This is a genomic window from Streptomyces sp. NPDC093598, assembly GCF_044764825.1.
Classification (GTDB): Bacteria; Actinomycetota; Actinomycetes; order Streptomycetales; family Streptomycetaceae; genus Streptomyces.
Map to the genome: position 1 here is coordinate 1 of NZ_JBIWIV010000012.1, position 56,859 is coordinate 56,859.

The 56,859-nt window shown below is 70.3% G+C and carries 45 protein-coding genes and 6 pseudogenes; 27 read left to right on the forward strand and 24 right to left on the reverse strand.

What is annotated here, in order from left to right:
- The coding region (locus ACIRDU_RS28165) for a condensation domain-containing protein (RefSeq protein WP_403584253.1) at positions 1 to 1,297 on the reverse strand (1,297 nt) is incomplete at its 3' end.
- Positions 1,298 to 1,593: 296 nt separating this feature from the next.
- Here ACIRDU_RS28165 and ACIRDU_RS28170 point away from each other — a divergent pair.
- Positions 1,594 to 4,386, forward strand: a complete 2,793-nt coding sequence (locus ACIRDU_RS28170; protein WP_403584256.1) for a LuxR C-terminal-related transcriptional regulator — start codon at positions 1,594 to 1,596, stop codon at positions 4,384 to 4,386.
- A 9-nt stretch (positions 4,387 to 4,395) separates the two neighbouring features.
- Here ACIRDU_RS28170 and ACIRDU_RS28175 read toward each other — a convergent pair whose 3' ends face one another.
- The 3 genes from ACIRDU_RS28175 to ACIRDU_RS28185 form a co-directional block, all read right to left on the reverse strand.
- Positions 4,396 to 7,011 (reverse strand): LuxR C-terminal-related transcriptional regulator, encoded by a 2,616-nt coding sequence (locus ACIRDU_RS28175; RefSeq protein WP_403584259.1) that lies wholly within the window; start codon positions 7,009 to 7,011, stop codon positions 4,396 to 4,398.
- A gap of 169 nt (positions 7,012 to 7,180) precedes the next feature.
- Complete coding sequence (locus ACIRDU_RS28180; RefSeq protein ID WP_403584262.1) at positions 7,181 to 9,805, reverse strand: LuxR C-terminal-related transcriptional regulator; 2,625 nt, start codon at positions 9,803 to 9,805, stop codon at positions 7,181 to 7,183.
- A gap of 606 nt (positions 9,806 to 10,411) precedes the next feature.
- On the reverse strand, positions 10,412 to 11,062 hold the full coding sequence (locus ACIRDU_RS28185) for a winged helix-turn-helix transcriptional regulator (RefSeq protein ID WP_403584264.1): 651 nt from the start codon (positions 11,060 to 11,062) through the stop codon (positions 10,412 to 10,414).
- A 71-nt stretch (positions 11,063 to 11,133) separates the two neighbouring features.
- Between ACIRDU_RS28185 and ACIRDU_RS28190 the strand changes: the two genes are divergently transcribed.
- The 8 genes and pseudogenes from ACIRDU_RS28190 to ACIRDU_RS28225 form a co-directional block, all read left to right on the forward strand.
- On the forward strand, positions 11,134 to 11,625 hold the full coding sequence (locus ACIRDU_RS28190) for a PaaI family thioesterase (protein WP_403584267.1): 492 nt from the start codon (positions 11,134 to 11,136) through the stop codon (positions 11,623 to 11,625).
- Between the two features lie 208 nt (positions 11,626 to 11,833).
- The gene (locus tag ACIRDU_RS28195) at positions 11,834 to 12,544 is read left to right on the forward strand and encodes a FadR/GntR family transcriptional regulator (protein ID WP_403584269.1); all 711 of its coding nucleotides are present in this window, start codon (positions 11,834 to 11,836) and stop codon (positions 12,542 to 12,544) included.
- Positions 12,545 to 12,834: 290 nt separating this feature from the next.
- Positions 12,835 to 14,202, forward strand: coding sequence for a hypothetical protein (locus ACIRDU_RS28200; protein ID WP_403584272.1), 1,368 nt, complete (start codon positions 12,835 to 12,837; stop codon positions 14,200 to 14,202).
- On the forward strand, positions 14,199 to 16,067 hold the full coding sequence (locus ACIRDU_RS28205) for a GMC family oxidoreductase N-terminal domain-containing protein (protein ID WP_403584274.1): 1,869 nt from the start codon (positions 14,199 to 14,201) through the stop codon (positions 16,065 to 16,067). Before ACIRDU_RS28200 ends, ACIRDU_RS28205 begins: the two co-directional genes overlap by 4 nt.
- Positions 16,068 to 16,582: 515 nt before the next feature.
- Positions 16,583 to 17,314, forward strand: a complete 732-nt coding sequence (locus ACIRDU_RS28210) for a hypothetical protein (RefSeq protein ID WP_403584276.1) — start codon at positions 16,583 to 16,585, stop codon at positions 17,312 to 17,314.
- Between the two features lie 71 nt (positions 17,315 to 17,385).
- Positions 17,386 to 17,868 (forward strand): hypothetical protein, encoded by a 483-nt coding sequence (locus ACIRDU_RS28215; RefSeq protein WP_403584279.1) that lies wholly within the window; start codon positions 17,386 to 17,388, stop codon positions 17,866 to 17,868.
- Between the two features lie 289 nt (positions 17,869 to 18,157).
- Positions 18,158 to 19,531, forward strand: a complete 1,374-nt coding sequence (locus ACIRDU_RS28220; protein ID WP_403584282.1) for an APC family permease — start codon at positions 18,158 to 18,160, stop codon at positions 19,529 to 19,531.
- A 22-nt stretch (positions 19,532 to 19,553) separates the two neighbouring features.
- Positions 19,554 to 19,734: pseudogene (locus ACIRDU_RS28225) on the forward strand (IS630 family transposase); the annotation flags it as partial.
- Here ACIRDU_RS28225 and ACIRDU_RS28230 read toward each other — a convergent pair.
- On the reverse strand, positions 19,731 to 20,582 hold the full coding sequence (locus ACIRDU_RS28230) for an ABC transporter permease (protein WP_403584284.1): 852 nt from the start codon (positions 20,580 to 20,582) through the stop codon (positions 19,731 to 19,733). The pseudogene ACIRDU_RS28225 and the gene ACIRDU_RS28230 overlap by 4 nt on opposite strands.
- Positions 20,579 to 21,550, reverse strand: a complete 972-nt coding sequence (locus ACIRDU_RS28235; RefSeq protein WP_403584287.1) for an ABC transporter ATP-binding protein — start codon at positions 21,548 to 21,550, stop codon at positions 20,579 to 20,581. Before ACIRDU_RS28235 ends, ACIRDU_RS28230 begins: the two co-directional genes overlap by 4 nt.
- A 404-nt stretch (positions 21,551 to 21,954) precedes the next feature.
- Between ACIRDU_RS28235 and ACIRDU_RS28240 the strand changes: the two are divergent.
- Positions 21,955 to 22,194 (forward strand): annotated as a pseudogene (locus ACIRDU_RS28240) (IS630 family transposase); the annotation flags it as partial.
- Between the two features lie 66 nt (positions 22,195 to 22,260).
- On the opposite strand, the gene ACIRDU_RS28245 reads toward ACIRDU_RS28240, so the two are convergent.
- From ACIRDU_RS28245 to ACIRDU_RS28255, 3 genes are all read right to left on the reverse strand, one after another.
- A complete protein-coding gene (locus tag ACIRDU_RS28245; protein ID WP_403584290.1) occupies positions 22,261 to 23,067 on the reverse strand; it encodes a hypothetical protein in 807 nt (268 codons plus the stop codon).
- A 14-nt stretch (positions 23,068 to 23,081) separates the two neighbouring features.
- Positions 23,082 to 24,068, reverse strand: a complete 987-nt coding sequence (locus ACIRDU_RS28250; protein ID WP_403584292.1) for a DUF6236 family protein — start codon at positions 24,066 to 24,068, stop codon at positions 23,082 to 23,084.
- A gap of 631 nt (positions 24,069 to 24,699) precedes the next feature.
- The gene (locus tag ACIRDU_RS28255; RefSeq protein WP_403584294.1) at positions 24,700 to 25,524 is read right to left on the reverse strand and encodes a dienelactone hydrolase family protein; all 825 of its coding nucleotides are present in this window, start codon (positions 25,522 to 25,524) and stop codon (positions 24,700 to 24,702) included.
- A gap of 99 nt (positions 25,525 to 25,623) precedes the next feature.
- On the opposite strand from ACIRDU_RS28255, the gene ACIRDU_RS28260 reads away from it, so the two are divergent.
- Complete coding sequence (locus ACIRDU_RS28260) at positions 25,624 to 26,613, forward strand: GlxA family transcriptional regulator (RefSeq protein ID WP_403584296.1); 990 nt, start codon at positions 25,624 to 25,626, stop codon at positions 26,611 to 26,613.
- Between the two features lie 280 nt (positions 26,614 to 26,893).
- Positions 26,894 to 27,274 carry a hypothetical protein gene (locus ACIRDU_RS28265; RefSeq protein WP_403584298.1) on the forward strand — a complete coding sequence of 127 codons (381 nt, stop codon included), beginning with the start codon at positions 26,894 to 26,896 and terminating at the stop codon, positions 27,272 to 27,274.
- Positions 27,275 to 27,526: 252 nt separating this feature from the next.
- On the opposite strand, the pseudogene ACIRDU_RS28270 reads toward ACIRDU_RS28265, so the two are convergent.
- A pseudogene (locus ACIRDU_RS28270) lies at positions 27,527 to 27,880 on the reverse strand (MerR family transcriptional regulator); the annotation flags it as partial.
- Positions 27,881 to 28,114: 234 nt separating this feature from the next.
- Between ACIRDU_RS28270 and ACIRDU_RS28275 the strand changes: the two are divergent.
- The gene (locus ACIRDU_RS28275; RefSeq protein WP_403584737.1) at positions 28,115 to 28,606 is read left to right on the forward strand and encodes a DUF2975 domain-containing protein; all 492 of its coding nucleotides are present in this window, start codon (positions 28,115 to 28,117) and stop codon (positions 28,604 to 28,606) included.
- Positions 28,607 to 28,812: 206 nt separating this feature from the next.
- Positions 28,813 to 28,995, forward strand: coding sequence for a hypothetical protein (locus ACIRDU_RS28280; protein WP_403584300.1), 183 nt, complete (start codon positions 28,813 to 28,815; stop codon positions 28,993 to 28,995).
- Between the two features lie 47 nt (positions 28,996 to 29,042).
- On the opposite strand, the gene ACIRDU_RS28285 is transcribed toward ACIRDU_RS28280, so the two are convergent.
- A complete protein-coding gene (locus ACIRDU_RS28285; protein WP_403584302.1) occupies positions 29,043 to 30,032 on the reverse strand; it encodes a magnesium and cobalt transport protein CorA in 990 nt (329 codons plus the stop codon).
- A gap of 163 nt (positions 30,033 to 30,195) precedes the next feature.
- Here ACIRDU_RS28285 and ACIRDU_RS28290 point away from each other — a divergent pair, with 163 nt between their 5' ends.
- The 3 genes from ACIRDU_RS28290 to ACIRDU_RS28300 all read left to right on the forward strand — a co-directional run bounded on the left by ACIRDU_RS28290 (position 30,196) and on the right by ACIRDU_RS28300 (position 32,230).
- The gene (locus tag ACIRDU_RS28290; RefSeq protein ID WP_403584304.1) at positions 30,196 to 30,399 is read left to right on the forward strand and encodes a hypothetical protein; all 204 of its coding nucleotides are present in this window, start codon (positions 30,196 to 30,198) and stop codon (positions 30,397 to 30,399) included.
- Between the two features lie 142 nt (positions 30,400 to 30,541).
- On the forward strand, positions 30,542 to 31,603 hold the full coding sequence (locus ACIRDU_RS28295; protein WP_403584307.1) for a YihY/virulence factor BrkB family protein: 1,062 nt from the start codon (positions 30,542 to 30,544) through the stop codon (positions 31,601 to 31,603).
- A gap of 78 nt (positions 31,604 to 31,681) precedes the next feature.
- Positions 31,682 to 32,230 carry a phosphatase PAP2 family protein gene (locus tag ACIRDU_RS28300; protein ID WP_403584310.1) on the forward strand — a complete coding sequence of 183 codons (549 nt, stop codon included), beginning with the start codon at positions 31,682 to 31,684 and terminating at the stop codon, positions 32,228 to 32,230.
- A 443-nt stretch (positions 32,231 to 32,673) separates the two neighbouring features.
- On the opposite strand, the gene ACIRDU_RS28305 is transcribed toward ACIRDU_RS28300, so the two are convergent.
- Together ACIRDU_RS28305 and ACIRDU_RS28310 are read right to left on the reverse strand one after the other, a co-directional pair.
- A complete protein-coding gene (locus ACIRDU_RS28305; protein ID WP_403584312.1) occupies positions 32,674 to 33,153 on the reverse strand; it encodes an ATP-binding protein in 480 nt (159 codons plus the stop codon).
- 310 nt (positions 33,154 to 33,463) lie between these two features.
- Entirely contained in the window at positions 33,464 to 34,165 is a 702-nt protein-coding gene (locus ACIRDU_RS28310) for a restriction endonuclease (protein WP_403584315.1), read from the reverse strand.
- 393 nt (positions 34,166 to 34,558) lie between these two features.
- Here ACIRDU_RS28310 and ACIRDU_RS28315 point away from each other — a divergent pair.
- The 6 genes and pseudogenes from ACIRDU_RS28315 to infA all read left to right on the forward strand — a co-directional run.
- Positions 34,559 to 34,777: pseudogene (locus ACIRDU_RS28315) on the forward strand (class II glutamine amidotransferase); the annotation flags it as partial.
- Between the two features lie 113 nt (positions 34,778 to 34,890).
- Entirely contained in the window at positions 34,891 to 37,593 is a 2,703-nt protein-coding gene (locus ACIRDU_RS28320) for a LuxR C-terminal-related transcriptional regulator (protein ID WP_403584317.1), read from the forward strand.
- Positions 37,594 to 38,141: 548 nt separating this feature from the next.
- A complete protein-coding gene (locus tag ACIRDU_RS28325; protein ID WP_175437358.1) occupies positions 38,142 to 38,339 on the forward strand; it encodes a hypothetical protein in 198 nt (65 codons plus the stop codon).
- 162 nt (positions 38,340 to 38,501) lie between these two features.
- Positions 38,502 to 38,597: pseudogene (locus ACIRDU_RS28330) on the forward strand (HdeD family acid-resistance protein); the annotation flags it as partial.
- 419 nt (positions 38,598 to 39,016) lie between these two features.
- Complete coding sequence (locus ACIRDU_RS28335; RefSeq protein WP_403584321.1) at positions 39,017 to 39,808, forward strand: GNAT family N-acetyltransferase; 792 nt, start codon at positions 39,017 to 39,019, stop codon at positions 39,806 to 39,808.
- Entirely contained in the window at positions 39,805 to 40,029 is a 225-nt protein-coding gene (gene infA, locus ACIRDU_RS28340) for a translation initiation factor IF-1 (protein ID WP_010981942.1), read from the forward strand. Before ACIRDU_RS28335 ends, infA begins: the two co-directional genes overlap by 4 nt.
- Before the next feature lie 218 nt (positions 40,030 to 40,247).
- On the opposite strand, the gene ACIRDU_RS28345 is transcribed toward infA, so the two are convergent.
- From ACIRDU_RS28345 to ACIRDU_RS28370, 6 genes are all read right to left on the reverse strand, one after another.
- Positions 40,248 to 40,406, reverse strand: a complete 159-nt coding sequence (locus tag ACIRDU_RS28345; RefSeq protein ID WP_403584323.1) for a hypothetical protein — start codon at positions 40,404 to 40,406, stop codon at positions 40,248 to 40,250.
- A 321-nt stretch (positions 40,407 to 40,727) separates the two neighbouring features.
- Complete coding sequence (locus tag ACIRDU_RS28350; RefSeq protein WP_403584325.1) at positions 40,728 to 41,465, reverse strand: dienelactone hydrolase family protein; 738 nt, start codon at positions 41,463 to 41,465, stop codon at positions 40,728 to 40,730.
- A gap of 167 nt (positions 41,466 to 41,632) precedes the next feature.
- The gene (locus ACIRDU_RS28355; protein WP_403584327.1) at positions 41,633 to 42,061 is read right to left on the reverse strand and encodes a hypothetical protein; all 429 of its coding nucleotides are present in this window, start codon (positions 42,059 to 42,061) and stop codon (positions 41,633 to 41,635) included.
- A gap of 486 nt (positions 42,062 to 42,547) precedes the next feature.
- Positions 42,548 to 42,772, reverse strand: a complete 225-nt coding sequence (locus tag ACIRDU_RS28360) for a hypothetical protein (RefSeq protein ID WP_403584330.1) — start codon at positions 42,770 to 42,772, stop codon at positions 42,548 to 42,550.
- A gap of 5 nt (positions 42,773 to 42,777) precedes the next feature.
- Entirely contained in the window at positions 42,778 to 43,638 is an 861-nt protein-coding gene (locus ACIRDU_RS28365) for a hypothetical protein (RefSeq protein WP_403584332.1), read from the reverse strand.
- Between the two features lie 326 nt (positions 43,639 to 43,964).
- Positions 43,965 to 44,783, reverse strand: a complete 819-nt coding sequence (locus tag ACIRDU_RS28370; RefSeq protein ID WP_403584335.1) for a hypothetical protein — start codon at positions 44,781 to 44,783, stop codon at positions 43,965 to 43,967.
- A 315-nt stretch (positions 44,784 to 45,098) separates the two neighbouring features.
- On the opposite strand from ACIRDU_RS28370, the gene ACIRDU_RS28375 reads away from it, so the two are divergent.
- Entirely contained in the window at positions 45,099 to 46,148 is a 1,050-nt protein-coding gene (locus tag ACIRDU_RS28375; protein ID WP_403584338.1) for a LacI family DNA-binding transcriptional regulator, read from the forward strand.
- A gap of 146 nt (positions 46,149 to 46,294) precedes the next feature.
- Here ACIRDU_RS28375 and ACIRDU_RS28380 read toward each other — a convergent pair whose 3' ends face one another.
- The 3 genes and pseudogenes from ACIRDU_RS28380 to ACIRDU_RS28390 all read right to left on the reverse strand — a co-directional run bounded on the left by ACIRDU_RS28380 (position 46,295) and on the right by ACIRDU_RS28390 (position 50,350).
- The gene (locus ACIRDU_RS28380) at positions 46,295 to 46,570 is read right to left on the reverse strand and encodes an acyl-CoA dehydrogenase family protein (protein ID WP_403584341.1); all 276 of its coding nucleotides are present in this window, start codon (positions 46,568 to 46,570) and stop codon (positions 46,295 to 46,297) included.
- A gap of 88 nt (positions 46,571 to 46,658) precedes the next feature.
- Positions 46,659 to 47,456: pseudogene (locus ACIRDU_RS28385) on the reverse strand (CaiB/BaiF CoA transferase family protein); the annotation flags it as partial.
- A 467-nt stretch (positions 47,457 to 47,923) separates the two neighbouring features.
- The gene (locus ACIRDU_RS28390; RefSeq protein ID WP_403584343.1) at positions 47,924 to 50,350 is read right to left on the reverse strand and encodes a SpoIIE family protein phosphatase; all 2,427 of its coding nucleotides are present in this window, start codon (positions 50,348 to 50,350) and stop codon (positions 47,924 to 47,926) included.
- Positions 50,351 to 50,520: 170 nt separating this feature from the next.
- Here ACIRDU_RS28390 and ACIRDU_RS28395 point away from each other — a divergent pair, with 170 nt between their 5' ends.
- Positions 50,521 to 51,981 carry an aldehyde dehydrogenase family protein gene (locus tag ACIRDU_RS28395; protein ID WP_403584345.1) on the forward strand — a complete coding sequence of 487 codons (1,461 nt, stop codon included), beginning with the start codon at positions 50,521 to 50,523 and terminating at the stop codon, positions 51,979 to 51,981.
- Between the two features lie 42 nt (positions 51,982 to 52,023).
- Here ACIRDU_RS28395 and ACIRDU_RS28400 read toward each other — a convergent pair whose 3' ends face one another.
- Positions 52,024 to 52,905 (reverse strand): diacylglycerol/lipid kinase family protein, encoded by an 882-nt coding sequence (locus ACIRDU_RS28400; RefSeq protein WP_403584347.1) that lies wholly within the window; start codon positions 52,903 to 52,905, stop codon positions 52,024 to 52,026.
- A gap of 82 nt (positions 52,906 to 52,987) precedes the next feature.
- Positions 52,988 to 54,586: an FAD-binding oxidoreductase gene (locus ACIRDU_RS28405; RefSeq protein ID WP_403584349.1), complete on the reverse strand. Its 1,599-nt coding sequence runs from the start codon at positions 54,584 to 54,586 to the stop codon at positions 52,988 to 52,990.
- A gap of 66 nt (positions 54,587 to 54,652) precedes the next feature.
- On the opposite strand from ACIRDU_RS28405, the gene ACIRDU_RS28410 reads away from it, so the two are divergent.
- Positions 54,653 to 55,270 carry a TetR/AcrR family transcriptional regulator gene (locus ACIRDU_RS28410; RefSeq protein ID WP_403584352.1) on the forward strand — a complete coding sequence of 206 codons (618 nt, stop codon included), beginning with the start codon at positions 54,653 to 54,655 and terminating at the stop codon, positions 55,268 to 55,270.
- Positions 55,267 to 56,850, forward strand: a complete 1,584-nt coding sequence (locus ACIRDU_RS28415; protein WP_403584354.1) for a glycerol-3-phosphate dehydrogenase/oxidase — start codon at positions 55,267 to 55,269, stop codon at positions 56,848 to 56,850. The genes ACIRDU_RS28410 and ACIRDU_RS28415 overlap by 4 nt, the downstream gene beginning before the upstream one ends.
- The last annotated feature ends 9 nt before the right edge of the window (positions 56,851 to 56,859 follow it).

The window sequence follows — 56,859 nt, forward strand, 5'->3', positions numbered from 1 at the left end:
CCACCCGCACACCCGGCGAAGCCACCACCGCCGCCAACAACGCACGACACCGCCCCACCAACCGCCCCACCGACACCTCATCGAACACATCCGTCGCGTAGACGAACGTCATCGCCATGCCGCCGTCGCGCCGGGGCTGGGCGAACAGGGAGAGGGAGAACAGGGCTCGGGGGCGGTCGGTGTCGAAGTCGGTGAAGTGCAGGGTTCCGGTGTCGTCACCGGCGTCGGGGACGTTCTGCATGGCGAACCAGGTGTCGATCAGTGAGTCGGTGTCCGGACGTTCGGGCCGGAGCTCGCGTACGACCCGCTCGTACGGCACGTGCTGGTGGTCCAGGGCGTCGAGGGTGTGGTCGCGGACGCGGGCGAGCAGTTCCGTGAACGTCGGATCACCCGACAGATCCGCCCGCACCACCAGCGTGTTCACGAACAATCCGACCAGGTTCTCCACCTCCGGCCGGCCCCGACCCGCCACCGGCGTACCCACCCCGAAGTCGGACTGACCACTCCACGCACCGATCAGCACCTCGAACGCCGCCAGCAACGTCATGTACAACGTCGCCCCGTGCTCACGCCCCAACCGCTCCAAGCCGGCCACCAACTCCGGCTCCAGATCGAAGGCATACGTCGCCCCCGCCCACGACGGCCGCACCGGACGCGCACGATCCACCGGCAACTCCAACACCGGCAGACCACCCAACCGCTCACGCCAGAAGGCGAGGTCCGCGCGCAGCGCGTCGCCGTCCAGTTCTTGTCGTTGCTCCGCCGCGAACCGCGTGTAGGTGCAGGTGAGTTCCGGCAGGGTTTCGCCGTCGTAGAGGACGCCCAGTTCCCGGACGAACAGTCCTGCCGACCAGGCGTCGGAGATGATGTGGTGCATCGCTGCCAGCAGGACGTGCTCGTGGTCGGCGAGCCGCCACACGACGATCCGGAGCAGCGGGCCCCGGCTCAGGTCGAAGGGTTTGTCGGCCTCGGCGCGGGCCTCCTGGTCCACCTGCTCGGTGCCGGGTGTGTCACGCCAGTCGACGGGGATGTCGACATGGTCGGCGACGAGGACGCGGGGTGCGCCGTCGAGGTCGGTGAAGCGGCTCCGCAGCGTTTCGTGCCGGGCCACCAGCCGTGCGAGCGCCTGCTCGAAGCGTGCTCGGTCGAGGGGGCCGCGCACCCACCACATCGGGGTGGACACGTAGGCGGTGCTCTGTCCGCCCGCCAGCCGGTCGAGGAACCACATGCGCTCCTGGGCGAAGGACGGGGGCCGACCGGCCTCGGCGCGGGTGTCCGTCCGGAGCTCGTTCGTCACTGATTGCTGCACCGCAGTTCCTCTCCCCATCCCGGAGCCGCTGTCCGGTGTCGACGCCTCGCCGGCCAAACCGGCTCACAAGGCAGCGGCATGGACCGCTACGGGTCGGGGAAGGATTGGTGGTTCCTCGCTCCGGACCCGGGGTCCGTGCGAGAAGGATCCCGCGGTAAACGGGCGTCGATAGAGTAGGCACTACTTCCGTAACGCTGCCGGCCTGTCCGGTGTCTGCCCCCCAGGCTCACTGCACCGACGACTACTGTCTTGATTCTCCGCTCCCGTAGTGGTTGATTGCCTCAGTGGCTCATCCACTGAACAGCGATGTGAAGTACCGGCGGCGGCAGTCGGCGGCAGGCCCGGACGAGTGGGGCGCTCAGGGGAGCGCCGTACTCGCCGGTGGTGCCGACCTGCGTCACCGGTGGCCGTTCGCGTGCCGGGACAGGGAGGTCGCCTCGTTCCGGTCCCACCTCGACGACGACCATGTCCTGGCACTGCTGCTCACCGGGCCCGCGGGCGTCGGCAAGTCCCGCCTCGCCGAGGAGTGCCTGCGCCAGGCCGAACATGCCGGTCACCGCGTCGACCGGGCGGTCGCCACCGAGGCGCACTCCGCGCTGCCGCTGGGGGCGCTGGGGCATCTGCTGCCGTCCGACGCCCCGGTCACCGATCCGGTGCGGCTCTTTCGGACGGCGGTCGAGGCGTTCGCTCCGCCGAGCGGCTCCGGCCGGTCGCGACGCGCGGTGATCTGGGTGGACGACCTTCCGCTGCTGGACAACGCGTCCGCCGTGCTCCTCGGGCATCTGTTGCGTACGGGTGCGGTGTTCCTGCTGGGCACGGTCCGTACTCCCGCCCCCGCGTCGGATGTCGTGGACTCCTTCGCGCCCGCCCCGGGCACGCGTCGTCTTAAGTTGTCGCCCTTCAGCGTCGCCGAGACCGCCGAGGTGGTCCGCTGCACTCTTGGGGGCCCGGTCGACCATGTGACGTTGCGGTGCCTGGCCGACCGGTCGAGGGGCATGCCGCTGCTGCTGCGGGAGCTGGTCACCGAGGCCGTCGCCGCGGGACGGCTGGTACGGGAGGACGGGTTGTGGCGGCTCACCGGTTCGTTGCCGGAGTCGGCGCGGCTGACCGCGGTCGTGCGGAGCCGTCTCGACCGGGTCGGTGAGCGCGGGCGCCACGTGCTGGAACTGCTGTCGCTGTGCGGCCCGCTCCCGCTGGACGCGGTGGCCGGTGAACCCGGCCGGCAGGAGGACGTCGAGGCGCTGGAGGAGCTGGGGCTGGTGCGCGTGCGGGTCGACGGGCGCCGCACGGTCTGCTCGGTGGACCACCCCTTGTTCGGGGAGGTGGTGCGGCGGGGCATCCCTTCCGCCAGGCGCCGTGAGCTGTTCCGGCAGCAGGCGGACCGGCTGGCCGCGCTGGGCCCGCGCCGGCGCGAGGACGCGCTGCGTCTGGCCTCGTGGCGGCTGGCCGCCGGTCTGCCCGTCGGCCTCGGCACCTTGCTCTCCGCTGCGCGCATCGCCCGCCACGTTCGCGATTACCCCACCGTGGTGAAACTGCTGGCCGGTGTTCCTCGGCAGGAGGCGGACCTCGATGTCTGGCTGCTGCGGGGCGAGGCCCACCACCACACCGGTGACTCCGTGGCGGCGGAGGAATGTCTGCGCAGCGCCGAGGAACTGGCAGAGCGGGACGAGGACTTGGTGACCGTGGTGATGGAACGCACCCAGAATCTGTACTGGGGGCTCGGTGACGCCCGGCGGACCTTCGAGGTCAACAGCCGAGCCGCCGCGCGGCTCGATGCGGTGGGACGGCGCGTGCTGCGCATCAATGAGGCCGCCTATCGGCTTTACGCGGGCCGGGTGCCGGACGCGCTGCGCCTGCTGTGGGACGCGGACGACATCGCCGTACCGCGGTTGCGGATGTGGGCGCAGCTGCAGCGCTCGCTGGCTCTGTGCTACGTGGGGCGCACGGAGGAGTCCGCGGAGCTCGCGCGCGCGGTGCACGAGGAGTTGACGGCGGCCGAACGCGAGCAGCATCCGGGATGTGCCTCGTCCCACGCCAGCGGCCCGGCGATCTACCGTGTCGCGGCGCTGACGGACGCCGGGCGTGGCGAGGAGGCGCGTGCCGTGGGCCGTGAGGCCTTCGAGGGGGCCGTCGCCGTACAGGCCCTGACGCCGCAGATATGGCTCGCGGCCCATCTCGGTCGCTGCGAGCTGATCGCCGGGCACCTCACGACCGCGCAGGAGTGGTTCACGGAGGCTCTGGGGCTGGCTCGCGCCCAGGGCTTCAGACGGGCGGCGGCGTTCGCCGGGGCCGGTCTGGCCGCGGTCCACGCCCAGGCGGGGCGCCCTGCGGCGGCTGACAAGGCCCTCGCCTCGCTGGACGGAATCGACGTCGAGCGGCAGCAGGCGACGTCCTTCATGCGGCAACTCGCGCTCGCCTGGTCGAGCGCGGCACGCGGCACGCCGCGCGAAGCGGTGCGGATGCTGCTCGCGGCGGCCGAGCGGGCGCGGGAGACCGGTATGGCCGTGCACGAGGGCTGGCTCCTGGCCGACGCGGCGCGGCTCGGCGCCGCCGTCCGGGTTCGGGTGCGGCTGGCGGAACTGGCGGCGGCCGGTGACAGCCGGCTGACTGCGGCCAGGGCGGATCTGGCGGCCGGGCTCGCCGGCTCCGGACACCGCGCGCTGCGGGAGACGGCCGAACAGCTGGGGCGGCTGGGCGTCGACATGGCCGGGGCCGAGGCGGCTCGCGAGGCGTCGGTGCGCGCGGCGGGATCGGGCGACCGGAAGGCGGCCGCCTCTGCCGCCGTGCTGTCCCGGCGGTTGCTCGACCGCTGCCGGACCGAACGCGTCAGCGCGCCGTCTCCGCAGCCGGTCGAGGCGCGTCCGCTGACACGACGGGAGCGGGATGTGGCGCGTCTGGCGGCGGAGGGACTGACCAGTCAGGAGATCGCCGCGCGGCTGGTGCTGTCGGTGCGCACGGTGGACAACCATCTGCACCGGGCCTATCAGAAGCTCGGGGTGTCCTCACGCCGCGAACTCGCGGCGGCCGACTGGCGGGACGGGCCCGGTCGGGCCGCGAGCGCCCGGACGCTTCCCTGACTCGTTGCGTCAGCCGACCCGGTCAGGGCGCGAGCGGTGACGGCTGGGGAACAGAGCGGTGCGCATCTCGCCGGCGTCCTTGACGCCGAGTTTCGAGCGGATTCTGCGCAGGTGGTTGATGACGGTGCGGACCGCGAGGGACAGCCCACGAGCGGTCTCCTCGACGCTGAGGCCGCTCGCTCCGGCCAGCGCGACCTCCGTCTCACGGGCGGTGAGCCGACGGCGCACGTCGGGTGCCACCAGGCCCGGGGTCCGGGGTGCGGCGCCTTGGCACGTCAGCCGCATGGCACGGTGCATGGCCGCGCGAGCGGCCGGTTCGGCGCCGGCCCGGATGTGGGCGGCCGCGGTGGCGTTCCAGGCTTCCGCCGCGAGAAGCCGGGCTCCCAGAGTGTCGAGGGCGGCGGCGCACGCCTCCAGCCGTTCGGGGTCGGCGGATGCGAGGGACCGGGCGAAGTCGGCGCGGGCGGCCGTCAACGCGCTGTCCGAGCGAACCGCCAGGTGGGACAGCGGCTCGGTCGCCGCCTCGGCGTCCCCCAGCCGCGCCACATCGCACCACAGCAGGGTCTGCGCCGTGTGCAGGCCTCGCCGAGCCGCGTCGTCGGCGGCCCGACGCAACCGCTGCCGGGCCTCGTCGGTCCGGCCGGTGACCGCCGCCAGCCAGGCGCCCGCGAGCACAGCCTCCGGCTGCCACCCTTCACCGGAGCCCAGGGACCGGGCCTGCTCCCGCCAGTGCCGGGCAGCGCCGACATCTGCGCACACGGCCGCGATGAGGGCGAGTCCGCACAGGCCCGCGTACACACCGGAGCGAAGTCCAGCCTCTCGGCCGTGGGCGAGCGCACTGGCGTACCAGATCCTGGACTCGTCGAGCCGGCCCTGGAGGTAGTGGAACCAGCCCAGTTGCTCCGCCGACCAGGTCAGGGACCTCAGCGCGTGAGCGTCCACGGCCCGGTCGTAGCCGCGCTGGGCGAGCTGCTCGGCTTCCAGCAGTGATCCGGCCTCGGCCAGGGCACGCGCCTCGGCGCCGGCCAGCAGACCCCGGGTGGAGAGATCCGCCTCGGGCGCCGTCCCGCCCTGCTCGGTGTGCCGGGCGAGACGTACGGCTTCCTTCGTCCGGCCCGATTCGGTCAGGCAGCGGATCCTGGCCGACCGCCACAGCTCCCCGCACGGGCCGACCGTTTCGCCAGGGGCGCCCGTCAGCGTCTGCGCGGCTCCTCTCATGTCGCCGAGCAGGCTGCGCAGCGCCGCTTCGGCCGCGTCGAGCAGTGCCGTCGCGCGGGCCTCGGCGCCATCGTTCCGTGCCGTGGCGATGACCGACAGCGCGTCCTCACCCCTCAGCTCACCTGCGAGGTGCTGCGCCCGGAGCACGGCGGCCCTGGCTGCCTCGTCGGGGGAAGTGGCCTCCTGCGACACGCGCGTCAATACGGCTCGGGCCTCGTGCGGGCAGCCGCTCTCGATCAGCTGGTCGGCGAGGGCCAGCAGGCTCGGGGGCCCTGGCCGCCGGCGTTCAAGCTCCCGGGTGAGCTGTAGGGCGATGCCGTGGTCGGGGACCGACCGGGCCGCGCGGACCGCGTCTTCCAGGTCCTGCGGGTCGAACGGCTCCGCCGCGGCCAGGCGCCACCTCGCGCGGTCGAGCAGGTCGCCGGGGCCGGACCCGGGGGCCGGGCCACGGGCCAGCTCCTCGCGCAGGATCCGGCGCACCCGCTGAGACGGAAGGGCGGAAACCAGCACCTCTCGATGCAAGTCACCGGTCAGTTCCAGCACAGGGTGAGGCCCCTCGGTCAGCGCACGCACCCATCCGTCCCGGATGAGTCTTTCCGCGCCCGTCTGCCGCGCTGTGGCACAGGCCAGGCGCCCGCACACGGCCACACGCTCCAAGAACTCCCGGTCGCACGGGTCGAGAGGGCGCAGACGGCTCTCCGTCAGGGCGCGCAGGCCCGCAGGGACGGTGAGCGGCCCCGTCAGCCGCCACATCGTTCCGTCCCACGTCAACACACCGTCTCGCACGGCGCTGTCCAGCACCTCCTCCAGCTCACGTGGCCGACCACCGGTGGCCCGGTGGAGAAGGCGGACGGTGCGGCGCTCCACCGCGCCGCCCAGCGCGTGCCGCAGCAACTGCTCCATCACGGCCGTCGGCAAGGCTTCCAGTCGTACGGAGACCAGTGCGTGTTCCTCCCAGGGCAGCCGGCCGTGAGGGTCGGTGGTGGCCACGACCAGCAAGCGGCCGTCACTCATCGACTCGGCGACCAGTCGGGCGGAGGCACGGTCCAGGTGATGGACGTCGTCCAGAAACAGAACGGGCCGGGGACGGTTCGCCGGCCCCTCGTCCCGCAGCAGGCCGGGCGCGCCGTCCGGGCCCCGGCGGAGCAGGGGAGCCAGGGCACCGAGCGGGACCGACCGGGCGGCGGGGGTGGCCGCCGCGTGCAGGCGCGGATGGCCGCGACGGCCCGCCGCGCGCCAGCACTCCTGCGCCAGGCGACTCCTCCCGGTACCGAACGGCCCGGTCACCAGGACACCGTGAGAGCGCGGATCCCGCAGGGCGCGGCCCGCGAGCTCCACCTCCTGATCACGACCGAGCAGCGGCCAGGGGCGGCGCCGTGTCGGTGCGCCGTCGTTGGTCGTGCTCATCGTCTTCCTGCACGTCGATGACGTCCTCGGTAGGTGTCTGGTCCGTATCCGTATGGCCATGTCTGTATGGCCGACCCTGGCCGGGGGCCTGGCCCTCGGACCATCCCGGCACGATAGTGCGTCGAGGCCGCCGGGCCGAGTGGACGGATCGGGCGGCCGCCGGTCGGGGTCAGCTGCCGGAGGGGGCCATGAGCAGTTGGAGCTCCCGGCGGTTGGCGGCCCCGACCTTGCGGTAGACGCGGTACAGCGTGTTGCCGACGGTGCGTACCGACAGGCACAGTCGCTCGGCTATCTCCTTGTCCTGAAGGCCGCGGGCCGCGAGCCCGGCGATCGTCTGTTCCCGGTCCGAGAGCAGCGCCGGCCTGCCGAGGAAGCGCAACGGCGGGGTGTCCACCGGACCGCAGCGGCGCAGCAGCTCCCGGGCCTGGGCGGTCGCAGCGGCGGATGCCTTCACTCCCCCGCGTCGCTGGTACAGCCGCGCCTGCTCGGCATACGCCTCGGCGGCGAACAGGAACGCGCCCATCTCGGCGAACGCCCGGGCGACCCTGCCCATCCGTTTGGGCTCCCGGGTCTCATGGGCCCACGCGTAGTCCGCGCGCGCCCGCAGGAAGGCTCCCTCCAGATGCAGATCCGCGCGCGCGACCTGGGGAACGGGCAGACAGAGCCGTGCACACTCGTGCAGGCCGATCACCACGTCGGCGTGGGCCGAGTCGGCCATCGCCGTCGCCACCGCGTCGTGCAGGGCGTCGGCGGCCGCCCCTGTGTCCCCGCGCTCATGGTGTCGCCGCGCTCTCACCACCGCCAGGAACATCGCGCAATGACCGGCCTCATCCATGCTCAGTCCCTCGGGCAGAACGTCGGCCGGCCGCTGGTCGACCGGCAGCGCGCCCCTCGCCAGCGCGGCATGGATGCCCGCCTTCACCTGCCATTGCCGCCAGCCCACCTGGTAACTGGAGGTGAACGTCGCGCACTTCACCGCCCCCTCGATGATGCCGCGGTCGTGCAGGAGATGGCCGAGAGCCAGACCTCGTTGCGCGTCGACCCGGATGTGGTGCTTCTCCAGCGCCTCGGTGTACTCGCGCCAGTAGATCCCCTCGGCCTCGTCGAACCGGCCGCAGTAGTGCAGGGCGGAGGCGTGCAGTTCCTCCAGCGAGTCGGCGTGGAACCGGGTGGGCCCGCCAGGGGCCCGGTCCAGGTCCCCGCGCAGAGTGCGGTACAGGGACAACGCCCGCTCGGGCAGGCCCATGTGGCACAGCGAGCCCATCATGATCAGCCCTGCTTCCAGGGCGTGCGCCTCGGGTCCGGTCCGGCGCAACTCCTCGGCTGCCGCGTACGCCCGGGCGAACCTGCCCCGGAAGTACTGCGCCACCGTGCGGAAGTACGCCTGTTCTTCCTGCGGAAGGCGCGGCAGAACGCTGTCGAGCTCTGCGTACCGGGCTTGCAGGAGCAGCCCTCGTGCCTCGGCCGCTTGCAGCGCGTCGGCGTACTCGGGACCCCTGCTGCGCACCACCGTGACGAACGAGGCGAGTCCGGAGAAGTCCGCGGCGGCGGTCAGTGCCCGTGCATGGGCGTCGGCTGTCGACGCACTCGGATAGTGCTGCCAGGCACTCTTGGTGAGGCGTACGGCGCTCGGCAGGGACTGCTCTCGCAGACTCTGCTCGACCGCCCGGTCCAATAGCGGCCGTGGCGGCCTCACCAGAGCCTCCACATGCCATTCGGCCAGCCGAACGCAGTCGTCGTGCTCGATCGAAGCGGACTGCCCTGCGGCGGCCATCCATTCCCTCAGCAGCCTGCGCCGGCGCAAGAGGGGCAGGCCGCACGACAGGGCATGCCGGATCAGCGGGCGGGTGATCCGTACCCGGGGCCGGAACGATCCCTCTGCCGCGTCGTCCACTGTGCGCAGCAGGTCGCGCTGTTCGAGTCGCTCCAGCCGGCGTGCGTCACAGAACCTCTCGACGTGGCTGAGGCGCGGCTCACCAGCCAGGGCGACGAGTTCCAGAATCTCCCGGTCGTCCGGGTCGAGGGCGCTCAGGTACGGGTCGATGATCTCGAGCACCGATGTCGGCAGGGGCAACCGATCGTCGGTGAAGTGCCAGCACCCGTCGACCCGCTTGAGCATCCGTCGCTCGACGGCCGCGCGGGCGACCTCGAGCAGCAGCCGTGGGTTGCCTTCGCACATCCTGGCCAGCCGGGACGCGCTCATCTGCCCCAGGCCGCCGCTCAGCAGCGAGGCTGTCAACTGCTTCACGTCCGTGGCCTCGAGGGGCTGAAGATCCATCCGCACCAATGCGTGATCGCTCCACAGGGCGCGGATTCCGGCGGGCAGGGCCTTGCCGTCGGTGGTCACCGAGACGAGCAGCTTCACGTCCGGGTGGCGGGCGGCCTCGTTGAGCAGCGGCAGGAGGGCCGGATCCATGAGATCGGCGTCATCGACGCTGATCTGCCAGGTGCGTGACCGGTTCCGGGCGGCACCGCGGGTCGGCTCGGCCAGCATGTGGGCCATGCCAGAGGTGGTCGGTGCGCCGTCCACGAGTGCGGGCGCGCTGACGTCGGCACGGCAGTTGAGGCTGATCAGCCGTCGTCGGGGCGCGAGGGCCGCGGCTTCGCGAAGCAGTCGCGTCTTGCCGATGCCGGGCGGCCCTGCGACGAGGACGCCGCGTGCGCCCCGCGCCGACGTCAGCGCATGGCGAATTCGTTCCAACTCCCCGACCCTGCCGACGAACACGGGCTCGAAGGCCAGCTGGGGGGCGGTGCCGGGTGGGACTGGGTGAGGGGAGAACGGTAGAGGCCTCATGAACTTCCTCAAGTGCGGATCACTACGTACCCCGGCGCCGCGGGCGGCACGCCGTCGTGCACGACGGCGCGTCGGGCACTCGGCCGCGCCGATGTGGGAGGCATGGCACCGCGTGAGCCGGACGGCGCGCGCGAGGATTGGCACGTCCGCGTTCCGCCCCTCGGAGGCCGGAGCATCGGCCGCCCCCGAGCCGGGCGGTACGACCGTCGCCGGCCCAGCGGTCCTACGGCGTCGAGCGGGGACGGCCACACGCCGGCTCTCGACGTCCGTGCGTGCCCCACTTCGGCGGGCCACTACGGTTTCGGCCCTGCGCCGCCGTCGGCGTATCCATACGACCCACCCCCGTTGCTCGGCCGCTGAGTTCGTGATCGATCATTTGGTCCCGGACAGTCTCCGAGGGCGGCGAGGATCCGACCAGGGAGGGTCACTACTCAAATCGGGGATTCCATCGTCACCAACTGCTCGCGGACGTCCCCCGCGACTGCGACGGCACTGGGCCGAAGCCGAGGCGGGGTGGGCGGAGCCGTGTGGCCGGGAGCGCGGGTCGGCGGACGGTCAGGCGCCGCGTGGGGCACCGGTGCCGCTGCCGTGGCCAGGCGCCGGTGCTCACACCCGGGGCCGGAGCAGGTGGCCGGAGAACCAGGTCGGGAATTCCCGCCTGAGTTCGGCCGGGCCGGTGAGTGTCACCAGCCCGGACCGCAAGAGGCTGTCCCATGCGGTTTCACCGAGCCAGAACCTCGTGAGCGCCTCCAGGTCGGCATCCACATACAGAGCGATGTCGAATCCGCCGTCCTCCGCGCACAGCTGCACCTGGGGGCGCTTCACCAGAAGGAAACAGGAGCTGGTCCGAGTTCCCCGGAATCGCAGCTCGACCATGGTGGGATTCACGGGAAGGCGCTCGGGGACGACGCGACGGTGCATGTCCCAGGTCAGAAACTCCGGGCTGAGGTCTTCTTTTCGCAACCCACGCGGATCGGATTCCAGGGCCCAGTGTCCGAGTTCCCGCAGCACGGGAGCAAGGTTCTCCCCCGCCTTCGTCAGCCGGTATTCCCCGTCCATTCGCTCCACGAGACCCGCCGATTCGAGCCTCTTGAGCCGCGCCGAGAGCATCGTTCTGGAAATGCGGGGGATGCCGCGCTGGATACCGTTGAAGTGCCGCTCCCCCACCATCAGCTCCCGCACGACCAGCAGGGTCCACCGTTCCCCGAGGACGTCGAGAGCACGGGCGATCGGGCAGAACTGCTGGTAACCGGCCATGGCACGAGGGTACCGGGTGGCAGTACGGAATCTGTACTGGTCCCTGTGCGCTGTCGACCTAGTGTGAAGGCATGAGCGACGACAACAGCACTCGCGACGCCAACGGTGATCTCGACGACAAGGGCGTGAGCGGCCTCGACCACCTTCTCTCCATCATCGACGGACGCAGCCCGAGAGCCCCCATCTCGGCGACTCTCGGCTTCGATCTCGTCGCGGTGGAATTCGGAAAGGCCGTATTCGAAGGGAAGACCGGAGAGCATCTCCGCAACCCGATGGGCACGGTGCACGGTGGATTCGCCGCCACTCTGCTGGACTCGGCACTCGGCTCCGCCGTTCTCACCCAGCTTCCGGCCGGCCTGGCCTACAGCACGGCACAACTCAACGTGAATATGATCAGACCCGTCATGCCGGTTACGGGAACGCTGCGCGCCACCGCCCAGGTGATCCACCTCGGCCGCTCCTTGGCGACCGCCGAGGCCCGGCTCAACGGAATCGACGACGGAAAGATGTATGCCCATGCGACTGCCACATGCGCGATTTTTCCAGTGAGGCGACGCACATGACCTTGGAGGGTTCCTCGCCCCGTGGGACGGACTACCACTCCCGGGTATGCGCTCTGGCATTCGGCGTCTGAAGACTCAGGCGAGACCGGCTCGGCCGGTCGCCGCTTGACGGCGGGAAGTCCGCGCTGGTCCACTGCCTGCGAAGATTCGACATGCGGTCCCTGACTTGCCCCGGCGGGAGCGCGGACCGAACCGAAGGAGTGCGGCCATGCCAGCCGAAGCGATCGTCCGCCAGTCCGTCGTCGACGTACTGGAAGAGCGCCTGCGCACGAACATCCTGGACGGTACACACCAGCCCGGCTCCCTGCTCCCGCCGGAGCGTGAACTCGCCGCCTCCTACGGCGTCACCCGTACCACCCTGAAGCACGCCCTGTCCCGGCTGGAGCAGGCAGGCCTGCTCCGCACCCGGCACGGCGTGGGCACGCGTGTGCTGGACTTCCTCAGGTCCGGAGGCGTCGATCTCCTCCCGCTGCTGGTGGGGCAGGACGGCCGGTGGCTGTCCGACGTGTTCGAGGCCCGCCGGGCGATCGGCGGGCTGATCGCACGCAAGGCCGCCTCACAGTGCGGCGCCGCGCAGGGCACTCGGCTTCGAGCCGCAGTCGACGCGGTGGGCAAGGCACCGGACTCGGCCGACGCACAGCTCGCGGAGGCCGAGGTGCACCGGGAACTGGCCCGCACCACCGGCAACCGCGTGTACCTGCTGCTCACCAACACCCTGCTCAACGCGTACCTGCCGGTCCGTCACGTCATGAGCACCCCCTTCACAGACCCGACGGTCGCCGCGGACCGCATCCGGCAGGTGGTGGAACCCGTGGCGAGCGGCAAAGTGGAGGAAGCCGGGCGCGCCGCGGAGGACTATCTCCAGTTGACCGCGGAGGAGATGACCGCGGACCTCGTGAAGCACAGGCGACGGAAGTGAGCCTGCGCCACCGGACATCACCAGCGCCGCGGACGAGGTCGAGGGCTTGACCTATGGGGAGTGGGCTGGTTCTCTGCCGTAAGTGGATGAGCCACTGAGCCACCGATCCAGTGACTCGCGCGGCTCATCGTGACCTCCGCGGTCTTTGCCTGCGGCTGCCTCACGCGGCGGATGACCCGGACGATCGGGAGAGGAAGGGTGCCTACATGGCAGCAGGCCGGGGAGCGCGCTTCGCGGAAACCATGAAGGGAACGCTGCGGCTCGACACAGCCGGGGGCGGAAGCCGACCCGTGACGCTCGACCTCCGGGTCGACGCTTCCAGCGCGATCCGCCTTTTCGGCTCCACAACTGCCGCCGTCCTGGGCCGCGTTCGCATCGGCGGATGGGCCGATGACCTCCGCGCCTCCGGCAGCATGCTCATCGCCCCGCTGTCACAGGGCCGGATCGACTACCACGTGCGCTTCACGGCCCTGGACGGGCACGAGTACATCCTGGAGGGTCACAAGTCCCCGACCTGGCGCAGTCCGCTGCGTTCCATGACAATCCTGCCGATCCGCCTGCGACCGGCAGAGGAAGAAGCCGACCAGGAGAGCTCCTCCTCTTCCGTCGGCGGCGAAGGCCTCTTGCGGTTCCGCCTGCGCACCTTGCCGTCTTTTGCGGCGAGTTGGCGCCTTCCCGCACCCACCGATTGCGCCGAGACCCTCACTGCCGCTCGCCAGGACCGCCTGAACGTCTGGTACAGCACCTTCACCGACCCGGACACCGGCACCGGGTACTGGCTCCACCACGAGCTGGTACGCCCGGTGAACGGCACTCCCTACACCCATGGTTGGGCTGCCGTGTACCAGCCGGACACGCCTCCCGTCATCGACCGCTTCGGCCCGCACTCCCTGCCGGAGGGCACGTCCTCGTCGGCCGGCGACAGCGTCCCTGTGAAGCTCCCGGGCTTCCACTCCCCGTCCGCCATCGCCACCGCGCACGAACTGCGGGGGAGAACGGAACAGTTGGCCTGGGACCTCAAGGTGACCGCGGACTCCGCACCCCTCCACACCTTCCCCCGGCTGACCTGGAAGCGCCGGGTGCTGCCCGCCGTCCACGCCGTCCCCCAGGCACAGGCACGTTACTCCGGCTCCGTGCACCTCGAGGGGCGGTTGCTCCCCCTGGCCGACGCACTGGGTGCGAGCGCCCGCATCGCGGGTCGCGGCAACGCCCACCACTGGGCCTGGCTGCACGCCGACTTGGACGACGACACCGTTCTGGAGGTGGTGACGGCCGTCTCCGGCCTGCCCCTGCTACGGCATCTTCCGCCGCTGGTTTTCCTACGGCTGCGCAGAGCGGGACGGGACTGGCCGCGAGGCGACTGGCGCAGCCCGCTGGGCGTGATGGGTGTCGGACGGTTCCGGGGAAGGCCCCAGTTGCCGACCTGGACCGTGCAGGGTCACGCGGGAGGGCGCCGTATCACGGTGCGCGTGCACCTGCCCGAGGAGAGCCGGACCGCTGTCGGCTATACGGACCCGGACGGCAGCAGGGCCACCTGTCACAACAGCGAGCGGGCCGACGTCCACGTCTGCCTGGAGCAGCGGCGCGGCGGCCGCTGGAAGCCTGAGCAGGTCTGGGATGTGCGGGGAACCGCACACGCGGAGGTGGGGCTGCGATGACGGCGGATCGTGGCCGGGCACTGTCAGCGGTGCTGCTGGACGTCGGCGAGGACGCCCACAGCCCGGAGTGGGAGCGTCAGGTGCGGGAACGCCTGCTCCGCTTCATGTCGTCCCTGCCACCGCACGTCCGTACGGGCCTGCACGCGGCGGACATGGCACTCGACGGATTCTCCATGCTCACCACGGGGCGGCGTGCCCACCGTCTGCCACCGGACACCAGGGCCCGCCTTCTCCAGCGGCTGACCCGGCTGCCCGGTTTCGAGGTCCTGATGGACAACGCGAAGATCCCGTTGTTGCTGGCCGCGGGGGCAAGCCGCCACAGCTCCCGACCCGTCCGGCCCTTCGTCCGGACCGATCCTCCGCTGGACATCTGCCCGTCATCCGACTGGCCTGACGCACACCGCGTCGACGCCGTGGTGATCGGTTCCGGCGCCGGAGGAGCCGTGGCAGCGCTGACCCTGGCCTCCTCCGGACGTTCGGTCGTGGTTCTGGAGGAAGGACGGCACTTCTCGACTCAGGAACTCGCCTCGCGTCCGCCCTTGGACCGATTCGCCGACGCCTACCGTGACGGTGGCGCCACCCTCGCCTGGGGCCTGCCGCCCGTGCTGCTGCCGCTCGGCCGGGCCGTCGGCGGCACCACACTGGTCAACTCGGGCACATGCTTCCGCACACCCCATCACGTGCTGAAGCGGTGGCATCGCACTCATGGTGTCGAACTGGCGGACCCTACCGGCTTCGCCCGTCACATCGACCACGTGGAGAACCTCCTCGGCGTGGGCATACCCGATCCGTCCGTCCTCGGCCGCAACGGCGGACTGGCTCTTCTCGGCTCCGAACGCCTGGGCTGGTCCGCCGCTCCCCTGCGTCGTAATGCCACGGACTGCGGGGGATGTTGCGAATGCATCGCCGGCTGCCCGAGCGGCGCCAAGCAGGCAGTGCACCTGTCCGTGCTGCCCGCGGCGTGCGCCGCGGGAGCCCGCATCGTCACCCGCGCTCGCGCCACCCACATCGTCACCGCACACCATGCGGGCGCCCGCCGCGCCATCGCGGTAGAGGCGGTGCGTCCGGATGGCACGACCTTCACCATCAGCACCGGCCTCGTCGTCGTAGCGGCGGGAGCCCTTCACACTCCGGCTCTGCTGAGGCGCTCACGGCTGGCGGGTCACCCCCGGCTGGGCCGCAACCTGGCCATCCACCCGGCCGTCAGCGTCGCCGGACGCTTCGCGGAACCCGTCACCGGTCCAGGCGCCGGCCCCAACGTCCTGCAGAGCGTCGGCGTCGACGAATGGCATCACGACGGAATCCTCATCGAGGCGACCGCGGCACCGCCCGGCATGACCTCCTTCGTCCTCCCGCACCTCGGCAGGGAACTGAAGCGCGAGCTGAACGACGCCGGAAACCTCGGCCTCCTCGGTGCGATGGTCTCGGACCGCTCCTCCGGACGCGTACGCGGAATGCACCGGCCCGTCGCCACCTACACCCTTCACGCAGACGACGGTCGCCGCCTCCTCCGGTCCATCACCCACATGGGCCGCATCCTCTTCGCCGCAGGCGCCCGCGAAGTCCTCACCGGTATACCGGCACACCCCGCGGTCGCCTCGCCGGACGCTCTCGACGATGTCGTCCGACGCATCGGTCACCGCCGCCTCCACCTTTCGGCATTCCACCCCACAGGAACCGCTGCCCTCGGAGCAGATGACCGACGTTCCCCGGTGCGCCCCGATGGAAGACTGCGCGGTACGGAAGGAATACTCGTCGCCGACGCGTGCCTGCTTCCGTCGTCCCCCGGTGTGAACCCTCAGATCACCATCATGGCCCTGGCGCACGCCGTGACCGAGCAGGCCACCCGCCGCGACGGGGGATGACACGTCATCGGAGTCCCCCGTCGAGGGTCGGCCCACAAGACAGCCGCACGGTCGTCGCCCCCGCGAAAGCGGATGGCTTCTGAGTCCGACACCTGACATCTGTCAGGACCGGCACGGTCGGCACCCTTCTAGCCTTGTGAGGCGCAAGCACACCCCCTGCCAGTCCACCGCAAGGAGCGTCATGTCGCTGTGCACCCGTACGGCCGCCACACCGAGCGTGGCCGCTTCGCTCGTCGGACTCGCTCCGGCGGCAGCAAACGCGGCATCTCCGATTCTCGAGGGCGGCCGGTAGCGGCCCTGGCCCGCACAGCATCCCGCTCAACCCAACGCGAGAGGACGTCATGCGCAAGGCCGTGATCAGCCTGCTCCTTGTGTCGGCCGTCATCACCGGCTGTGGCAGCGCCCAGAACACTCCGACGAGAACGGGGCCTCCGTCGGCCGGAGGAGCCCGGCAACTGACCGATGCCGAGCAGTTGCGGATCTCGGACGCACAGCAACGGTTGATCGGCACGTGCATGAGACGACAGGGTTTCGCGTTCTGGGAGGCCGAGCGGCACAGCCTGGAGGAAAGCCGCACGCTCGGCTATGTGCTGGACGATGTCGACTGGGCCCGCAAGTACGGGTACGGCAGCCGCATCCATGCCAAGGAGGCCGCCGCCCGGGCCTCCAACCCCAACCTCGCTTACCGCAAGGGCCTCTCCGAGCAGCGGCGCGAGGCCTACGACAAGGCTCTGGACGAGGGGATCGACGCGCGGGTGATCGCCGTCGAGATACCCGGTGGCGTTACCTTGCACAAGCGGATCGGCGGCTGCGTCGCCGAGGCGGAGAAGAAGCTGTACGGGGATCCCCGGGAGTGGTTCCGCGCGGAGAAGGTCGCCGGGCATCTGCGGTCGCTCTACGTCCCCCGGGTGCTGGCCGACCGCTCGTTCTCGGCGGCGCAGAAAGCCTGGTCGCGGTGTATGAGGCGAGCGGGCTACGTCTACAAGGACCCGGGTGCCTCCCGCCAGTCAGCGGTCGCGCGGTCCGAACGGGCTGCTGAGCCCGAGGTCTTCACGGCCGAGCGGGAACTCGCGGTGGCCGACGCCACCTGCGCCCGGGAGACCGGCCTTCGCTCCATCGGCGAGGAGCGCGAGAGCCACTACATCGCCCAACTGCGCGACCGCTACGGCGAAGCCCTCGACACCTACACCCGGCTCCAGCACCAGGCGCTCGAGCGCGCCAAGAAAATCGTCGGCCCACGGGCCTGACCGCCCATCACCTCCACGTCCCATCCGTGAAACCGCATGCCTCACCCAGAGGCGGACATCAAGGAGTACACATGCGCAGACCAGCCATTGCCGCCATCGTCATCGCCCTGGCATCCCTTGGACTCGCGGCACCGACCACGCCCGCCGCCGCGGCAGACGACAACCTCTGCCAGGAGGAATGGAAAGGGCGTGACGGCAATGTGAGGGCTTGGGAGCACTGGGGCTGTAACGGGCTGCCGCTCGGGAAGACACCGGGAGACGATCGCTTCTGGGGCGACAACGATGGCAGCGCGTTCACGACACCCGCCCACACACTGGCGTCCTCTGTGATGAACAGCGGGTTCATCGGAGGCAGGGACGTCGTCGCCTTCTACGCCGAGAAGAACTACGAGTATCAGAAAGGCTACGTCTGCCTCGCTCCGGGAGAGCTGTGGGCCGACAACCTCACGGACAACTACTTCTACAACACGTCAGGGAAGGTCGTGAACGACAGCATCAGGTCCCACCGGTGGGTCACCGCCTCCGAATGCGCGGCGGGCAGCTGGCTCACCTGACCGGGGTTGCCTGAATGAGCAGGGCCTCTTGGTAGCTCGGGGATGGGAATCGAACCGATCACCAGGAGGCCCGTCGCCGCAGTCTTTCGCCTCCGCGTTTCGTGGGGTCCGACTCGCCCTCCCGTCGTGTGACTGCCACGCCCAGGGTTCCTCCTTCCCTCCGGCCGCCCCTGGCGACCACGGACGGAAGCCGCCGGCCCGTTCGTGGCATGCGGTCGATGACACGACACATCCGTGCGGCGACCGGTGGCCGAGCGTGCATTCCGTGGTACAGGGGACACGAGGCGGTATGGCGAGGAAAGTCGGGAACAGGGTGGCGGCGGAGACAGGCGGACAGGAAGCGGCCCGGGAGGGAACGGCGCTCGATCGTGCGCTGACGACCCCGCTGCTGTACTTCTTCATTCTGGGCGACGTGCTCGGCGCCGGCGTATACGTCTTGGTCGGCCAGGTCGCCGCCGACTCCGGCGGAGCGGTGTGGGTACCGCTGGTCGTCGCGCTGCTGCTGGCACTGCTGACCGCTGCCTCTTACGCCGAGCTGGCGACGAAGTATCCGCGCGCGGGCGGAGCCTCCCATTACGCTACGCGCGCTTTCGGACCGTTCGCCGGATTCGTCGCAGGCTTTTGCATGCTGGCCGCCGGCATCGTCTCGGTAGCCGCGCTCGCCCGCGGTTTCGGCGGCGACTATTTGTCGGCCTTCGTGACACTGCCCGTGGGGCTCGTGGCCGTGCTGTTCCTGGCCCTGCTCGCCCTCGTCAACGCGCGGGGCATCAAGGAGTCGACCCGCGCCAACGTGGTTGCCACCGTCGTCGAGGTGGGCGGGCTGGCCGTCATTGTCGTCCTCGGCGCATGGCTGGTGCTGCGCGGCGGCGGCGACATGGGACGCCTCACCCAGCTGGGCACGCCGGGAAAGGGGGCAGCTGCGGCCGTGCTGAGCGGCTCGGTACTGGCGTACTACTCCTTCGTCGGGTTCGAGACGTCGGTGAACGTCGCCGAAGAAACCCGCAACCCGCGGCGCTCCTACCCACGCGCCCTGTTCGGCGCCCTCGCCACCGCCGGAGCCGTGTACGTGCTGGTGGGCATGGCCGCCTCCGCGGCGGTACCGACCGCCCAGCTGGCCGGGTCGAGCGGGCCGCTGCTGGAGGTCGTCGAGGAGGCAGGCGGCGTGCCGCCCCGCCTGTTCAGCGCTATCGCGCTCGTCGCCGTGGCCAATGGCGCGCTGCTCACCGGCATCATGTCCTCCCGCCTGGCCTACGGCATGGCGAAGGACGGGCTGCTGCCCCCCGCGCTGACCAAGGTGCTGCCGGGCCGTCGTACGCCATGGGCCGCGATCGCGGTCACCACGCTGCTGGCGATGCTCCTCGCGCTCACCGGCAGCGTCGCCACCCTGGCCTCCACCCTGGTGCTGCTCCTGCTGGTCGTCTTCCTCATGGTCAACACGGCGGTGCTGGTACTGCGCCGAGACCAGGGCGAAGCCGACCACTTTCGCACCCCGACCGCACTGCCGGTGCTGGGCATCGCGTCCTGCGTCGTGCTTGCCACGCAGATCGAGGCCCAGGTGTGGCTGCGCGGACTGACGATCGTGGCCGTCGGCACGGTGCTCGGCGCGCTCACCGCCGTGCGGCGAACCAGCCGGGCGAACGGGGACGAGCAGGACCCCGACTGAACGGGCGTCGCGCCCCTCAGCCCAGGTCGAGCTGTGCTTCACCCAGACCTACGCCTCCTGGGCCAACCGCATCGAGGCGCACGTCGGCCCGCTGCGGCAGTTCACCCTGACCGACTCCAGCCATCCGAACCACACGGTGCAGACCCGGGTCTTGCACCGCTGCCTGCGCTGACGCAATTGCGAACGCCCGCCACCCTGACTAACCGACCCGCTGCATCGCCTTCCGGTGCCGTTCCGCCATCGCGGCCCCGGACTCGCGGCGGGCCATCCTGCGCAGGACGGATGGTGCGAGGAGCAGCCCGGCGACTGCCCAGGCACCCAGCACGCCCGCTGTTTCCAGGTGCCGCCAGGAATCGCCGATCTCGGCGGCGACCGCATCGGCCGGCAGCAGCGCCGAACGGAGGCCGAGGCCGAGCCAGTACATGGGGAAGATCTGCCCGACGGTCTGCAGCCACTCGGGCAGCTCGGACAGGGGGAAGTAGATCCCGGAGATCACGATGAGTCCCATCACCGGAAGCATGAGCAAGCCGACGGTGCGCGGACTGCTGACCAGTGAGCCGATGACGGCACCGATCGGCAGGGTCGCCAGGAGACCCAGCGGCATCACCCACACCAGCGTCAGCAGCGCTCCGCCGCCCTGCCGGGCCACGCCGTCCACCAGGAACACGCCGACGGCGAAGGGGAGGGCCATGGAGACGAGAGCCGTACCCGACACCATGATGATCTTGCCGACCAGATGGCCGACCATGCCGTGCGGCACCGCCTTGGCCCGCAGCAGTGTGCCGTCCTCGCGCTCGGTCGCGAGCAGCTGTGCGGTGGTCATCATGCCGGTGAACGCGAGCGTCATGCCCAGCATGCTCGGCAGCATGAACGCGCCGGTCGAGATGCCGGCGCCCTTCAGCGGGTCGTCCCTGACCAGGAACAGCGGCACGAGGAGCAGGACCGTCCCGAGTGCGTAGCCGAACACGTCCTGGCCGGTGGTGAAGGTCTGCCGGAGTTCCGTCCAGCCGCGCCGCACTCCTGCTCCCGCCGCGTACCACACCGGGCTCATCGCGATCCCTCCCCGAAAGCGTGCACCGTCCGCTCATCGGGAACGCTCCCCGCCTCGTGCTCCCGCACCATCGTCAAGTAGGTGTCCTCCAGGCTCGCCCGGCGCACCTCCAGCCCGCCGATCGCCTCGCCGTGCTCCTCGAACAGCCGACGGACGAACCGGGTGGGCTCGGCCGTCGCCTCCTCGAAGGGCCGCCCGTCCCGCGTCCAGCGCACAGTGGCCTCGGCCGACGCCTGCCGCGACAGCTCCTCGGCCGAGCCATCGGCCACGATCCGGCCGCCGGCCAGAATCAGGATGCGGTCGGCGAGCCTCTCCGCCTCGGCAAGGTCGTGCGTGGTCAGCAGAACAGTGGTGTTCTCGTCCGCCAGCCCGCGTACCAGGCCGTGGAACTCCTTCCTCGCCTCCGGGTCCAGACCCGCCGTGGGCTCGTCCAAGAACAACACCTCAGGCCTGCCGACGATGCCGACGGCCACGTCGAAACGCCTGCGCTGCCCGCCGGACAGAGTTCCGACCCGCTTGTCCGCCTGCTCGGTCAGCCCAACGGCGGCGAGGAGCTCGTCAACGTCCCACGGCCGCCGCACGAGGGCCGTGGAGTACGGCGCGTAGTACGAGCCAAGATGGGCCAGCAGTTCCCGCACCCGCCACTTGCCGTGGTCACGCCAGGACTGCAACACGATGCCCAGGCGCGCCCGCCACCGCTCGTCCCCGCCAGCCGGATCAACGCCGAGGACGGTCACGTCACCGGCCGAGCGCATCCGGAAGCCTTCCAGGACCTCGATCGTGGTCGTCTTGCCCGCGCCGTTCGGGCCGAGCAGCAGGACGACTTCGCCTCGCCGGGCCGTGAAGCCGACACCCTTCAACACGTCCTGGCTGCGGTAGCGCATCCGCAGATCCCGTACGTCGATGACCGTGTCGCTCCCTGGCGGTGAGCTGCCCCCGACCCCGGATAAGGCGTGAGCGGTCGTCATGGGTGTTCCCCCGTCCGTGTCGTGGTCCGTCCTGTGGGATCAGGGGCCGGAGGCCGTGCCGACGTCCGTGGTCATGGGACGTGTCTACGGCTGTCGCCGCCGTTGCCACCTGGCAGCAGCCGTTCGGGCCCTCCCGGACGAACACATTACCGAACGGCTCAGGCATCTCATCCTGAGTCACCGGCCCGGCGAACGTTCCGGGTCAGAGCACTAACGAGCTTCAGCGCGGGCCATGGCCCGCCGCACCAGGCCCTGGAGCGCGTCTTGCTTCTGCCGGGTCAGTGGCCAAAGAAGTTCCTCGCACAGGAATTGCAGCAGCATTTCCCGGCGCTCGGCGCCCTCGGGGGTGAGGATCAACTGCTTGGCCCGGCGGTCGGTGGGGTGGGGGCGCCCGGTACAGCCGCGACAGCTTCTCCCCGCATCCGACGACCAAGAGGTGTCAGCGGGTCGGCACCTGGGCCGTGACGAACAATGCCGAGATCGCCTACACCCCGACCAACAGCTCCTAACTGAACCTGATCGAGGCCCAGTTCACCGCCCTGCGCTGCTTCACCCTCGACGGCACCGACCACATAGACCACAAGGAACAGGACAGCATGATCCGCCGCTACATCATCTGGCGGAACCGTCATGCCGACGGCTAACGCCTCCGCACCGTCGTCGACAGGGCGAACGTTGCCTGCTGCGGCACTAGCTGCCGAAATCGACGCCTACGCCTGGAGGTCCCCCCGTTCCGCTGCTGTCCGCTCCATCTGGAGGCGTCCTTGCTCCCTATCGTCCGCCCTTGTCGCCGTTCGGTGGGCGTCGGTGAAGCCGCGGAGAAGGGCGAGCAGTTCGTCGCGCGCGGCCAACCCCTCGGCACCGGGGCGTGACAGAGCTTCGCGCAGGGCGTCCTGGAGGGTGTCCCGGATGTGGGGCCACGGACCGACGGTTGGCTGTGAGCTGCTGAGGTACCGGCAGAGGTCGCCCGCCACACCCAGCGTGTCGCCTTCCAGCCCCTCGGTCCAGTAGCCGATCACTGACACGGCGTGGTGGAGGGCGTCCGCAGTGGCGGTGGGGAGCGTCACCGGCACCGTGCCCATGGCGTCCAGGCCCTCGATGAGCGCGGCAATCGCTGCAGTCTGTCTGGGCCGGTCGCTGCGGGCCCGCAGCGCGTCCAGGGCCCGCCGGATCTCGCCCACCTCCACCACAGGCAGCGCCACAGTGAGGTCCTGCGGCGGCCCGTCCCGCTCGCGGTCCTCCTCCTGCCCGCCCGATCGTCGGAAGGCGGGCGAGGCAGGCGAGCTCCAGCCCACAACGTCGAACTCGTCGCCCGTCTCGGGGGCGCGGCAAGGCACCGGTTCCGATCGGTCGTAGCCCTTCTCGGCGAGGCATCGGTCGATCTCGTCCCACGTCGGCGCGTCGTCGCCGAACGAGAGGCGCACCTCCTGCGAGCTCTCTGCACAGGTGATCTGGAGACTCCACGGACACCCTGCCTCCAGCCGTGCCCTGCCTGGGCATTTCGTCGCCAACACCACCGTGATGTTCTCCCTCAGGACAGTCCGCTCTGCACCCGGTGCAGATAGCTGAAGTCGTGGTCGTGGCGGGCCCTGGCCAGCGGGCGGATCTCCCGGGTAGCCACGTTCAGGGCATAGCCGCCGATCGTGCCGAGGAACCAGCCGAGGTCCGGAAGCAACAGGGCACCGCCCGCCGCGGCGGCCAGTGCGACCGACACCGTGACCGAGCGGTGAACCCAGGCCATACGGTTGCCGCGGCGCGCCGCCCGATAGTCCTCGACCGCCTCGGAGAGTTCCGCGCGCAGTTGGGTGAGGACGTCCGCCGGGTGCTCGTAGTCACGGCGCAGATCGCCCAGCATGCGGTGCAGGGCGCGCATCAGGCGGCGTCGTTCGTCGGCGTACTTCTCACGAAAGGCGAGGACGTCCTCGGTCGGGGTGCCCGGCGCCGGAACGGGCAGTAGCCGGCCCAGCTCCATCTCCCAGGCCAGACAGCGGGTCGGGGACACCGGACGCAGGGTGTTGCGGTACGCGTCCTCGCTGTCCGTGTACGGGAAGAGGGCGAGGTCCGCGGCAGCGGCGAGCTCGCGGGCCAGCACACCGACGACCAGGGCCTGAACCTCCTTGGAGACGGAGAGCTCCGCTCGCCGGCCCAGGCGCCCGAGGTCGGTTGCCAGTCCCAGCTGGAGCAGTAGCCGCTCCAACTCATAAGTGATCTTTGACGTGTGGAGGACCGCTTCGGGCGGCGAGGTGGGTCTGGGCGGATCCGGGCGAGCCGCTAGCCGCACAAGTTCTCGGGTGAGGACGGACCGGTTCTGGCCTGTGCTGTACTCGGGCCCGTAGAAGGGCATGACATCGAGCGTCTCACCGGTGAAAGCGAGCGGCCGGTACAGCTCACGCTCTTCCAGCCGTCGCAGTTCGGTACCGACGAGCGCCTCGTAGACCCGGGGGTCGCGGGGCACGACGGAGGCGAGACCGTCCCAGTAGAGCAGGGCCTGGTGGACGACCTCCGTAGGCGGATTCACCTTCGGGTAATACAGCAACACGCCCATGAAGTCCCCCCGTGTCCCAGCTACGGCAACCTGACCAACGATAGCGGGGCGCTTCGGAGTCGGCGGTCCAGCGTCCGTCTGCGTCGCACCTGTGACGCCTGGTCGGACCTCGGTGTTCGGGGCGCGACGTACTGGTGACCAATTCAAGGCCGAGGCGAGCCGCAAGGTCTGATGACCGCACCCGCCCAAGGGGATGTGCGGTGTACGAACCTACCTCGGGGAACGGCCCGACGCCCACCGACTACGCCACCTCTCCCCGCCTCTCGGGGTGGGGCGGCCTCATCTTGCCGTCAACGCGGACCGCCGGATGCCGTCCCCGCGCTCTGCCGACAGTGTCCCCAGCCTGCGGCGGACGCGGGCATGGGGTGACTGTCGTCAGGTCGCAGGCGAACTACCGTGAACAGGCGCAGAATCCGGCCGTCGATCCCACGTCCCGGATCTGGCCTGTGTTTGCTCGCGGGACTGCTGGGCGGCTTCGCGGTCGCCGACGCTCATCAGCCCCGTCTCGTGCAGAGAGCAGGACGCACGTGCGCAGCGGTTCTTGAATCTCGCGCGACCGAACATCCGACGCTTGAGCATCCTGATGCGATCGACGGGGCCCGGCTCATATCGGCTGCGTCCCGAGCCGCTTGGCCAGGAAGGCGATGATCTCGTTCCGAGCCTGCAGGGTGGGGTGGCCGTCCTGGTTGACGAGGTGTGCCGTGACGACGCTGTGGGCGCAACCGACGACGTCTCGGAAGAAGGGTGGAGGGTTCGTGTTAGCCGTCTCGGCTTTGAGTACGCGGCCGTCGAATGCGTCCCCGAGCAGCGCTCTGTAAGCCGCGAACCGCTGGCCGGTGCACCACTTGTCGTCGTCGAAGCGGTAGGCGAGAACCTCCAATTTGTCTCGCGCTATGCGTTCAGCCACAGCAGCAGCGTCTTCCTCGCTGATCTCCAGACCGCTGGGATCATCGAGCGGAAGCGAGGGATGGTTGACCACGGGTGCGATGACAGCGGGCTCGAGCGCCATGGTCAAGGCGAAGTTGCCGGTGAAACACAGTCCGACGGCGCCAACGCCAGGCCCGCCACACTCGGCGTGCGCGAGGCGAGCCAGGCCGCGCAGCCACGTGACGACGGGGCTTGTGCCGCCACCGGCAAACGCTCGGAACTCGGCGCTGACGCATGCGCGTCGAACGATGGTCTCGCGTGCCTCGGCGAGTGGATAGGCACCGTCGACGCCGAAAAGAGAGGGCAGGTACACGGAGAAGCCTGCATCACGGACCCAGCGCGCGAACCGCGCGACGTCGGGGCTGATGCCCGGCATCTCGGGCATGAGAATGACTGCCGGTCCTGACCCGGCGACGTACACGGTCTTGTCGACGTCACCGACGCTGACGGTTCTCCGCGAGAAGTCGTCCAAGGGGTCGCTCTGTCCTCGCATGTGTGTCATGACCGAGATGATGATGAGCGGCCACGCTCGTGAGAAGCGGCGGCATCGCCACGTATCCGGGTAATATCGCCACCCGTTCGACGGTGCCGGAGGGACCGCATGAGTCCGCTGCGAGTCGGTGTGCTGGCCTACCCTGGCTGCTTCGCGTCGGAGGTGTTCGGAGTCCCCGACCTCCTGGCCATGGCGACTCACGTCGCCGCGGCGCAAGGCTCGGTTCGGCCGGCCTACACCACGTCAGTCATCTCGCCCCGGCGGCGTGTGACCGCGTCCGGCGGCTCCGTCCTCGACGTCTCGGCCATTCGCCCCGTGGATATTCTGGTCGTGCCGGGCTTCGAGCTTGCGCCCACGCTCGATCTCGACGCGACACTCGCGAACCTGCAACCGGAAGCAGCGTCGATTCGATCGCAGGCGGCCACGGGGACCGCTGTCGTGTCGATCTGCGTGGGCGCCTTCCTGGTCGCTGAGGCCGGGCTGCTCGCAGGGCGCGAAGCGACCACGTCCTGGTTGTTCGCGGAGCGGTTCGCTCGCCGGTACGCCGATGTGCGTCTGCGCCCGGAGAGGTTGGTCGTCACCGACCGGGGGGTGACGACCACAGCGGCCTTCAGTGCCATGTACGACTTCGCGCTGCAGCTCATCCGCGAGCACGACGGCCCCCGCGTCGCCCGTAGCACCGCGCGTATCGCGCTGGTCGATGATGCACGTACCACGCAGGCTCCCTATGTCGACGTGGCGCTCATCCCCACGGTGGGCAGGGAGTTCTCGCTCAGCGTCAAACGGTGGCTCGACCAGAACGTCAGCGCTCGCTATGACCTGCCCACCCTCGCCCAGCAGTTCCACGTCAGTACGAGAACCATGCTCCGTCGCTTCGGCGAGGAAGCCGGCGAGACGCCCCTCGCATACCTGCAGAGGGTCCGGGTGCGTCGAGCCAGACACTTGCTGGAGACGACGGACAGGACTGTCGCAAGCATCGCCGCCGATGTCGGGTACCGCGACACCGGGGCATTCAGCGGCATCTTTGCCAGACACACGGGCCAGCGGCCGAGGGAGTACCGCGCGCTGTTCCACCGGCGTAGCGACCGCCACGGGTAACCCGGCCAACGGAGACGCGAGAACCGCCCGCGCCGGCAACTGGGCTCTCTCGGGGGGACGGTTCGTCTGCTTATGAGTGACTTACGCACCGGGTCCGCGCCCTCGCGCCGCAAGCCGGTGATGATTTGGTCGAACTGCGGCGGGCTCAGCCTCGGTGAACGGTGGGTTGTCCAGGGCCACGCCAAAGCCGTGATCACCCCAGCCGTGCGACACATCATTTCAGTTGCCGCCATGCCATCCCGCGACTGATCCTGAGCACCGGACAAGCAAGGAGGGCAGGATGGGGCTCATGCTGTTCCCCAGAGACGGCGACGTGAGCAGCCCGGACGTCTCATGGTCCTACACCGGCTTCAACATGTTCAGGCAGTGGCTGGCCCACGCGGAGGGTTTCACGCTTGCCGAGATGAACGGATTCGGTGGCGACCGCACGTGGAGCACTGTGTCCACGACACTGGCACCGCTGCTCGACCATCCAGACGATGAGGGCTCTCTCTCGCCCGCTCAATGTGCCGCCATGCTGCCAAGGTTGGAGTCGATCATAGATCCGCGGCAGCACGTTGACAGCGACCCCGTTCTCCAGCGACGCATCGATGACACTCGCCAACTGGTCACCGTCATGCGGTATTGCTTGGACAAGGACGTCGAGCTCATCTTCGGCTGACCGCCGCAGGCAGTCTCCCTTGAGAGGCGACCAGCAGTTACGGTGGGGAACGCGGCTCGTGCAGCGAGAGCCCGCTTCCCCCCACTGCCACGTCGTCGAACGCCCCAGTCCCCCGCGGCATGGGCCGTCTCACCCGGTCCGAAGAAGAAGGCGAATGGATTTCGGCCGAGTTGTCCACTTGGTGCAGGAGTTCCAGACGCTCCAGCACCCCGACTCCAAGGCGTCGAAGGCCCAGCCGGTGAGGGCCTCCACAGCGCGCTCCGCCCATGCCCGGACCTGCTCGACCTCGGCGTTGTCGGGTATCTCGGGTGTCATTGAGCGCCTGACCCCCGCGAACGTGGAGCGGGTGCCGAGACCGCCGAAGGCGGATTCGAGGAAGTCCGCGATCACACGTTGGCGTTCGTCCTCGGAGAGCTGGGCCGCCTTGTGCATGAAATCAGCAACCTCGGGAAGCGAGAGTTCCCGGTCCACGACCCTGCGGATCGTGGACAGGTCCAGGCCCAGGTCCCGCAGAGTACGCACAAGGTCAAGGCGCGCGACGGCGTCGATGGTGTAGAGGCGGTAGCCGGCCGAGCTGCGGTCCGTCGGCGCCACGATCCCGCGATCGTCTACGGGAGACTCAAGCCCGTCCGCCTGCCGACGGCCGACCACTCAAGAAATCCTGCCAACGCCTCTGCGGCACGCATCTCGCCCTCAGGTCTCGGTGCCCGTGGGGGCAAAGGGCGCCGGATACGCGCTGACTCGGCAATTCCTCGGGTGACACCACACCAGCCCTTGCTTCCTTGCTTTGCCTATCGACATTCGATAGATTCCCATCGCGGTTCGATGGAAAGTTGGGTCATGGGAAAGCTGACAGTAGGCGCGCTGCGTGCCGTGCTCGTGGTGGTGTTCGCCGGCACCGTGTTCGTACAGGCGTCGATGGGGTGGACGTTGGTCAGCGGGAGCGACCCGGAGGACGGGTCGCTCCCGCTGACCTCGCTGCGAGTGATCACGATCCTGGGCATGGTGTCGGTCCAGGTCGCCGTTGTCTGCGTATGGCGGCTGGTGACGATGGTGCGACGCAGAACCGTGTTCTCCCACGCCGCCTTCCGGTACGTGGACCTCGTGATCGGCGCCATCGTGACGGCTGCCCTCGCATGGTTCGCCGTCACGGCCCTCAATGCCCCGAGCCAACGAGCCGACCCGGGAGTCACCCTCATCATGGCCGGGGTTGGAGTGGCCATCCTGGGGGTCGCGCTCATCGTGTTCGTACTGCGGATGCTGCTCGCCCAGGCCGTCACGCGCGACGTCGAAGCGACGCGAATGCAGGCCGAGTTGGATGAAGTGATCTGATACCGATCGCCGTCGACAACGACGTGATGGCGCCGTCGGCCCGGCGTCGGCGAGACGGCATCCGGAACGACTGCCCCTGGCAACGGACGCCCGACGTTGCCGCGCTGACGGTGGAACCCAACTGTGCCTCATCTTCACACCGTTCACCGCTCAGCCTCTCCTCGGCACCGACCTCGCCGGCCAACGACCCACGCGTGCGGGTGCTGATGTCTCCGTGGGACATCGCCGCGGTCCGCGAACAGGCGAAGACCCCACCCACAGAACCTCAGCGGCAGCTGCTGGCCACCGAGATGGACGGCTACCGGCGTCTGGCCACCGACGGCGCACGGCTGGTCGCCCGCTTCATGCGCCGGGGACCCTGCTGCGATCACGCCCCTGACAGCACATAGAACAGCCAAGACCGGTCGTCGCCATCAGAGAATCGTCGGCCGGGGTGTCAGAGCCAGCCGTTGCGGCGGAACGCTCGGTACAGCAGTCCGGCCCCGAGGGCCATCACGGCCAGCGCGCACGGATAGCCGTAGCGCCAGCTCAGCTCAGGCATGTCGGCGAAGTTCATGCCGTAGATCCCGGCGACCATGGTGGGGATCGCCAGGATGGCCGCCCACGCGCTGATGCGGCGCATGTCGTCGTTCTGCCAGGTGCTCACCTTCGCCAGATGGGCGTCAAGGACGGAGCCGAGCAGGTCGTCCAAGGCGCGTACTTCGGTGTCGGTGCGGGTGAGATGGTCGGCGACGTCGCGGAAGTACGGCACCATCTCCTGCGGCCAGGCATCCCGGGGCACCGTGAGGTCGTGCACCACCGGAACCAGAGGCTGGACGGCGTCGCGGAACTCCACGACCTCCCGCTTGAGCGAGTAGATCTGCTCCGTCAGGTCGTCGCGGACGGGTGAGAACACACACCGTTCCAGGTCGGTGAGGTCCGTGCGGACCTGAGCCGCTGCCTGCGCGTAGGCGTCGACGATGACGTCGGTGACCGCATGCAGGACACTCACCGGGCCGAGCCGTGCCATCTGCGGGGCGTCTTCCAACCGGGCGGCCGCCTCCACCGTCGGGTCGAGTGAGCCGTGCCGGACGGTCAGGGCGAAGGACGGCCCGAGAAAGATCATCACCTCGCCGGTTTCCACGTCTGCGGTTCGCTCGACGAACCACAGTGTCTTGACGGCGACCGCCAGCACATCCCCGTAGCGTTCCTGCTTCGGTCGCTGGTGCGCTTGCACAGCGTCCTCGATCGCCAGGGGATGCAGCTTCAGGGACTCGCCCAGCCGCTGCAGCCGGTCCTGCTCAGGTTCGTCCATCCGGATCCAGGCGAACTCGTCCGGCTTCAGTACTGCCAGGCGGTCGAGGGCGACCTGGCATCCTTCGTCCTCCGGCCCGAACTCGATCTTTTCGCACTCGCCCGTCTGCTCTCGGTAGATCGCGCACTCCATGCCTCCCGGATGCTTCCGCCGCCGCGATCCATGCGCGGGCGGCACACAGACCCACACTTCGCGCGCCTCCTGCACCGTGCGGTCACCAGACCTTCACCTTTGTCTGCTGCAGGCGGAGCCTGGGTGGGAACCCGGGTGTCACCGACCGGGAGGGAACTGGGCTGTGATCACTGTCGCCGTGCTGCTGCTGCCGGCCCTGGGTGTGCTGCTGTATGTCATGGACCGTGTCGAGGACGGCTTATCTGCCCGTCCGTCGGCGGCCCGCCACGCCCGAAAACGTCACCTGCGGCTGGTCCGCAACGCCGGCCCCTCGGGCTCCGAGCGGAGTCCGGCTCGGCATTCCGGGCGACACAGCGAGGCAGCCTGACGGGAGCCGGGCAGGCGAAACGCGCCCGCCCGGTGCGCCTCCCCACCTCGACACGTTCGTCCTTTGAAGGTGAGCGTCCGCAGGGGACCCAGCCGCGCCTCGGCAACCCGATTGAGCCGGCACCTACGGGTACTCGGCGGGCATGAAGCCGCATCTTCCCAGGCGGAAAGAGCACTACGGCAGCGACGAGGCACCGGAGCGCGAGATCCCGCCGCCTGAGGAAGTGGGCCCGGGGCCAGCGGTGGAGCGGCGTGCACCGGACAGGCCGACGAAGCTGCCGAAGACGGCGTGGGCGGCCGTGCTGAAGGGGAGCCTGCGTGAGTTCACAGACGACGAGCTGACCGATCGGGCCGCGGCGTTGACGTACTACGGCCTGTTGTCGCTGTTCCCGGCTCTGCTGGTCCTGGTGTCGCTGCTCGGCCTCACCGGCAGGTCCACCACGGGCGCGGTGCTGGACAATCTCAAGCAGTTCACTCCCGGCTCCGCCCGCGACATCATCACCGGAGCCGTGACCCAGTTGCAGAGCAATGCCGGTATCGGGTCGATCATGGCGATCGTCGGCCTCGTTCTGGCGGTCTGGTCGGCCTCCGGATACGTGGCCGCGTTCATCCGCGCGGCCAACCGTGTCTACGACATGCCGGAGGGCCGCCCGGTGTGGAAGATCCTTCCCGTGCGGGTCGGGCTGACAGTCGTCCTGATGGTGCTCGCCGTCGCCAGCGCCCTGATCGTCGTCTTCACCGGCGCTCTGGCCCACCAGGCCGGCACAGCTCTCGGGATGGGCGACACCGCGCTGACAGTGTGGTCGATCGCCAAATGGCCCGTCCTGGTGGTCCTGATCACGATCATGATCGCGCTGCTGTACTGGGCCAGCCCGAACGCCGAGGTGAAGGGGTTCAGGTGGATCACACCAGGCAGTTTCCTCGCCCTGGTCATCTGGTTGATCGCCTGTGGCGCCTTCGCCTTTTACGTAGCCAACTTCGCTTCGTACAACAGGACTTACGGCACCATGGCCGGTGTCATCGTCTTCCTGGTGTGGCTGTGGATCAGCAACCTGGCGATTCTTCTCGGTCTGGAATTCGACGCGGAGATCGTCCGGCAGCGGGCGATCGCCGGCGGTCTGCGACCGGACAAGGAGCCCTACACCCAGCCCCGCGACACCAGGAAGTGGACCGAGAAGGACGTACGCCGGCTGGACGAAGCATGACCGTCGCCCAGCGGATGACGGACAGGTTCGGAACGAACAAGCTGCTTTACCTCGTAGCATTTGGGATAACCGCAGTTCATGAGGTTGCTTACGGGCTTGTTCGAGGTTGATCGGGTTCTGACACAGCAGGCGGCTTCCCGCATCCCACCGGCAGTCGCCAAGGCACTGTCGGCGGTCGAAGAGTCCGCGGAGAGCACGAAGCTCTGGTGCGGAGCCGCCGCAGCCATGGCCTGGCTGGGCGGATGGCGGGGCCGCAAGGCCGCAGCAGCCGGGCTCGGAGCCCTGGTGGTGGCGCAGCTGGTGTCGAACGGCTTGTGCAAGCAGCTCGCCGACCGCCCCAGGCCGCCCACGGAGTGGATCCCGCACGACGAGGTCGCCGACCGCCCCGACTCTTCCTCGTTCCCTTCCGGGCACACCGCGGCCGCAGTCGCCTTCACCGCCGCCATCAGCCCCACCTGGCCGAGCGCGGGCGCGCTGTGCGCCGTTCCAGCTGCCATGGTCGCCGTCGAGCGGGTGCAGTCGGGCGCCCACTATCCCAGCGACGTAGCCGCCGGTGCCGTGATCGGACTGGCCAGCGCCTGGCTCACGCGTCACGCCCCTGCCCTGCTGCTGCGCCACTGGCCATAGCCCGATCCGGCGCGGCGTGCGATGAGCGTGCCTGCGACGAAGCGTCCTCCTGGCCGCTGCCCTGGAGGGCTCGCCGCTCTGGGCCCCGTCCTCGCTACCGCCTGCCGATGCGCGGGGGATCGGGGACCTCCCTCTCCCCCGCCATCGGCACTGTTGCGCTCATCACCACACCGGCCCCGCCGAGCGGCGCCGGCAGCGCTGACGGCAACCTCGCCGACTTCGCCCCGCGCCTGGCAGAACGCCGATGACCAGGCCGGCCCACTTTCGGCGTCGGGCAGCGCCTACGGCTCCTGGTCATCGTAGGAATGCCTGGCAGGCAGCTCGACGGTGCTCGCGAGTTGACGTAGGGCGTTCGCCGGGTTTCGTTGCGCGTCCGCCCGGCCCAGCGGCCCCTCGATGACCATCGCGTCGGCGCGTACGCGACGCCTTCGAGGTGCGACCCGCTACCGCGGCGAGCGCCCAGCGAGGACAGCCTCCGGGCCGTCGGCCAGAACGAGGCGGGCCGTGATGCGCTTGCCGACCGCCTCCCTGTCGATGGACAGGCCCTCCGTCACCGCTTCGACGATCTCCAGACCGTGGCCGCCGATCCGGCCAGGATCGGCCGTCTGAGTGGCAGGGAGCGTGGGGTCGCTGTCCCACACGACGACTTCCACGGCGCGGACGGTGAGACCGAACTCCACGAGCACAGGGCCGTTGGCGTACTTGCACGCGTTGGTGACCAGTTCGCTGACCACCAGTTGAGTGAGGTCCTTCGCGCGCGCCGGCACCGGCAGGCCATAGTCGTCACCGGCCTGGTCGAGGAAGGCGACAGCATGCTGACGGGCGTCTGCGATGCAGCCGTCGTCGCCGCCCAAGGCGAAACCGACACGTATCAGATGCTCCTCCGGCGCTGCACATCCGTCACCGTCCACAGCACATCCCACTGGCCTCGACCTCGCTCCCCGTGTGCCGTGCCAGTACCCGCTGTTCCGCCCTGCATGCCGCACGGGTGGTGCGCGCAGCAGCCACTTGGGTGCATCGGACCGCACGGCTGGCGCGGATTCACCGGGCGCGCCCGGACCACCCGGCCCTGGATCGCAGTCGAGCAGACAGTGGCCCGCATGGCCGTCAGGGGCCGCTGCCTGGCGGAGCTCGACTACGTCTACGTGTGCGCCGACCGGAACTCGGCACATTTGCCGGGTTCCCCTCAATCACAGGCCACGGCTCTACCGAAGAAGCCGAAATGCTGCGCGTTCAGCTCAGCGATGTCGGCCGCCTCGGGGGCGGAACGGCCCGCAGCAGCTCCCAGAGTGGCCGTGAGCCCGAGGCCCACAGAGCCAGCGTCTGGCGGTCCACCACGTGCAGTCGCTGCTGCTTGGCGAAGGCGAGGGCCGGCGCGGTCACCCTGCCGTTCGTCACGATCACCGCGACGTCCGCGCCGTGCACCTGCCGGGCCGTTCCGTTCAGGACCTGCAGATCCGGTGTGCCCACCGCAGAGCCTCGGGCGCCGTCGCGGCGGTGCTTGCACTGGATCACCCAGCGTCGCCCGAGTGGGTCGGTGGCTTTCACGTCGGCGCCCAGGTCGCCGCCCCCGCCGACCCGCTGCGCGTCCCGGCAGCCGTCGCGGCGCATCAGGTCCCGGATCACCTCCTCGAACTTGGCGTGATGCACCGCGTCGAGCTGGGACAGCCCGTAGCGCAGCCCTTGCGCACGAACGGCCTCCCACCGGGCCTGCTGCCGCCGGTGGGAGAGCCAGGCCACGCCCGCGAGCACCGCGAGCACCAGGGCCGGCAGGAGCACCCACCAGTGGTCCAGCAGCCAGTTGACCACCATCACCACCAAGCCGATGACCGCCGTCGCCACCACAGCCAAGGCGATCAGCTGAGCGTCGTTCTGTTGTCGCCGCTTGCTCGGACGCCGGGTACGCCGCCGTGCCGCCGGTCGTCGACGCGTCACCGGCTCCCCTCCGCCTCAGGGAACCGGACGGGGTACGACACCGTGGGCCGCGGCTGTTCGATGCGCTGCGGCGGGACGTTGTCGAACCGGATCGGATACTGCACGGTCGACTGCGGCCGCGGAGCTACATCTCCGCTCCCGGCCGACGCGTTGCCGTTGCCCAACGCCACCACGGCCAACGCGAACCCGGCGAAGATCGTCATTTCTCGTCTGGCGCCCGCAGCCCACCGCGCATGCCCCCTCACCGGCGTCCCATCAGAGCGCACATACGGACGTACCCAAGGCATACAAGCCTCCCCCTCGAAGCCACATGACCGGATCGCCCATGGTGACAGCAGCCACTGACAATCGGTTGACGCAGCAGCACATAGAGTGATCAAGGAAGGCCTCGACAAGAGGTTCGCCCAGCACGTTCGCTCGAGTCTTTTCTTCGCCCACATCAGGGCGGCGACCGGGACGGCCGTGCAGCAGTCCGACTGCCACCCCTTCCGGCACGGCCGCCGGATGGATGCCAACGGGACGATCGACGGCTTCCGGCTCATGCGGCGTGATCTGGCGATGTCGGTCGATCCGGCGCTCTACCCCGACATCGAGGGTTCCACCGACTCCGAGTGTCAAGCGCAGGTCAGCGGGCCCACGGCTCGGTTGCCGCGCGCCTGAACGGGAAGGCTGGGATGCTGAGGGTTGAAGCGCTGCCCATGACGTGGCCCTGACCGACAGGGGTGATGAGCGCCGTGCCGGAAATCCATGAGGACCCTCAAGGACCGGCGGTTCCCCCCGTTCCGGCGCTCTCGCACACCGATCCCCTGGGCGATCCGTTTCTGCGCACCCGGTTCGCCCTCCCCGCGAGACCCCCCACGTTCCTGCGCCGTCAACGGCTCGCCGATCACCTCGACGAGGCTCTCAGGACGCCGTTGACTCTGATCAACGGCCCGGCCGGAGCCGGCAAGACCCTGCTGACCGCCGATTGGGCCTCCGGACTGGGCCCGCCGGTCGCCTGGCTCACCTTCGATGCGGGAGACCACCGCCCCGGGGTTTTCTGGGCCTACGTCCTGCAGGCCCTGTGCGCCTGCGGTGCCCCGGTGTCCGAAGCGGTCGGGACACCGGCGGAAGCCTCCAGGGTGGACCACAGGCTGTTGTCAGCACTCGCCGCCGAGCTGAACGACCGCGACCGGCCCGTGGTCCTTGTGCTCGACGAGTACGACCGCGTGACCGATACGAAGGTCGCGGAGCAGTTGGAGTTCGTCCTGCACCACGCCGGCCGGGGACTGCGCCTGGTCCTCGTCACCCGCATCGAACCACTGCTCCCCTTGCACCGTTACCGGGCAGGCGCCGAACTGACGGATATCCGCTCCGCCGAACTGGCCTTCACCCCCGAAGAGGCCGCCGCACTCCTGGAACTGCACGGTCTGAGCCTGCCGGTCCAGTCAGCGCGGACATTGGTCGACCGCACCCGGGGCTGGGCCGCCGGCCTGAGCCTGTCCGCCCTGGCCGCCAGGGAGCGCTCCGATCCCGAGCTCTATCTGAAGGAGTTCGAGGCAGACCGCAGCACGGTCGCGGACTTCCTGCTGGCCGAGGTCCTCAAGAGGCAGACGCCGCAGACGCAGGACCTCCTCCTGCGCGTCAGCGTCCTGGAGCGCTTCTGTCCCGATCTCGCCAACGCGCTGACCGACCGTATCGACGCCGAGCCCATCCTCGCCGGGCTGCACCACGACAACGCGTTCGTCGAGCGTCTCGGGCACTCGTGGTACCAACTCCACCCGTTGTTCGGCGAAATACTGCGGGCACATATGCGCGTTCGCCTGCCCGGGCTGGAGCCGGAACTCCACCGACAGGCCGCACAGTGGCTGCATCGCCACGGCTTCCTGCCGGAGACAGTCGCCCACGGCGCCGCGGCGGGCGACTGGGATCTCACCGCAGGTGCCCTCGTGGACGACCTCGCGATCGGGCGGCTCTTCACCGGCCCGAGCGCGGACGAGCTGGACCAGTTGTTCTCCCTCATGGGGCCCGAAGCGAGAAGCCCGGCCACGAACCTCGTCCGTGCCGCCCACGACCTCTGTCGGCACGACCTCGATCACGGCCTGACAAGCCTGCGCCAGGCCAAGGAGCAGCTTGCCGGTGACGCCCCCGACCTGGCGGCCGCCCGGCTGAGCTGCGCACTGCTCGAGGCCCTCGCCGCCCGGCTGACCGCATGCCCCCCAGAGGTGGAGAAGGCCGCCGAATCGGCCGCGGAACTGCGGCGGCAAGTGCCGGCTCGCCTCCTGGAGCGGCATCCCGAAGTCACCGCCCTCCTGATGACCCATGTGGGCTCGACACTCCTGTGGGCCGGGCGCTTCGAGGACGCACGTGCCGTCCTGACCACCGTGGCCGGTGCTCCCGGCGGAGCGTGTACCGAACTGCCCCGGGAGGAGGCGATGGGACATCTGGCCCTGCTGGACTATCTGAACGGCTGGCCAGGCCGGGCGGAGCGCAAGGCACTGGCGGCGGGGGCCGGAACGGACGGGCACGATCCGCCGCAGCCGTCCGGCTCCGCGATCGGACGGCTGGTGCTGGCCGCCGTGGCGGTCGAACGTCATGAACTGGGCCTGGCTCAGAAGCTCATCGACGACACGGCCGAACTCCCCTCCGCACGGCGTGATCCGGTGATGGCAGCGGGGCGCGCCCTCGCCACAGCTCGCCTCCTGATGGCCAGGGGGAAGGTACGAGCCGCGGTCGAGGCGGCGGATCCGGCCGTCCCCGCCGCCGTGGCTTCCCCGTGGGCCACGAGCAACGAAGCGTTCGTCACGTCCGCCGCTCACCTGGCCGAGGGACGGCCGGACAGAGCCGCCGAGGTCCTCCAGGCGGTCTCCGGCGACCAGCCCCTGTGCGCCGTGGAGGCCGCGGCCATCCAGCTCGCCGCACGACGTCCCGGCCCAGCCTTCGACCTGCTCGACAGCGTCCCCGGCGAAGGACGAACCGGCCCGGCGGTGACGGTGAGGGCAGCACTGGTGAGGGCTCGGGCCGCGGACTCGGAGGGAGACAGAGCCACTGCCCGCAAACTCGTGGCACAAGCGCTCCTCGACGCTCGGCGTGAGCGGCTGCGGCGTCCGTTCCTGGACGCCGGCGCGTGGATCCGGCCCCACATGGCCACCGCTCCCCTGCGGGAACTGGCGGCAGGCTGGCTCAGGCCCGCCCCGCCGCTCCACGGCGACCGGCTCCGACCGCAGTCGCCGTCGCCGCCCGCACCGCTCGTCGCGGTGGAGCTGAGCGCACGCGAGCACGACGTCCTGGACCGTGTGGCCCGGCTGATGTCTACGGAGGAGATCGCCGCCGATCTCTTCCTGTCGGTGAACACGGTGAAGACCCACCTCAAAAGCGTCTACCGGAAGCTGGCGGTGAACCGGCGGGGCGAGGCGGTGCGCCGCGCACGCGACCTCCGGTTGCTGTGAGGACGCGCCGGAACCCACTCTTCCGGGCCCGGGCGAGGACCGTACCTCCCCGTCGTGGGTGAGGCGCCCTGCGCGCACTTCGGGTGCGATGGAAGCAGTCGGCGAGGCATGCGCCGGCACATGCCCGGCACTCTACCGACGTACCGGGTCGCCGGGTCGGCCTGCCGGGCCGGCCATCAGGCACCCCCTCTCCGGGTCCTCATGCTGGGCTGGTCCGTCATCGAAGGGCTGGACACCGTGCTCATCGGTTCCCTTCTCATCGGCGCGCCGGCCCACGCCTTCACGGCGGGGGGGACCCCAGTCTCGAGGGCGACACCGATCCGCTCACGGGTCTCTTCGGACAGCCGCGGGTTGTCGTCCCGCAGGGAGCCACCCCTGTTCCAGGCCCACAACCGACCCGGCCCTCAAGTTCGTGCTGAAGCATTGATCCCGGCGTCCGTCACCCGGCGGGTCACCTGCTCCGGGTGAGGTATGAGCCGACGCGGAGGCGGACGATGGTTGAGAGGGCGCCGTCCGCCTGTCCCGGGCAGCCGTGGGAGGACAAGCTCGTGCGCTACGAGATCCGCGTCGAGGGACACCTGTCGGAAACGCTGGCCAAAGCCTTTCCGGAGCTGGGCCATGTGGTGATGGCCGGCCAGACGGTCCTGTTCGGCCCCGTCGTGGACGAAGCGCACCTGTACGGGCTGCTGGCACGCTGCCAGTCACTGGGACTGCGTGTCGTGGAGATGCGGCCGGTACCGGAGTGACGGGTCCGGCCGCATTTCCAGCCCCGGCTACTCCTGGCCTGCGTCCTAAACCGAACCAGGAGCCAACTGCGGTACAGCTATATCGACTGACGCGTTATCACCTCCATCGCCAGCGGCTTGGCGGAGGAACCGGCGCTGGTACCGCGCCCGCGGGCCCCTGTCGTGGCGTACGTCCTGGCCGGAGTGCTGCCCCTGCGCAACTCGCTGCAGACGATCACCGTGCTCTCGCTGATCACCGGCGTCGTGTGGGTGGTGTCCGTACGCCCCCACCCCTACGGCCTGACACTTGCACCCGCAGCGCCGCGGGCCCGGGTGCGTCCGCCGCGCTCGAGTCGGCCTGTAAGTGCGCAGGCACCAGGACACGTGGGCGGCTGGTCCTGCTGCACCGAGGAAAGACAGCGGCGGTGGACGATGCCCCGCTGGGCGCCGGGAGGAAGGGTTGGAGGCGCGTGCATCTCGCGCATCCCTTTGCCCAACGCCGTGACGGGGGAAAAGGGTTTGAGCGAGGCGGCGCCCCGCTGCTACTTTCGCGGCGGACCGTGAAGTCGTCGTTTGGAGGTGAGCCCCGTGAACACAGTTACCCGTGGGTGCTCCCTCAACCCGTCACGGTCCGGCGGCTGACGTTCGGTGTCGCCAGGAGCGCCTGAGATCGAGGCACTCCTGGAAGGGAGACTCCGATGGACACAAAGCCCTTCACATCTGGCCTGAGCGAGGACGCGGTGATGATCACGCGCGTCGCGGACAGGCAATGGCATGCACTGGATGACGACTTGGTGGTCGGCCGCGGGCACGCGGAGCACCGGCCCGACGGACGCTTGTTCATCAGCATCGACGCCTGGCACGACGCCGCCTTCGACCGGCTCGCAGAGGCGATGCTTCCGGAACTGCCGACGCCGCTGTACACGGTGGTCGACGAAGCCGACGTCGAGCTGACGGCGGGCTGGCAGCGGGCCGGTTTCACGATCCGGCGCCGCGAATGGGAGTACGTGGTGCCGACCGACCCGCAGGTCACAGGGCTCGACGCGGCCCTGCCGCCTTCGGGCGTGACGATCGTGCCCGCCGGTCAGGCGGACGAGAGTCTGCTGCGGGAGGTGGACCGCGCGATCCGTGACGAAGTCGAGGCGACCGTCGGGTGGCAGTCGATGCCCGCGGAGGTGATTCCCCGCCCCGAAAGCGACACAGTCGTCGACCCGTCGAAGTACGCGGTGGCAACGGCACCGGACCGTTACCTGGGTCTGATCCGGGTGGTGACGGTGAACCGGCCGCGCATCGGGCTGCTCGCGGTCCGGGCCGGCGAGCAGCGCCGCGGCATCGCACGGGCACTGCTGGCCCACACGCTGGGGACGCTGCACCGCTCCGGGTTCGCCGCGGCCTGGGCCGAAGTCCACGAGTCCAACCAGGCAGCCTCGGCGTTGTTCGAGGGCATCGGCGCCCGGCCGATGAGCAGCAACCTGGAGCTGGTGCGATGACGAAGAACAAGAACGTCATCGAAGTCGAGGGCAAGGTCGTCGAGTGCCTGCGCAGCGCCATGTTCACCGTGGAGCTCGAGAACGGCCACCAGGTGCTCGCGCACATCAGCGGGAAGATCCGCAAGAACTACATCAAGATCATGCTGGAGGACCGGGTGCTGGTGGAGCTCCCGCCCTACGACCTGACGCGCGGCCGGATCGTGTTCCGGTACCGGAACTGAGCCGCGGCCGGCACCTGCCGCGGTAGTTGATCCCGGGGCCCGGTCAGGCGTTTGCGTGACCGGGCCCCCGATGCTTCTCGGGCAAGGGCAGCAGCAGCGGCGTGATCAGCGCCCACAGGTCGAGGATGTCAGAAGCTGCCCTCGGTGTCGGATGTGACAAGTGGTCGGCGCCGCTGTCGGGAGTGGCGTGAACCAGGCCCGCCAGAACCCCAACGCGCCTACGCCGTTGCCGCTGCGACGGAATCGAACAGGGCGTCCGCCATCGGCATCAGCGACAGGCCCTGTCCGATCGACGCCAGCCGAGCGGCAGGCAGGTCCCGCGCCGCACCGCGCAGGGCCTCTCCTTCAGCGATCACTGCTTGCAGGTCGTAACCCATCCCAACGCCCCCTCAAGATCGAGGGTTCCATCTCGTCCCAGACGGCGAAGGTGAACCCGCGCGGTACTCCCTCCCAATACCACCACACCCCTGGCGGGTTCTCGCCGGAGCACCGTCCAGATCCCTCGAACCCGCTGGTTTCGGAGATCGACCGACGTGCTTGTCCCGAGGGCCTGGTCACCCGGCGACAGTTACGCGAGCGAGGACTGAGCCCCGGCGGGCACGGCCCGGTCGCGGTGCTGCGCTTTGCGCCTCGGACTTCCGCCCAGGGGGTGACGGCGTGACGTCGGCAGCCGGGTTCGCCGCGGTCTTCGCGGTGCGTCATGCCCCCAGGTCCTCCGTCTCTGGCAGGCACTCGGCGAGCAGGTCGACGACGTCGCGCCAGGCTCGCTGCGCGTGCTGTGCGTGGTAGCCGACGCCGGGGACCACGGGGTGGTCGACCGGCGGGTGGTGGAAGGCGTGCAAGGCGCCGCCATAGACCGCGAGGCGCCAGTCGACGCCCGCAGCCTGCATCTCAACGGTGAACGCGTTTCGTTGCGCGGGCGGCATGATCGGGTCTTCCGATCCGACCCCGGCCCACACCGGGCAGCGGATGCGCGCTGCCTCGCCCGGTCGGCCCGTGGTAGTTGCGTTGACTGTCCCGATCGCCCGCAGGTTGACGCCGGCTCGCCCGAGTTCCAGCGCGATGGCGCCCCCGGTGCCGTAGCCGATGGCGGCGATCCGGTCGGGGTCGGTCCGGGGCTCGGTGCGCAACTCGTCGAGCGCCGCGTGGCCGATGCACCGCATCCGGTCGGGATCAGCGAGCAGTGGCATGCAACGGGCCAGCATCTCCTCGGGGTCACCCAAATAGCGCCCGCCGTGAAGGTCGAAGGCCAGCGCTACATATCCCAGCTCGGCGAGAGCATCGGCCCGGCGGCGCTCGACGTCGCTGAGCCCCATGCCCTCTGGCCCGAGCAGCACTGCGGGCCGGCGGTCGACACCGGCCGGGAGCGCGAGGTGCCCGATCATCGTCAAACCGTCGGCCGGGTACTCGACCGTACGCGTCGTAATCGTCCTCATGAGACTGGACGGTAGTGATCGTCGAGCCCGGTCCGGCCGCTGTTCTGCCGCTGGCAGAACAGCGTAGGTGTCCCTCTGAAATACGGGACGGGTCCGGCACTCAGGGCTTCAAAATCATCCCGTTGCCCCTTTGGCGCGTATCTCGGTCACACCCCTGTATGGGCTGATCATTGCTGGCAGACCGATAACTGATCGTCTCGATCCAGCGTCAGCTCCGTATGACCTACCGCACCGTCAAGCAACTCGCGGAAGCGAATGCGCCGGAGGAACTGTTCCGCGGCCAATGGCAGAACCGGCCGACCAAGCTCGATGCGTTCAAGCCGTATCTCCACCAGCGGTGGGATGACGGCTGCACCAATGCCTGGCAGCTGTGGGAGGAGATCACCGAGTGCGGTTACCGCGGCGGCTACGGCGCCGTCCGCGACTACCTGCGCCCCCTGCGAACGAAACCACGTCCCCCGGACGTCCGGCCACCCTCGGTCAGAACGGTCTCCGGCTGGCTGCTCACCCACCCCGGCGCTCTCCGGGAGGACAATCGGCTGCGGCTGAAGACTGCGCTCGCCACCTGCCTCGAACTCGAAGCCCTGGCTGGTCACATCCGCGCCTTGCCCGGATGCTCACCCAGCGCGAAGGCAAGCAGATCACGGAGGGGATCGCAGCCGTCCGCGCCGATGACCTCCCTGCCTCCACACCTTCGCCAACGGCCTCGAACGCGACCTGGACGCGGTCACCGCAGGTTGCTCTACCCCTTGGACCTCCGGCGTCGTCGAAGGTCACGTCAAGAGTCTTCGGCAGCCAGATGTCCCCATACACCGGGTTCCGCAGCAGAGCTGTGCTCTGTCGTCGCGATGAAGTCGAGCCCGGCGGCGCGGGCTCCCAGCGCCGACTCAGGCCGAAAACCATTCGGACGTCCGCGGCTTGCCAAGGACCACTGCTCCGCCGATGTCGCTCCCTGGGTCCGCTGGATGGTGGTCCATGCGACCTCGTCGCGCGCGTGTTGCCTTGGGTGTCACCCGGTAGCTGGAGCCGCGGGCTGCCTTCGCGATTCGTTTGGCCGCCTGGCTGTGACCCGCCCCGGGGGCTCACGCCGGATCCGGCAGGTCCATCAGCGCGAGCTTGGCCGGGTCGATCACGACCGTGATGTCGGTGATGCGGCCGTCGACAACGGTGAACGCGACGACCGACAGCGGGGTGCCGTCCTCGCGCCAGGAAACGATGCCCGGTAGGCCGCACCCGACTTGGCACTGCGGGCCTTGGCCGCTCGAACCAGTCCGTTCCTTGTGCGCCGGCTCCCGCCCAGCACACATCGAGGTCACTCCCGCCGTGTCTCCGGTCCGCCGTAGTCGGGACTGGTGTAGTCGGGACTCGTGTAGTCGGGACGGTTGTAACCGAGGTGAGGCGTGTGCCGGTGCGGGGTCAGCGGTGGTCCCGTATCCCGTGATGCGCCGGGGCTCGGGTCGCTGAGGACAGCTCGCAGAAACGGCAGGATGCCGCGTTCCAGCAGGGCCTCACGCCAGGCTTCTTTCGCTCTGGTCACCTCTTCGTTCAGTTCCGCGTATGCGCCCGCGTCCGACACGGGCCGGTGCCGTAGGGCGGTGACGAGCAGCCCGACGGCGGCGGCCAGGATCGCGAAGGCGGTCACGGCGCCGAACACCCAACCGGTGACGAGCATGGTCCGCGCGAAAGCCGACTCCGGGTCGAGCATCTTCAGGATGTAGCCGAGGAGCAGGAAGATCGCTGTCGCGGTCGCCGTCAGCACGGGTACGAGGACCGCGGCGACCGCTCCGGCGCCCGCGTCGGCGGTCCCGGCGGCCTCGGCCACAGTGGTGGCGAGACCTGCCGGGTGCCTGCCCGGGCTTGTGGAACCCCTGTCGGGCGTGGACGGTGCCGGCTGGCGCAGTTCCTCACGGACCTTGACGTAGTACTGATACTCGGTCGCTGCGGAGGCCGTGATGAGTGCCGTGGCGTTGAGCGCCATGGTGCGCAGTTGCTCCGGGTTGAGCCGCTGTCCGACAGCGGCGAGGTCCGGGCGGTGCGGTGCTGAGCGCAGCGCCTCGTCGAGGACCCGCTCGTATTCCTGGCGGTCCTCGATCAGTAGGTGCTGCGGAGCACTGCCGCCTCCCCCGGCGGTCCACCGGGGACTTGTGCTGACGACCTGGAGTGGCCTCGGCATCGGCTGCGGGGTGAAGTCCGAACGGTCGGCCAGAGGCGACGTGGGCGGTCGATCCGGCACCCTGCGCGCAGAAGTCGGTGTCGCGGAAGTCGGCGGCGCGTCGGCGGGAGGAGCGGAGGCATGCGACGTCGAGGAGCGCGGCGTCGGCGCATGGTGCTTGGAGGCATGGGATGCAGGCGGGCGGATTCGGATGCCCACGAGGGAGGCGAGCAGACGGCGCCCCAGGGGAACGCGGCTCTGCTGCTCGGGCGTGGGGGGTGTGGGGCCTGGCCGCTCGGCGCCCAGGATGCTCGCCGCGATACGCCGGTGCAGGGATGACGCCCGGGTCATGCCATTCCCTCCTGCCCGCCAACCGGTCCCTGGGATGAGGGAGGTGTTGTATGACCGCCTTGTCGCCGACCCGGCTCGGCCGCGGTGTCCGACGGGAGGCCGACGGACCTGAGGCCCATCGCCTCCTGGTCCTGCGTGGCGTCACCCTGGCGCGTGGGCGGTGTGGGGAGCACGCCGGGTGAAAGACCGGAACCGGACTGAGCGGAGAAGGGTTCGGCCTGGGCGGCGGGTCTCGGGCGAGGCGGGGGTGGTTGGGTCCGCCGCTCCGGCTCCGGCAGCGCGACCGGCCCCTCCGTTGCCGACCTCGGCCGTGATGCAGGCTCCGTTGTCGGCTCCGGTCCGGCAGAGGCCGAATCGACGCGCTGGGCGGGTTCCAGGGCAGGAGTGGCCGGGGGCGGGGCCGTGAGCGGGTCGGCTTGCTGAGCAGGGTGCGAGGCTCCCGGCTCGACGCCCGCCTGCGACAGCACCGCGCCATTGAGCGCGTCGTTCACCGACTGGACACGGCCGAGCTGAGTCAGGATCACCGGCGCCGAGAGGCCGACGACAACGGCCGCGTAGGCGCCGCTGATCTGCCCTGTGGTGCCGAAGAGAACGGCGGCTCCAGCACCCATCGCGCTGTGCACCACCGCCGCGACAGGATCGCCGACAGGATCGAAGTATGTCTTGAACAGCGGCGGTTCATCCGCCTGCCCCGGCGGTAATCGCCGGTGAGCACGACGGTCGGTCTGCCAGTCGAGGAACCGGATATACACGTCCAGCAGCCCACGCAACGCACCTCCCGCCGCGCCCAGCAGGATCAGCGTCGGCACGTCCACGGCTGCCCCCGGTCGGTACCAACTACCGGGTTCCGGCCCTCGGGACCCGCCACCGAAAGGGTAAGGCCCGCTGCCCCTCCGCGTCAGCCGGACAGCCTGGCCACGTTTCTTCCCGGTCGCCGGGCGCGGTCGCCTCTACACGCGGCCAGTCCACCAACAGCATCCGTACTGCCACGCCCATCACCGCGAGGACGACGATCGGGACGGTACGCAGAGCAGCTCTCTGTCCAGCGAAAATTCACCGCTGGCCTTTGCGGCCGGAGGCTAACGTGTCCGACGCCCGGTGAACTGAACTGCCCTGAAGCGGAGACAGTGTTGACTGAACGACCGAACGGACAGCGCCCCACACTCCAGGACGTAGCGCGCCGGGCGGGGGTGTCGAGATCCACCGTGTCGCGGGTGATCAACGGCGAGCCGAAGGTGCGGGCCGACGTTGCCGAACGCGTCCGGACAGTGGTGTCCGAACTCGGCTACGTACCGAACCAAGCCGCCCGCAGCCTTGTCACGCGCCGCAACAACGCTGTCGCCGTCGTGGTCACAGAACCTCAGAACCGGCTCTTCGTGGACCCCTATTTCGACTGCCATCTCCGGGGCATCCGGCAGGAACTCGTCCAGCGAGGAGCGCAGCCTGTGCTGCTGTTCATCGAAGAGCCGGACGACTACCCGCGCGTGGGCGCCTTCCTGGGCGGCGGCCACGTCGACGGCGCGCTGCTGTTCTCGCTGCGAGCCGACGACCCGTTGCCGGGCATGGTCGAACAGATGGGCCTGCCCGCCATCTTCGGCGGCCGTCCGGTCATCGGCCGCGGACACCGCAGCCACGGCTGCACCCACGTCGACGCCGACAACCGCGGCGGAGCCAGGGAAGCCGTCCGGTACCTCGTGGGGCAGGGACGCCGGCACATCGGAACGATCACCGGGCCGCTCAACCAGGTTTCCGCGATCGACCGCCTCGACGGCTTCCGCGACGTGCTCGTGGACGCCCCACCCCGGCTGATCGCGGAGGGCGACTTCACGCTTCAGGGCGGCGCGGACGCCATGGCCCTGCTTCTCGACCGGTGCCCGCGGCTGGACGCTGTTTTCGCGGCCTCGGACCTCATGGCGTCCGGTGCCCTGCGGGTACTCGAGGAGCGGGGGCGCAGAGTGCCGGATGATGTGGCCATCGTCGGCTTCGACGACCTGGCGCCCATCGCCGAGGCGACGTCTCCGCCCCTGACCACCGTGCACCAGGACATCGAGGGCATGGGACGCCTGATGGCACGGCTGCTGCTCCACCGCACGCCGGACAGGTCTGCGACGGCAGACGGCGGCCACTCGCTGGCCTCCGTGGTCACCCCGACACGTCTGGTCGTACGGGAATCCGCCTGACCGACGGTCGCCTCCATCCCCGCTCCCCCACCCCGCTCGGCTCTGCGAGGACAGCGACGATGAGCGATCAGGTCGAGTGGGCCGGTGGCTGGTCCCGAACCCGTCGACGCAGTCGACCGCGGCGGTCAGAACATGGAACGGCTACTTCAGCACTTCCCGCGACGGGCAGCGGATCTTCGACCTCTACCCCTACGGCGGCTTCGCCGAGTACATGACCGCGCCGCGCCGATCACACCCAACTTGCCCGGTTCCGACGCGAGTTCGCGGGCGAAGTGAGCGTTCTCGAACCACTCACCGATGTGCGGGCGCACCCGGTCGGCGAGGAACTTGGCGACGGTGGCCTGGATCTCGCGCTCCTCGTCGGTGAGGACGGATGCGATGTCGAGCAGGTCGACGGGGTCCTTCAGGGGCTTGCCGCTCATGCTGGGGTTCCTTGTCATCAAGGTCGGAAGATCGAGATCGGTGAGGTGCCGGTGCCGGCGCCCCGTGCGGCCGGGGCCGCGCTCCGCGTCAGCCGGAGGCATCGGCGGAGCGGTCCAGTGGGCCGTCGAGGATCTCCGCGGTGTGCCGGCCCAGGCCGGGCGGAGGCAGTCGGTACCGCGCGGGTGTCCCGCTCAGCACGATGGGGTGCGCCACCTGGCGGGAGGGTCCGCCCTCTCCGCCGTCGGCGGGTCCGCCGGGGACGTCGACGATGCCTGGAAGGCCCAGCTTGTGGGCGAAGGCGAAGGCGTCGTCGAGGGTGTTGACCGGTCCGGCGGGCACCCCTGCCGCGAGCAGGACGGCCGACCAGTGGTCGGCGCTCGCCGCACCGAGCCGCCCGGTCAGGATGTCCCGCAGTTCGACGCGGTGTGCGACCCGGTCCGCGTTGGTGCGGAAACGATTGTCGAGGGCGAGACCGGGCTCCCCGAGGGCCTCGCAAAGCGCCGCGAACTGCCGGTCGTTGCCCACCGCGAGGGCGATCGGCCGATCGGCGGTGGGGAGGGTTTCGTACGGCGCGATGCTCGGGTGCGCATTGCCCATGCGCCCCGGGACCACACCGGCGACGGCGAACGCCGAGGCTTGGTTGACCATCGCCAACAGCAGCGAGTTGAGCAGATTCACCTCCACCAGTTGCCCCTCGCCGGTGGCGTCCCGGTGCCGGAGGGCCGCCAGGATGCCGAGGGAGGCATGCAGCCCGGTGATCACGTCGACGAGGGCCACACCTGCCTTCACCGGCTCCCCGTGTGCCTCCCCGGTCACGCTCATGAGGCCTCCGACAGCCTGCACGAGCAGGTCGTATCCGGGGATAGCCGCGCCCGCAGCGGAGCCTGGCCGACACGGCGGACCAGGACCCCGGCACCGATGCTGCGCTCCCGTCTGAAGGCGGTGGCTCCGCGGGCACGGCAGAACGAGCGACGGTAGGCGGGGGTGCCGCACCAGAGGCACCGCTGGAAGAAGAGGTCGCGGCGTGTCGCCGGCGGTGACGGCTCGGCCGTGGGCGTCATGTCAGCGGCAGCCGCCTCGGTGTCTTCCTCGAGCTCGTCGTGTTCGCGGCTCTCTGTCTGGAGCATCGCTGCCTCCCGTACGCAGTTCGGTGACCGAAAGCAGGTGATCGGATTCCGATGTCCCCATCACCTTGGCCCTGCCGCGAAGAGGAGGTCAACGACGTCTTGACGCATCTTTGTGCGCGGAAAGCGTTCCGTCCGCCCAGGTCAGACGGGTGTCCCCGGCACTACGCTCACCCGGGAGGGAACCCGGCGGAACCGCCCGGGAGCCGCACCGGCGATGGTTGCGCCTCAGTCGGCGAGCAGTGACTGCTCCGCCCAGATGATCTTGCCGTTGGAGATCTGACGGGTACCCCAGCCCTGCGTGAGCTGGGCGACGAGAAGCAGCCCGCGTCCGCCTTCGTCGAAGGTACGGGCCCGGCGCAGGTGGGGTGCGGTCGTGCTGCCGTCGGAGACTTCGCAGATGAGCGTGCGGTCGTAGATCAGTCTGAGCTCGATGGGAGAGCGACCGTACCGGATGGCGTTGGTCACCAGTTCGCTGACGACCAGCTCAGTGACGAACACGGCGTCCTCCAGGCCCCACTCGGACAGTTGCCGGCAGGCGGCTTTGCGCATCTCGGCGACCGCTGCGGGGTCCGGCGACACCGGCCAGGTCGCCACATGGGAGGCGTCGAGGGCTCGTGTGCTCGCCACGAGGAGCGCCACATCGTCGGAGGGTCGATCCACGAGCAGGGTGCGTAGCAGGGCGTCGCACGTGGCCTCCAGATCATGAGCCGGTCGCCGCAGCACCTCACGCATGGCGGCGATCCCTTCGTCGATGTCACGGCCGCGGTCCTCTACGAGCCCGTCCGTGTAGAGGACGAGCAGGCTGCCCTCGGCCAGCTCCACCTCGATCGACTCGAAGGGCAGGCCACCCAGGCCGAGAGGAGGCCCTGCGGGCACCTCGAGGAACTCGACGGTGCCGTCAGGTGTGACAAGGGCGGGCACGGGGTGGCCGGCGCGGGCGATCGTGCAGTGGCGGGAGACCGGGTCGTAGACGGCGTACAGACAGGTGGCGCCGATGTCGCCGTCGGTCAGGGCCATGGTGTCCTGCCCGCCGGGCAAGCGGTTGACCAGGTCGTCGAGGTGGGTCAGCAACTCGTCGGGGGGCAGGTCGACATCTGCCAGCGTCCGTACGGCGGTGCGCAGCCGCCCCATGGTCGCCGAGGCCTGGATGCCGTGGCCCACGACGTCACCGACTACCAGAGCGACCCGGGCACCGGAGAGCGGTATGACGTCGAACCAGTCGCCGCCCACACCGGCCCGGGCGCTGGCGGGCAGATAGCGGGAGGCGACATGCAGGGCCGCCTGCTCGGGGAGTCGTTGTGGCAACAGGCTGTTCTGCAACGTGAGGGAGGTGTCGCGCTCGCGGGTGTAGCGCCGGGCGTTGTCGATGCACACCGCGGCGCGGGCAGTGATCTCCTGGCCCAGCAGCAGATCGTCCTGCTCGAAGCGCTTGGGCCGTTGATGGCGGGAGAACGTGGCCACGCCCAGGGTGAGACCACGCGCGCGCATGGGCACCGCCAGCACCGAGTGGAATCCGAAATGCCGCATCCGTTCGGCCCGTTGCGGGGCCGTGCGGTCCAGATCCTCCAGGATCGCGGGCGTGATGTGGTCGATGATCGGCCGCCCTGCGGCCAGGCAGCGTGCCGCGGTGGAACGCTCCGGGTAGGTCGCCACCGTCCCGTGCGGCACCACGGCTTCGGGGCAGCCCTCCAGGACCGACTCAGAGGCGACCCGGCGCAACATCACCGGACCGTGCGGAGGGCCCTGCGGCGGGTCCTCACCCCCTTCGATCGACGGCAGGAGATCGACCGTGACGAAGTCCGCGAACCGTGGGACGGCCACGTCGGCGAGTTCCTGAGCGGTACGGGGCAGGTCCAGGGTGCTGCCGATCCGCAGGCTGGCGTCGTCGACCAGGATCAGTCGCTGCCGTGCGAGGTACTGCTCCGTCACGTCGTGCGCCGACAGCAGGACGCCTTCGACTCCTCCGTCCGAGTCCCGTACCGGGACGAGGGACACGGACCACACGCTTTCGCGCTCATGGCCGGCGAGGTGCAGCGCGGCTCCGAGCGCCTGGGGACGGCCGGTCCGCAGCGCGGTTCGCATGCCCTCCTCGGTCCGCTCGCTCTCCGGGTCGAGGACGATCTCCGTCACCCGCAGACCGCGCATCTCCTCCTCGGACAGGCCCATCACACGTTCCATGTCCGCGTTCGCCCAGCGCAGCCGCAGTCCGGTGTCGTACAGGGCCATGGTGTAGGGAGCCTGCGCGAAGCTGCGCCGCAGATACGCATCGTCCTCTGGTGTCGGTGCCGGCCGGGCCACCGGTGACACCAGAAGCCAGTCGTCGTCCCCGTCGCTCTCCCGGCGATGGGCCAGCAGTCCGAGGGTGAGCCGGTGACCGTCCCGGTGCAGCAGCGTGGCGGTCCCGCTCCACCTTCGCAGCCCGGGCAGCGAGTCCGGCACATGAGCGTGAGCGGCGTCCGCGAGAAGCCGGGCCACGTGCTTGCCGATCACTTCCGGGGCCCGGTATCCGAGCAGTCGCCCGGCCCCTTCGTTCCACGCGGTCACGACGCCGTGACCATTGACGACAGCCCTGGCCGTGGCCGCCTCGTCGACACGTTCCCGCCACCCCTCGCCCGACCGGCCCTCGTTCCGGGCGGACGCGGATCCGCTCATGACCTCATCCCGCCTCACTCCCGCCGGGGGCCGTCTGCCGGGGAGCGCCCTGAACCCGAGGTGCGCCGCACCTTCCCTTTTTACGACACTAGACATCAAGCGTGACAGATGTGCGCGAACAGGTCCTCACGGCAGGACGGCGGCACCGATCCCGGACGGAGGTGGCACCCGTGGCTGTCATCGGCGAGGGGTGGCCGGACCAGGCCGAGTGGGCCGGAAAGATCTACAGCTCGGGCTGGCGCGAACCCGGGGGCGGCACCCGTCGGGTGATCGAACCCGCCACCGGGGACACGCTGGCCGACATCGGCATTGCCTCCCGGGCGGACGTTGCCCGCGCCGGTGCACGGGCCGCCCAGGCCGCCGGGGACTGGGCCGCGGCAGCCCCCTCCGATCGTGTCGAGGTCCTGCTGCGGGCGTCCGGCGCACTGCGTGAACGCAGCGACACTTTCCGCGAATGGATCGTCCGTGAGTCGGCCGGCGTCCCCGCCAAGGGCGACTACGAGATCGTCGCCGCCCTCGCCCAGCTGACACACGCCGTCGGACTCGCCTCCCTGCCTCGGGGTGAGGTCCTGGCCCCGCAGGCCCCGGGTGGCACGAGTCTGGCGTGGCGGGTGCCGGTCGGCGTCGTCGGTGTCATCAATCCCTGGAACGCGCCGCTCCTGTTCGCGATGCGCGCGCTGGCACCCGCGCTCGCGCTGGGCAACACCGTGCTGCTCAAACCCGACCCGCTCACCCCGGTCTCCGGGGGTGTCCTCGTCGCCCGGCTTCTCGAGGACGCCGGACTGCCCGACGGGGTGCTGCACGTCCTGCCGGGCGGCGCTGAGACCGGGCAGGCGGTCGCGGCGGACCCCCACGTCGCCATGATCGCGTTCACCGGCTCCACCGAGGCCGGACGCGCCGTGGCTCGTGTGGCGGGTGAAGGGCTGAAGCGGGTCTTGCTCGAGCTCGGCGGCAAGAACTCGCTCGTCGTGCTCGAGGACGCGGACGTGGAAGCGGCCGCCCTCGCCGGAGCCGTGAGCACCTTCGGATACCAGGGACAGGCGTGCGTAGCCGCCGGCCGCCATCTGGTCCACGCCGACCTGGTCGAGGCGTACACCGACGCGCTGATCGGGCACGCGCGGGCCCTGCGCGTCGGCGACCCCCGCGAGGAAGGTGTCAGCGTCGGCCCGGTCATCAGCGAGGGGCAGGCCACCAGGATCGAACGCATCGTCGACGACAGCGTGGCCGCCGGGGCGCGGGTACTCTCGGGCGGCCGACGCGACGGAGTCTTCTACCCGCCCACCGTCCTGGACCGCGTCGACCGGGCCATGCCCGTGTTCACCGAGGAGATCTTCGGCCCCGTCGCCCCTGTCGTTCCCTTCCACAGCGAGGCGGAGGCCGTCGAGATCGCCAACGACACCGCGTACGGTCTGACGGCTGCCGTGCACTCCGCCTCCGTACCGAGGGCGACGGCTGTCGCCGAGCAGCTGCGCACCGGCATGGTCCACATCAACGACGTCTCCGCCAAGGACGCCGCGAACGCCCCCTTCGGAGGGATGGGCATCTCCGGCAACGGCTCCCGTATCGGCGGCACGGCCAGCCTGGAACAGTTCACCCAGTGGCGCTGGATGACAGCACCGGGACCGGCGTGAAGGGCGTGACCCTCCGGGCGGCATTCGGCTGCCGCAACGTCCTCAGCACAGGACTCGCAGTGCGCCCGGCAGCACTCTGACCGTGACCGGGAGGACGGCCTCGATCTCGCCGTCCGCGCCGTAAGGCAGGTTTCTGTCGGCTTCGATGCGTATCTCCCGCCCGCGCACGACCTGCACCTGGGGACGATGGATGTGGGTGCCGGTGTCGAGTTCCCTCATCAGGGCGAAGAACAGTCGGCGCGGCGCGTCGCGGATCATCACGACGTCGAGCAGACCGTCGTCCAGCCGAGCCTCGGGAGCGATGCGGCGCGCGGAGCCGTAGTAGCTGGAGTTCGCGGCCACGACGGTGTAGCCGGTGCAGGCGTGGTCCCGGCCGTCGACGGTGATCCGGTAGCGGGCGGGACGCCAGGTGCTGATCGCGCGCAGGGCACCGGCGTAGTAGGAGGCCGAACCGCGCAGGACCCGGGAGCGGTTGGCATGGAGGTTGGCCAGCGCGTCCACCCCTGCGTAGACGCTGCCGAGGACGACGGTGCCCGCGTGGACGGACGACGTGACCTCGATGGTGTCCACGGCACGCGGCGTGCCGTGCAGCAGCACCCGGGCCACGCCGTCGGGGTCGCCGGGCAGGCCCAGGGCCCGCGCGAAGTCGTTGCCGCGCCCGGCCGGGACCATGCCGAACAGTGCGCCGGTGCCGCTGAGGGCTCCGCCGATGCTTCCGGTGATCCCGTCGCCGCCGACGGCGAGCACCACCCGGTCTCGTTCCCCGGCGCGCCGGGCGAGTTCACGGGCGTGGGCGAGGCTGCGGCTGTACTCGGTTTCCAGCTCGGCGCCCGCCTCCCTCAGCAGACGGGCCACCTTGTGCAGCGCCGCAGCGCTGGTGGCTCCGCCCGCGGTGGGGTTGACGACGGCGGTGAACTGTCGCATCGATGTGCCTCCGGGCTGACGGGTGGTGCCGGGCTGTCGTCTGAGGGGGTGGTGCGCGCTCGAGCAGGAAGTGGAGCTGTGGTCAGTCGGTCGGCAGCAGGACGCCGGGGTTCAGCACACCGTCCGGGTCCAGCCGTCGCTTGATGGCCCGCAGCGCCGCGACACCGAGGTCTGTGGCTTCCCGCACGTACCACTCGCGGTGGTCGGTGCCGACCGCGTGGTGGTGGGTGATCGTGCCGCCCGCGGCGAGGATCGCCTCGTTCGCGGCGTGTTTGGCGCGCGTCCAGTGCGCCACCGGGTCCTCGCCCTGTGCCGAGACGACCGTGAAGTACAGCGAGGCGCCGTTCTCGTAGACATGCGAGATGTGGCACATGACCAGCGGCGGGGTGCCGTTCGCGGTCAGTGTGGCGGTCAGCGCGTCGCGGACGGCGGCGTACAGGCCGGGCAGCCGCGACCAGTAGGCGGCGGTCTCCAGGGTCTCGGCGAACGCGCCCGCTTCGAGGAGCGAGTCCCGCAGGTACGGCGCCGAGTAGCGGCCGTGGGCCCAGCGCTCCCCTGGTTCGTCACCGGCGAACTCGCCGCCGCAGTCAATGAGTACGGCCGCCGCGGCCGCCCGGCGCTGCGCGGTGTCCTCCTCGGTGCCCTCGAAGCCGACCACGGCGAGGCATCCCGCGTTCTGCTGCTCGACGGCGGAGCCGATGGCCTCGGGCTGGGCCAGGCCGATCAGCGTCTCGGTCTCGTCGGAGAGCCTGAGGACGGTGGGGCGCGGACCGTCCTGGGCGAGCCGGCGCAGCGCGGCGGCGCCCTCGTCGAAGGAGGCGAAGCGCCATCCCTCGTAGCGGCGCGTCTGCGGGGCGGGCCGGACGCGGACGGTCACGGAGGTGATGACGCCGAAGGCGCCCTCGGAGCCGAGCAGGAGGTGCCGCAGGTCGGGGCCGGCGGCCGAGCGGGGTGCGCGGCCGGTGTCGAGCGTGCCTTCGGGGGTGGCGAGGGTGAGGCCCAGGACCATCTCGTCGAAGCGGCCGTACCCCGCGGAGGCCTGCCCGCTGGAGCGGGTCGCCGCGAAGCCGCCGATGGTGGCCCACTCGTAGGACTGGGGGAAGTGGCCGAGGGTGAAGCCGTGTTCGGCCAGGAGCGCCTCGGCCTCGGGGGTGCGCAGGCCGGGCTGCAGGGTGGCGGTCCGGGAGACCGGGTCGAGGTCGAGCAGGCGGTTCATGTGCCGCAGGTCCAGGGCGATGAAGGGCGCCCGGCTGGACGGGGCGAGTCCTCCGACGACGGAGGTGCCGCCGCCGAACGGGACGAGGGCCAGGCGGTGTTCGGCGCAGACCCGGAGTACGGCGAGCACCTCGTCGTGGCTCTGCGCAAGAGCGACTGCCGCCGGGGCGTCGGTGGTGTCGGCGGCGCGGATGCGCAACAGGTCCGGGGTGGACTTGCCGCGGGTGTGCCGGATGCGGCTCTCCGTGTCCGTGCGAACGCTCTCCGCCCGGTCGCCGAGTGCGGCGCGCAGCGCGTGAAGGGCCGCGCCCTCCAGGGCGGGCGCGGAGATCTCGATCTCCTCCAGGCGGGCTGATGCCATGGGCTGCGGCTTGACGCCGAGCCAGTCGCGCAGCAGCCCGGTGACGGTGTCGGGCAGCGGCGTCGCCCTGGCCGGGTCGCCCCAGCCGTTCCACAGCATGTCCATGCCTGTCGTCCTCACCGGTCGTCGGGGGTTGCCGCTGGAGCGGCCCCTGGCGTTACACTGTTACACATGACGCCTAATCGTCACAACAGCCTGGCCCAGCAGAAGTCCTCCGACAACGACGTGGTGCTCGACGCCGTCCGCGACTGCGTCCTCGCCGTCGGTGTCCGCCGGACGACCATGACCGACGTCGCCCGACGCGCGGGCGTCTCCCGCATGACGCTCTACCGCCGCTGGCCCGACGTCCGCTCCCTCGTCGGTGATCTGATGACCCGCGAGTGGATCGCCGTCGCGACCGGAGCCATGCCCGAGAGCCGGCCCGAGGTGGGCACCCGCCCGCCACTGGTCGACGGCCTGGTCGCGGGGGTGAAGGCGTTCCGCTCCCACCCGCTCTTCCAGAAGATCGTCGACGTGGACCCCGAACTGCTTCTGCCCTATGTGCTGGACCGGCGCGGCGCGAGTCAGGAAGCCCTGCTGGAGCTGCTCGCCGGGGCGCTGCGGGAGGGGCATGCGGACGGTTCAGTGCGCGAGGCCCCCGCCGAACTCCAGGCCCGGTCGGTGCTGCTGATCCTCCAGTCCTTCGCCCTGTCACTGCGCACCATGACCGACGAGGACGACGACGAGCTCACCACCGCGGCGTTTCTCGCCGAACTGCGCACCGTTCTGGAGAGGACCCTCACCCCATGAGCCAGCCCGCCATCCCGGCCGCCAGGGCCTCCCTGTCCACCGCCCGGCGCACCCGCGAGCTGTCCGAGGCGACCGACGGCCGCGTGGTGGACGTGCTGGTCGTCGGCCTCGGCGCGACCGGTGCCGGAGCGGCCCTCGATGCCGCCGCCCGCGGTCTCGACGTCGTCGCCGTCGACGCCCACGACCTCGCGTTCGGCACCTCGCGATGGAGCTCCAAGCTCATCCACGGAGGGCTGCGCTATCTGGCCTCGGCGCAGTTCGACGTCGCCCACGAGAGCGCGGTGGAACGCGGCGTGCTGATGGAGCGTACGGCGCCCCACCTGGTGCGCGCCCAGCCGTTCGTCCTGCCCCTGACCGGACTCGTCTCGCGCGGGCAGGCGGCGCTGGCCTGGGCCGGTTTCCGGGCCGGCGACGCCCTGCGGTTGTCGGCCCGCACGGCCCGCGCCACACTGCCCGCCCCGCGTCGGCTGTCCCCGGTCGAGACCCGGCACCTGGCCCCGGCGCTGCGCCCCGGCGGGTTGCGCGGCGGCCTGCTGTCCTGGGACGGGAGGCTCACCGACGACGCCCGCCTGGTGACCGCCCTCGCCCGCACCGCCGCCGCGCAGGGCGCCCGCGTACTGACCCGGGTCCGGGCCCTGGAACTCACCGCGTCCGGCGCCCGCATACGCGACGAACTCAGCGGTGAGGAGGGCGAGATCCGAGCCCGTGCGGTGATCAACGCATCCGGTGTGTGGGCCGGCGACCTCGTGGACGGCATCCGGATCCGGCCCTCCCGCGGCACCCACCTCGTCCTGCGCTCGGAACACATCGGCCCGCTCCCCGCCGGTCTGCACATCCCCATCCCCGGCGAGACCAACCGTTTCGTCCTCGTCCTGCCCCAGGACGACGGCCGGGTCTACGTCGGACTCACCGACGAACCTCTGGACGGGCCCGTCCCGGACGTCCCCGAGGTGCCGGAGACGGACATCGGCTTCCTGCTCGACGTCCTCGGCTCGGTACTCGACGTCCCCGTCCTGCGCAGTGACGTCGTCGGCGCGTTCGCCGGACTGCGTCCCCTTCTGGACACCACACCCACCTCACAGCCCGGCGCCGTATCGCGCACGGCCGACATCTCCCGCCGGCACGCGGTACTGACCTCACCGGACGGCGTGGTCAGCGTGGTCGGCGGCAAGCTCACCACCTACCGCCGGATGGCCGAGGACGCCGTGAACGCCGCGGTCGACGCACGCGGCCTGACCGCCGGCCCCTCCCCCACGGCCACGCTCCCGCTGGTGGGCGCCGCAGCCCCCCGCGCGCTCGCCGCGCTGCGCGCACCCCGCCGCCTCGTCCAGCGCTACGGCACCGAGGCACCGGCGGTGCACGCCCTCGCCGCGCAGGACCCGCGGCTGGGCGAGCCCGTCGTCCCGGGCCATCCCGTCACCGGCGCCGAACTGCTGTGGGCACTGCGGCACGAGGGTGCCCTGGACGAGGCCGACCTGCTCGACCGGCGCACGCGCATCGGGCTGGTCCCGGCGGACCGCGCCGAGGCGCTGGAGGCCGTACGCGGGCTGGTCGGCGAGGCCCTCGGCACGGGGAGCTGAGACGGTCGG

What these genes read in the sequence shown, in the direction of transcription:
- ACIRDU_RS28175 (WP_403584259.1), bottom strand. Translation starts at nt 7,011, where the DNA reads ATGAGCACGACCAACGACGGCGCACCGACACGGCGCCGCCCCTGGCCG.
- ACIRDU_RS28180 (WP_403584262.1), bottom strand. Translation starts at nt 9,805, where the DNA reads ATGAGGCCTCTACCGTTCTCCCCTCACCCAGTCCCACCCGGCACCGCC.
- ACIRDU_RS28185 (WP_403584264.1), bottom strand. Translation starts at nt 11,062, where the DNA reads ATGGCCGGTTACCAGCAGTTCTGCCCGATCGCCCGTGCTCTCGACGTC.
- ACIRDU_RS28190 (WP_403584267.1), top strand. Translation starts at nt 11,134, where the DNA reads ATGAGCGACGACAACAGCACTCGCGACGCCAACGGTGATCTCGACGAC.
- ACIRDU_RS28195 (WP_403584269.1), top strand. Translation starts at nt 11,834, where the DNA reads ATGCCAGCCGAAGCGATCGTCCGCCAGTCCGTCGTCGACGTACTGGAA.
- ACIRDU_RS28205 (WP_403584274.1), top strand. Translation starts at nt 14,199, where the DNA reads ATGACGGCGGATCGTGGCCGGGCACTGTCAGCGGTGCTGCTGGACGTC.
- ACIRDU_RS28210 (WP_403584276.1), top strand. Translation starts at nt 16,583, where the DNA reads ATGAGACGACAGGGTTTCGCGTTCTGGGAGGCCGAGCGGCACAGCCTG.
- ACIRDU_RS28215 (WP_403584279.1), top strand. Translation starts at nt 17,386, where the DNA reads ATGCGCAGACCAGCCATTGCCGCCATCGTCATCGCCCTGGCATCCCTT.
- ACIRDU_RS28220 (WP_403584282.1), top strand. Translation starts at nt 18,158, where the DNA reads ATGGCGAGGAAAGTCGGGAACAGGGTGGCGGCGGAGACAGGCGGACAG.
- ACIRDU_RS28230 (WP_403584284.1), bottom strand. Translation starts at nt 20,582, where the DNA reads ATGAGCCCGGTGTGGTACGCGGCGGGAGCAGGAGTGCGGCGCGGCTGG.
- ACIRDU_RS28235 (WP_403584287.1), bottom strand. Translation starts at nt 21,550, where the DNA reads ATGACGACCGCTCACGCCTTATCCGGGGTCGGGGGCAGCTCACCGCCA.
- ACIRDU_RS28255 (WP_403584294.1), bottom strand. Translation starts at nt 25,524, where the DNA reads ATGACACACATGCGAGGACAGAGCGACCCCTTGGACGACTTCTCGCGG.
- ACIRDU_RS28260 (WP_403584296.1), top strand. Translation starts at nt 25,624, where the DNA reads ATGAGTCCGCTGCGAGTCGGTGTGCTGGCCTACCCTGGCTGCTTCGCG.
- ACIRDU_RS28265 (WP_403584298.1), top strand. Translation starts at nt 26,894, where the DNA reads ATGGGGCTCATGCTGTTCCCCAGAGACGGCGACGTGAGCAGCCCGGAC.
- ACIRDU_RS28275 (WP_403584737.1), top strand. Translation starts at nt 28,115, where the DNA reads ATGGGAAAGCTGACAGTAGGCGCGCTGCGTGCCGTGCTCGTGGTGGTG.
- ACIRDU_RS28280 (WP_403584300.1), top strand. Translation starts at nt 28,813, where the DNA reads ATGTCTCCGTGGGACATCGCCGCGGTCCGCGAACAGGCGAAGACCCCA.
- ACIRDU_RS28285 (WP_403584302.1), bottom strand. Translation starts at nt 30,032, where the DNA reads ATGGAGTGCGCGATCTACCGAGAGCAGACGGGCGAGTGCGAAAAGATC.
- ACIRDU_RS28295 (WP_403584307.1), top strand. Translation starts at nt 30,542, where the DNA reads ATGAAGCCGCATCTTCCCAGGCGGAAAGAGCACTACGGCAGCGACGAG.
- ACIRDU_RS28300 (WP_403584310.1), top strand. Translation starts at nt 31,682, where the DNA reads ATGAGGTTGCTTACGGGCTTGTTCGAGGTTGATCGGGTTCTGACACAG.
- ACIRDU_RS28320 (WP_403584317.1), top strand. Translation starts at nt 34,891, where the DNA reads ATGAGCGCCGTGCCGGAAATCCATGAGGACCCTCAAGGACCGGCGGTT.
- ACIRDU_RS28335 (WP_403584321.1), top strand. Translation starts at nt 39,017, where the DNA reads ATGGACACAAAGCCCTTCACATCTGGCCTGAGCGAGGACGCGGTGATG.
- infA (WP_010981942.1), top strand. Translation starts at nt 39,805, where the DNA reads ATGACGAAGAACAAGAACGTCATCGAAGTCGAGGGCAAGGTCGTCGAG.
- ACIRDU_RS28345 (WP_403584323.1), bottom strand. Translation starts at nt 40,406, where the DNA reads ATGGGTTACGACCTGCAAGCAGTGATCGCTGAAGGAGAGGCCCTGCGC.
- ACIRDU_RS28350 (WP_403584325.1), bottom strand. Translation starts at nt 41,465, where the DNA reads ATGAGGACGATTACGACGCGTACGGTCGAGTACCCGGCCGACGGTTTG.
- ACIRDU_RS28360 (WP_403584330.1), bottom strand. Translation starts at nt 42,772, where the DNA reads ATGTGTGCTGGGCGGGAGCCGGCGCACAAGGAACGGACTGGTTCGAGC.
- ACIRDU_RS28365 (WP_403584332.1), bottom strand. Translation starts at nt 43,638, where the DNA reads ATGCCGAGGCCACTCCAGGTCGTCAGCACAAGTCCCCGGTGGACCGCC.
- ACIRDU_RS28380 (WP_403584341.1), bottom strand. Translation starts at nt 46,570, where the DNA reads ATGAGCGGCAAGCCCCTGAAGGACCCCGTCGACCTGCTCGACATCGCA.
- ACIRDU_RS28390 (WP_403584343.1), bottom strand. Translation starts at nt 50,350, where the DNA reads ATGAGCGGATCCGCGTCCGCCCGGAACGAGGGCCGGTCGGGCGAGGGG.
- ACIRDU_RS28400 (WP_403584347.1), bottom strand. Translation starts at nt 52,905, where the DNA reads ATGCGACAGTTCACCGCCGTCGTCAACCCCACCGCGGGCGGAGCCACC.
- ACIRDU_RS28405 (WP_403584349.1), bottom strand. Translation starts at nt 54,586, where the DNA reads ATGGACATGCTGTGGAACGGCTGGGGCGACCCGGCCAGGGCGACGCCG.
- ACIRDU_RS28410 (WP_403584352.1), top strand. Translation starts at nt 54,653, where the DNA reads ATGACGCCTAATCGTCACAACAGCCTGGCCCAGCAGAAGTCCTCCGAC.
- ACIRDU_RS28415 (WP_403584354.1), top strand. Translation starts at nt 55,267, where the DNA reads ATGAGCCAGCCCGCCATCCCGGCCGCCAGGGCCTCCCTGTCCACCGCC.